The following is a 54,748-nucleotide window of genomic DNA, read 5'->3' on the forward strand; positions in this document are numbered from 1 at the left end:
AGCCGGATGTCCATCGTTCCGCCGTAATTCCCGTCGATGATCCAGTCGTCCTGTGCAATCAACTCCGTCTGAATGCGGGTTTGTTCTTCCCGTGGAACACCTTGCCAGTTCGGCTTCCAAAACAATGTATCCAGATGATAGACCGGAATGCCCAAGGTATGGCTGAGCTGTTTGGCTAACGTCGATTTACCGGAGCCCCCGGAACCAATCAGGACGATTTTTTTCATTCCATTTCCCCCTTTTCTTTCGAATATAGATTGATTTTTTTAATCCGCTGAAAATCCTTCCACATCGAAGAACGCTTCAACTTCTTGTTTCGGACTAAGTACTGGACGTCCGACCGGTTATCATACGACAACTGAAGATAAAAGTAATTGATGTACTCAAGCACGGCGAACACAAACAGAAATCCGGACACTTTTAGTCCGTTCACGGGATAGTCCGGATGCCAGCGCCATACGTCAACAGCAAACACCATGACAGCCAGTACGATGATCCCGCCGTTGATCTTTTGAAACCTGTGCAACCGGCGGACGACGTGTACCGGAGTGATTGAAGAATTCTCCCGTTTGAGCTGCTCCCGTTTGCTGTACCAATAATACGAACCTTGCAGCAGTAACAGTTCAAGGAGGATCAGCGACACCCAAAATGAACTGAGCGCAAACAGATGCAGCTCCGGAAACGTATACTGGACCAACCCGCTGATCGGGATGAAGCCGATGATGGAAAACAGTTCGCCTTTATACAGATACGTTAACCGGTCTTCAATCGTCTTCTTCACGAAAGGATCGCTCCTTCACTTGAAACCCATTCCAGTCGAAAACGTCCGCCGGGTCCGATCTGGTGCAGCAACGCCCGATCCGCCTCGATAATACGACCGATGACATTAACACGCTCGTCGGCCGCAAGATCCCGTTTCGTCAGCTGTAACTCGCCGGCATACCGACCGTACTTAAGATTGTCGATCGTGACCGATCCGACAGGCCGGTCTGATAAGATCGCAGGGTCAAGCCATCCATTGCCCGGTCGACCGTAAGCCCGTGACTCGACCGATCGGATGACATCCCGCGCTGGATCCATCCGGTTCGTCTGAATACTCGTCAACAGTGGATCATCATCGCCTTGACCCGTTACCCGGAGGACAATGATCCCCTCCTGATACGCAGCAAATTGCCGCATCGAGCTTTCCGACAAGCCCGGGTCCCCGATTAGAATCCGGTCAACGGACGCTTCCAGCTCGAGATAACAGGCAAACGGTGATTGTCCGCGGTGGTCTTCGAGCGTCGGTAACGTTTCGTGCAGCGGACCACGCAGGTGTCCGTCTCCCGGAATGAAGGCTTGGACACGGATTCCCTGTTCACGGAGCCACCGGTTTTTATCATTGAACCAGTCACGATCCAGTCCCGTTTCCGGTCGCGGATAAAAGTTGTGCCACGCCTCGACCTGCTCAAGCACAAGCCCCTCCGCTTTCATCGCGTCGAGTTCTTCCGCCGTCAGCGTACTGGCGTTTAAGGCGACCATCATCTGTTTTGACAAGTCCGCGACCTGTTTCGGTGTCACGCCGTAGTCGACCCGCAGTCCGGTCACGCCCCATTCGGTTAAGGTATCGGCATCATGCCACGTCTTGCCGAGCGCAGCAAGGGAAGTCGGGGCGATATCCGCGACGAGTTCCATCTCGAGCTGTTGCGTCAGTTGCCCGAGCGTCCGCAAGCGTTCCGTGTACAACGAAGGATCGTCTTCCGGAATATGTAACGAGGTAAAGATTGATGTAAAACCAATCGTCCGCATCTGTCGGATGCTGTCTTTCGCCTCATCTGTCAGTGGTTCACTCAAATAAACGGCAAGTCCTTTCATCTGTTTCACTCCTTCTTGTCAGCGGTGTATTCAAAAACCATCAATTGTTACTAAAGTTCCAATATAAGAATTTTTTAGGAGATGCCTCATGGATTATGATACCATTAGTATGAGATAGATAAAGGAGAGATTGCATGAAACGAATTTTGATTCCGTTCCTGTCGATTGCCTGTCTGGTATTGATCTGGAACGGCTACAGTCAACATGCCGATTCAAAGACGGACCTGTTCCAACATAAACATTCTTCTGTCGGCGACAACAGCGCCGTCGCGAATATCGTCAAAGAATTGGCACACCATCAAGAGTTGCATCAGATTGCCCTCGAAACGAAACAAACACCGTATGGCATCCATTTGACTTACAAGGACATCGAGACGGAACAAGTCGAACAGGAGATCAAAGAAACGGTCCTGTTCAACGCAACCTACCTGTTTGTCCTCGTCGATAACGTCGACCGGATTACGTTTACCTTCCCGGATTATACCTTCACCGTGACCCGCGATAAACTGAACGGCTGGTACAACACGCAACTCAGCACAATCGAACAGGAACAAGCAGTCACAAAATTGATTCAGCGTCATTTGAAGTCTGAAACCAAGATCAACCAGTTTTTTGCTGACTGATCTTCACTTATTTAGAAACCAATGGAGGTCATCTGTATGTTCGCTTGGTTCGGCATGACACGGGTAAAAAAAACAGATCGTCAGTTCTTTGGGAATCTGCAAAAACGGACTGTGACCTTGATCCTGCTGACAGCCCTTCTCGTGTTGAATGGTGTGAAGTCTCTGTTGACTTATCTGATTCCTGCAGCATACCTGACTGACTCAATCATTGCCGTTCTGCCAGAGACCGTGGGCGTTCTTGTGGCCTTGGTCTATGTCTTGGTCCTTGAACGTATGCTACAGGACAAGACCGTCGACACGAAGATTCAGTAAGCAAGGTCACGTGTAAAAAAAGATGGAACATCACCTCAACGTGATCTTCCATCTTTTCATTTCCCCTGATATCCTCACATCCAGTTAAATCCCATCTGCCATTTCTTCTTTGAAACCAAACCAGAATGTAAACAAGAAGCCAAAAACGTACGAGATGACGAGACCGCCGATATACGTCAGGTACATCCCGTTATCGATCAACGGTGTCAACGACAGACCAGATACACCGACCCCAAGCGCCGCCGTCTTCATCGTCGCTTGGAAGGCACCACCGACTGCGGCTCCCATACAGGCTGTCAGGAATGGACGCCCGAGCGGCAAGGTAACCCCGTACAACAACGGTTCACCGATACCGAGGAACCCGACCGGAATCGCTCCCTTGATGATGTTGCGCAACCGTTGATTCCGTGTCTTGACGAAAATCGCCATCGCTGCCCCGACTTGGCCGGCTCCCGCCATCGCAAGAATCGGTAGCAGTGCCGTATTGCCAATCGTATTTAACAACTCCAAGTGAATCGGTGTCAATCCGTGATGGAGACCGACCATGACGAGCGGCAGGAAGAATCCGGCGAGAACGGCACCGGCAAGCGGACCACCGACTTCAAGAATCACGTTGATCGCCTTCATGATGCCGTCTGATAACACGCCGGCGACCGGCATGATCGCATAAAGTGCCGTAAAGCCGACAATCAAAACAGTAAAGAGTGGCGTAAAGATGATATCAATCGAGACCGGCATGAACCGGCGAATATGTTTTTCGAGATACGTCATCAACCAGGCGGCAAAGATGACCCCAAACAAACCACCCCGACCGACGACTAGCGGTTCACCGTAAATGACGATGTCGACAAGTAACGGATTAAATAGAATTCCGCCGGCGATTGCGCCGAGAACCGGTGTGCCGCCAAATTCCTTCGCCGTATTCCAACCGACGAGAATCGCTAAGTAGGCGAAGACGGTACTACCTATCAATAAGAGAATCTGCATCCACGTTTCCGTCGCATCCACCCCGGCATTTTTCGCAAAGTTCGCCGCTCCATTGATGATTCCCGATGCGACGAGTCCCGGAATGAGCGGGATGAAGATGTTTCCTAAACGACGTAAAAAGCGTTTGAACGGTGATTTTTGTTTGTCCTTCACTTTTTGCCGTTCGATGGCAGCCCGCTCTTCAAATGTCAGATTCTCATCGACCGACTCCTCACCGATCGCCAGCCCCGTCTCACGACTTAAATGATCAGCCACCCGGTTGACCGTTCCCGGTCCGACGACGATTTGCAATGTCTCGTCATCGATGACCCCCATGACACCGTCAATTTGTTTGAGGGCCTGGATGTCCGCTTTCGTCGGATCTTTCAGCGACAACCGGACACGTGTCATACAATGGGCCAGTTGCCGGAGATTATCTTTTCCCCCGACATGTTCAAGGATGGCGGATGCCAACACTTCTTCCTTCTTCATGTTCGTCCCCCCCTTAAAGCGCGTCGCGGACGAATCCGTGCGCACGTTGTAATCGTTCGACCGCCTCAGTATACGAAACGTCCGCTAAAATCATCACGATCGCCGTCTTGACGTGACCATTTGACGATGTGAAATAACGCGCGGCTGTCTCAAGCTCAACCCCTGTCGCTTCCACGATCATCCGTTTGGCCCGAATTTCGAGTTTTTCATTCGTCGATTGGACATCGACCATCAGGTTTTGGTAGACCTTCCCGACACCAATCATCGCCGCCGTCGAAATCATGTTCAACACGAGCTTTTGTGCCGTCCCGGCCTTCAGGCGTGTCGAGCCGGTCAAGACTTCCGGTCCGGTTTCGACTTCGATCCGAAAGTCCGCGTGTTCACTGATTGCCGCCTGTTTGTTGCAGGACAATGCAGCAGTCGTCGCACCGACTTCACGTGCATAGTCCAGACCGCCGATCACGTAAGGGGTCCGGCCGCTCGCAGCGATGCCGATGACGGTATCATTCGCTGTCAGCTGAAGTGCCTGTAAATCTTCGACAGCAAGCGTTTTGCTGTCTTCCGCTCCTTCGACGGCTTTGATGAGTGCCCGTTCGCCCCCGGCAATCAGACCGACGACCATGTCCGGTGAGACCCCGAACGTCGGCACACATTCGGCCGCATCCAGCACACCGAGTCGGCCGCTCGTTCCAGCTCCGATGTAAATCAATCGTCCATCCGCTTGAAACGATTGAATGACCCGATCGACGACTTGTTTGATGACCGGTATTTCCTGTTGAATGACAGCGGCGACCGTTTGATCCTCCGCATTCATGACCGTCAACATGTCTTCGACCGACATGTCGTCGAGACGCATCGTCTTTTCATTCCGGCGTTCTGTCGCTAATTTTTCTAACATGACCTTCATCCTCTCTGACAACTCCTTCTACTTCCTCTATAAAAAATATAATAACAATTAAAATTAATAATTAATGAAATTTAATTGCAAAAAGAGTCAATAGGGAAAGCCCAATCGGAAAGATTGAGCTTACCTATTTTCATCTTCCTTACCGGTTCCAGTTCTTGAACCCGTCCCCAAATTCGAGATGAAGCGTGTTCCGGAACGTACCGTCTTTGAACTTCGGTACGTCAACGGGCAGTTTTCCTTGTGGTTTCACTTCACCAAAGATGGCACGGATTCCTGCCGGTAAATTTGGTCCGGCTGATTTCGTGTTCCCGGCTTCCGAGTCCGGACCGTTTGGATCTCCCTTGAAGCCGTAGACAAGCAGTTGCGCTTTTGCGTCCGTTTGTACGGCGACATCATACGGATTCCGAAGACTGAGCAGGACGGACGGTGTGTTGGTCCGCTTCGCCTGACGGAACACTTCCGCCGGTACATAGTGATCCGCTGACGTCGCTTTCAGCTTGTCACTGTTGTTGACGTTTGAGCCGACGATGATGTAGTCCGCAGCTGCGACCTTTTCTTGCAGATTCGGATTTTGCTCCAGGTGCGGCGTCGATGCCGTATAATTTTCCGTCAATATGTTCACGTGTTTCAGGTTGTCGGCGTTTTTCTCAAGCGACCGGATTGTCTTGACCATACTGTCCGTCTGATCTTTTGCCGGTGACAAGACAAGGATCGTCTCCCTTTTTTTCGGTTTGAACGGCAATGTTTTCTTGTCATTTTTAACGAGCGTGACCGCCGCTTCCGTCATTTTCCGTTCAAGTGCCTTATGTTCTGGACTGCCGACGACTGTTTTCGCTCGCGCCAGCTTTTCATCGAGCGTGACCGGAATGTCCGTTTCATTCCAAATGCCGCGTGTTGCTTTTAACGTCAAAATCCGCGAGACAGACTGATCGATATCCGCTTCCGACAGTTCACCGCTTTCGACAGCTTCAATGACGTCGTCAAAAATCGTCTCGAGTTTCGTCACGTCTTGTGCCGATCGGAGAATCGTCGGCATCAAGGCGATATCGACGCCAGCTTTAAACGTCTTGATGACGGCTTCCGACTCCGTGAAGTTGTCGGCAATCGCCTGCATGTTCAAGGCATCGGTGATGACAAGTCCCTGATACCCGAGCTCTTCCCGCAAGACGCCGGTGATGACGTCATCCGATAACGTCGCCGGTAACGGGAACGTGCCTTGTGTCGATTCGACGACCTCATCCTCGATTTGCGGCATCCCGATATGTCCCGTCATGACCATATCGATTCCTTCGGCAATTGCCCGTTTAAAGGGAACAAGTTCCAGTTGTTTCAACTCTTGTAATGATTTATCGACGACCGGCAAGCCGTAATGCGAATCCACTGCCGTATCTCCGTGTCCCGGGAAGTGTTTTGCCGTCGCAGCGACACCCTGCTCCTGAATGCCTTGTGTCATCGCCGAACCGAGTTTCCCGACCAGCTGCGGATCACTTGAAAATGACCGGACGCCGATGACCGGATTCCCGGGATTGTTGTTGACGTCTAGGACCGGACCAAAGTTGACGTTGATTCCAAGTGCCTTCAACTCGGACCCGATGATGCCACCTGCCGCTTCCGCGTAGGATGCACTCCGGGTTGCGCCAAGTGCCATGTTGCCCGGTAAATTCGTTCCCGTTCCAAGTCGTGTCACGATGCCGCCTTCCTGGTCAATCGTCACGAACAACGGGAGATCATTGCTTGTATCCTGCTTGACGACCTCCTGCAAGTCATGAACCAGTTTCGTCGTCTGCTCCGTCTCACTGACGTTTTCCGCAAATAAGATGACGCCCCCTAAGTCAAACCGGTCGATGACCCGTCCGACTTCCGGTGCCAGCTTCGTATGATTGGCCCCGTCCCATAACCGGAAATCCGGCATGATCATTTGTCCGATCTTCTGCTCAAGTGTCATCTGATCCAGTTGTGTGTCGACCCGTTCCGTAACGGATGGTGTCATTTCAGCATCGACCGGTTGCATTGGCAGTGACGCGGCGAGTAGCGCCGTCGTCAATCCGAGTGTTGCTGTCCAGTTGAGTTTCTGTCCCATATGCTCAGCTCCCCTTTTGTTTTGACCCCTGCTTGAACTGCTTCTACATCCACTGTTTGGCGTTTTTCCAACCATTGTTGATACTTTCCCCTGCGTTCACCGTTAGTATAGCAACCACTCCATAAAGAAACAATGTTTTATTTGAAAGCGTAAACATATTGAAATAAAATTTCTTTTAAAGAATTAAAAAAACTACCTCGTAAAAGGTAGCATAATGTAGAAAAATTTAATTTGAACCTACAATTTCAGTAACAATATGTGATAGCCGATCTTTAAATTCTTCGATGTCATAAACATGATTAATTTTGTGTCTTACATTAGGTTCATCACGGAAAGTAATATATTTGTTAGTCAGAGAATTTAGATGAAGACGACACACCCATTTTCGGTTACTGTCATCAATTAAAATATTGAAATAGCTCGCATTATCACGATAAAAAATTCGGTTTTTATCTATTGTTGTACCGAGTAAAACTTTCACTGTTGCGTAGCCTTCAATTTCTTCTTGCGTGGTTTCAAAGGATGGCTGTGAAGGAACATCAATGACTGGTTCATCTATCAATTCTTCAGTTTGTACGTCTTGTACAGAAGTTGACGGCGTTGTTGATGAATCCGGTTCACCTGAAATTACATGCTTGATTCGCTCATTCATGTTTTCATTTATGAACTGGTTAAAGGCCTTAGAAACAATAGGTCTAAATTTATCGACCACCGTTTGCGTTTTCATTCCTTGATAACATTCTTGAATCAATAATCTGATAAATTCATCACTTGGTGATTGGGACATTAACTTCAATTGTTCTTTTATAGCACTTAAATATTTAAGTTCTTCTGCTGTTGAAAGAATGGTATTTACATTAAATTCTTGCTTTTTAAATTTGTATAATTCTTTAATCTCGTTATCTTTAATACTTGATAACGTAATTTCAAAAAACGGAACGGTGTCCATTACATTCGGAATCTCTAAGTCTGTATAAAATCTATACGTGTCTCCATTTGTTAAAATAGCAAATTTGGCTTTTGTAGTGCCATAGTACCTGAACAACTGTGAATCGTGTTTCGTCAGCGGTTCGCGGATGGATTTAGCTTCAATCAGAATAGTGGGTTGTCCTTGATCCATAATCGCATAATCCACTTTTTCCCCTTTTTTAATACCGACATCTGCAATATATTCAGGAGTAAATTCAGCTGGATTGAACACATCATAACCTAATGTTTGAAAGAACGGCATGATTAAAGCAGTTTTGGTTGCTTCTTCAGTAGAAATCGAGTGCTGTAGTTGCTGAATTCTTTGTGAAACTGTACGAATGTCCGACGAGAACTTTTCCAATTGAAAAACCTCCTGTTTTATCTTTTACTATATGTGTATTTATATGAAATAATTGTTAATTTATATTATATATCCTTTTGTTTAATATATCCAAACAATTATTTAGTTAATAAATTATCCAGTAATATTATTAATAATTTTTTACTAGGTAACCATTCTCTTTTTCTTTCACAGTCAACTATATGAACGTTAATTTCATAGAAGAATTTGCATAGGTTCAGCTATAAATTTATTTATAGATAGACCTATTTTTATTAATTTGTTTTTACATCAACTACGCGCTATTCTAATCACGTAGCGAATCACTGAACACATCCAAGGAGGAAATAAACATGAGTAAACACGTATTAATGGTCGTCACAAACGCCAGCGAAATGAAAGAAGGACATGCAACAGGCATTTGGTTATCCGAGTTCGGCGAAGCCTATGTCGCGTTCCAAAAAGAAGGCTATACGATTACGGTCGCCAGTCCAAACGGTGGACTTTCGCCAATCGACGCCCGCAGCCTCGAAGACGAAGTACCGGCAGACATTCAAGCCACGGCGCCGCTGCTTGAAAACACAATCGATCTGAAATCGATCAGCGACTTCAGCGCGTTTGATGCCATCTTCATGCCGGGTGGTCACGGTACGATGTTCGACTTGCCACACAGCGACGCCTTGAACCATGCACTGCGGACGTTGTTTGAAGCGGGCAAAACCGTTGCTGCCGTCTGCCACGGACCAGCTGGACTCGTCAGTGCGACACTGACAGACGGAACACCACTCGTCGCCGGTAAAACGATCGCAACGTTCACGGATGAAGAGGAACGCGCGACAGGACTCGACATCTACATGCCGTTCCTGCTTGAGACACGTCTCCGTGAACTTGGTGCGAACATCATCGTCGCTGATAACTTCACAGAAAACGTCCAAGTCGACGGAAATCTTGTAACAGGTCAAAACCCACAATCTACGGTTGCCGTCGCAAATGCCGTCATCAAAACGCTTAACTAATCTACAAGAGACCCGTCTATATTTAGGCGGGTCTCGCTTATGAAAGGAGATAAAATCGATGATCATTCTCATCGCTCAGATTCAGATCAAGCCGGGTCAAAGTGACGCTTTTCTTAATGCCGTTAAAGCAGCTATCGCTCCGTCCCGCGCAGAAGCCGGTTGTCTGCAGTATACCTTCCACCGCGAAGCCGATGCATCAGACCACTTCGTCTTTTACGAACAGTGGCAGAATCAGACCGCCTTTGATGCGCATATCGCCTCTGATCATTATCAAACGTACCGGACACAGACCGCAGAGTTGGTTCTTGACCGGAAACTGACTTTCTTGGACGAAATCCTCTAATTTAGATAAGAACTTAATACCTTTTCTAAAAAAAGTAGGATCCGCAATTGGATCCTACTTTTTGTGTTGCAGGGCGGCTAAAATATCGAGCATCAACGGATCATGCCGCGACTCCGTCCGGTACGCCATGTAGATATGGTTCGTCGCAAAACGCTCCGGTGCGATGACTTGAATCGTTTCGTCTTTGAGCGCTTGACGAATCAAATAATCCGGCAACACACTGACACCATGCGATGAAGCGACGGCTTTTAATATGGCATCGACGTTCGGCAACACCATCTCCGGTCGAATGTCCGGCCGTTCCCCAAACTGTGTCTGGTAATACCGCCGGATGATCGGCAGTTCAAGCCCGTAACTGATCCACGGCTGACGATCCATCCAACCCTTCAAATCATCGTCCGGTTGCTCCCATACGTGAGGGGCGACGAGGAAAAAGGTTTCGTCAGCAATCGGAACATACTGAATACCCGGTTCCTCGATCCGTTTCGTCGAGATGACAAAATCGAGTTCACCTATTGCGAGCCGCTTCAGCAATTGGTCGGTCAAGCCGAAATCGCCGATGTACTGGGCGAGATCAAGCGGCAGGACCGGAATCACTTCGTGGGTGATGAATTCGGTCGGTCCACCGAACTTCAACAGCGGACGCACCTGTTCACCTGCGACATATTTCATTTCGAGTGACAGTTCTTCCAAGCGGTCAATCAAACCGACGACTTGCGTATACAGCTCCTTGCCGGCATCCGTCGGAACCATCTGCCGCGGGGCGCGAATGAACAACGAGCTTTGCAATTCCGCCTCGAGGGCCGCGATATGTTGGCTGACGGCGGGTTGCGTCAAAAACCGGATCCGTGCGGCCGCTGAGACCGAACGTTGTTGGTACACATGGATGAAGCTCCGGTACCATTCAAAATCTATCATTGTCTTCGCTCCTTTTCCTGCGATACTTTAAGTATAAGGAGCCGTCAGGCATTAGACAAATAACATTTCAAGCAGACATCCATAAGAATATTTATAGTCGGAAAGGATTGATCCATATGAAAAAATTCAGAGGCAAACGCCGCTACTTCCGAAATCTTCAAAAAGAACAACAACTCAGCGCCCATCCGCTCGATTTCAGTCCCGACAGTTGGTTCGATTTTTGGCACGTCCATCTTGATTTTGACGGACACGGAAACGGTCACCTTAAAATGCGGAAAGCACATGTCCAGGCACTGTTTCATCTGATGGATGAGTTAAACACCGCCCTTCAAACGTGGGGTCAACCGTACCAGCTCTGGATCGAACTGTCCCGGCTCGATGCAGGACTAGACGCCGTTTTTATCCATACAAACAATCCGAACGACGATAATTTTCCGTTTACCGATTTAACTTTAACGGAACCGACCGAAAGATTACCGGACTATTTGCAAACCATCAAGGGTTTGGAGCAATACCAAATCCGGTTGTCCGAACGAATCACATATGATGCGTTCGACGACGAACCGGAAGAAATCACGGATTACATTCTCGTCATCGAACGACGAGGGATTCGTTACCCTCTTTAACCACGTACATACGGACGGTCCAACCGTCCGTCGACAGCGACTGCCCTTTAGATTCTTTTGAAAATCATTTTGGAACCGGTAAGGAATACAATCAGAAGTACGCCGCCGAATATCAGATTGATCAGCCAAGGCAACGTTCCCATCAAGACTTCTCTTGCCGCACCATTAAACCAGTAAGTTAGAGCCGCGAACAACACCACGCTCATCAGCAGGATAAACGAAAAGCCGCTGTCCTGCTTCTGCGTTTTCTTGGCAATCCCGTAACCGATGAGAAAAACACCCACTGCCCCAATTGCAAAATAAATGTAAAACCATGCATCGACCGACAGCATAACCCGACTACCTCCCTCTTAAAAAATGAATTTCCTTAATAAGGAATACACCATTTTACCCCCTAATCCCTTTCGCCTGATCATATAAACCGATCATCCCGTCAATCGCCCGCACCATCCGGTCCTGCATCTCGATTCGATCCAAGACGACGAGTCCTTCCGTGATGACAAACAACAAGGCAGCAAGTTGCGGACCGTTCTCGTCCGGCGCCGGAGCATAGACGCGGTCAATCCATTGTTCAAACGATTTTCCGATTTCCTGCATCACCGTCACGTACGGCTCTTTGTTGCCCGTTGCCAGATGAGTGACTTCAAACCACAGATTCAAATACGGTTTGATGCGCTGGTCTTTGATCGCTTCACGGATGAACAGTAAAAAATCCCGGAAACCTAAACGTAAGGCCAGGTTTTCGTTTAATAGATCCATCAATTCTTCACTGATTGCTGTCAGTACCCGTGTCTCGATGTCACTTTTATCTTTAAAATAATGCATCAGCATCCGGTCACTCGTCGCTGCGGCGTCCGCCATTTTTCTCAGGCTCGCTCCGCTGATTCCGTGATGTAAGACATATTCAGCGATTTTTGCTGTATACGCTTGCCGCTTCAATTCAAATTTGTCCATGTTCTTCCCCCACCTTCCCTTCTATGATACAACATCTTTCACTATTGACGCTTTATGTAGCAGATGCTACATTTTAATTGTAGTAGTCACTACATTTTAAAGGAGGATTATTCATGAACAACCATGTGACGCCATCTTTTGTTGATGTCATCCCCAAGCCGGTTCTGTTGATCATCACCATCGCGTTTGGTATTCTCACCGCTTATTCCGTCAGTCAGTTTGGTTTAATCGGTATTTTTTCAGAAGGCCTACAAAACGCCGCGACATTACAGATTTTCGTCGATTTGATTCTCTGCGCGCTCTTTATCATCGTTTGGCTCCGACATGATACGAAACAAACAGGACGCAGTTTCATTTTCTGGACGGTGGTGACACTCGCGATCGGCGCCTTTGGTCCATTGCTGTATCTCCTGACACGGAAATCACCGGCGACAGTCCGTTAATCGGGTTAACATCCTTTTGAAAAAGCTTGGTCAGCCAGGCTTTTTTTGGTGCCTTCGTTAATTTAACGGAACGATTAAGAATTCGTTAAGAAACAGCGGCGGCGGTTGGAAAGAACTCCTCTGTAGAGTAAAGGACAGAGCCAGATACATCTATTTAAAGGAGTTTTCATCATGAAAAAAGCAGTCTTCAACACAATCGTTCAATTAAACGCACGGCCCGTCGTCGCCCGGTCGCTAAAGAAGTTCGCCATGAGCCGCTGGAGCCGCCCGTTGATCAAACCGTTCATCCGTACGTATGACATCCGACTCGAGGAAGCATTATTGCCGTTGCCCGCCTTCCACTCGCTTCATGACTTTTTTGTCCGTGAATTGAAAGCGGAGGCCCGTCCTGTCGCGGTCGAAGACGACGCCTTCGTCAGCCCTTGTGATGCCGTGCTGTCGGTCGTGCCGGACTTGACACCTGAAAGTCGGTTTGTCGTCAAAGGACAACATTACACGGTTGCGGAACTGATCGGTTCAAAGCAACAGGCGGACACCTACGCCAACGGGGTCGCTCTGATTTTTTATCTCAGTCCGAAAGATTATCACCGCGTCCATACACCGGTCAGCGGAGAAATCGAGACCAGCTATACTCTCGGCAAAGAGTCCGTTCCTGTGAACACGTACGGATTAACCCATTTCAAGCGACCACTGACCCGGAATTACCGCCGCGTCACCCGGATCCGCTCCGGGAAACAGACCTTTGAACATGTCATGGTCGGCGCTTTGAACGTCAATACGATTGTCGAAACACATAAGACGTCCTCCCTTGAACAGGGAGAGGAATTCGGCTATTTCTCGTTCGGCTCCACCGTCATCTTGATTTGTCCGGCCGACGCACTGGCACTGAAACAAAACGTCGAGGGATTTGTCCGGATGGGACAATCACTCGGCCAATGGAACGGGTCGGAGTGATGTTGAAGGAATCGAATCGATGACCGCTTCCATAAACGCATGGGCGATGGGTGAGACCCATTTCTTTTTCTTGATCAGAATATGCGAATAAATCGGTTCGAACGCCTCGTCTTGCTTGATGATTTTCAGACTGCCGTTCTCCAGCTCCTCCTGGACCGTGATATACGGTAACACGGCGAACCCAAGACCGCTCATGACCATTTTCTTGATGGCACCGATACTCCATAACTCCATCGTCTGAAAAGAAAGCAGATTTTGTTTGGTCAGGTGTTGCTCAAACATCGTCCGGTAACTGCATCCTTGTTCATTGGTGATATACACATGGTCCGACTGCTTTTTTTGGATGTCCTTAAACTGTTCAGGTGCGTCCGGAGCACCGACCATCACGATTTTTTCTTCGGTCAAAACATGATGGAGACATTTTTCGACTGCCATGGCAGGAAACAGCATCAAGGCCACGTCGACCCGTCCATTCAAAAGTTCCTCCTGGTTTTCGCCGCACGTCCCGTTCGTCAAAATCAGTTTGACATCGGGATGATGTTGCGAAAATCGTTTGATGACGGGACCGAGGCGGGAGATCGTCAAGGATTCCGGAGCGGCTACGCGCAACGTTCCGTGCAATCCGTCCGTTTTTTGCATGTTTTTAATCTTGTCATGAGTCGCAAGCAGGTCTTCCGCTAACGGAATCAGTTCTTTTCCTAAGGCGGTCAGCTGTAATTTTCGATTGAAGTGCGTGAACACTTCACCCCCGACACTTTGTTCCAGCGTTTGCATATGGGAGGTAATCGTCGACTGCGTGTACCCCAGTTCAGCAGCTGCTGCCGTGTAACTGCCGGTTTCAATGATTTTCAAAAACGTGGCAAGATGCCTGATCTCCATTCGATTGAACACTCCTTTCGTTCATCCATCGAAATAAATGATGGTTCCATTTTTTATTTCAATTTTATTAATCTATAGGTTCATCATACAATAATGAAAAATAGAGTGATAGCGATCAAAGGAGAATTTTCATGAACGTAGCAGCATTTTTGTCATATGTCATCATCACGTCCATCACCCCCGGTCCGAGCAACCTGCTCATGATGAACGAAGCACGTCATTTCGGATTCGTCGGTGCGTGGAAATTCAACGGCGGCATCCTGACCGGTTTCGCCTTTCTCGGACTGCTGAGTGCCGGGTTCACAGCAGGTTTGGATCAATTGTTGCCGATGCTGGAACCGTATTTGCAGCTGGCGGGTGTGGCGTATTTACTGTATCTCGCGTGGAAAATCGGTTTTCCGAAACCGACCAGCGGTAAAACGATCGATGTGCAGGCAACGTTTTTATCCGGTTTTATCTTTCAGATGATCAACGTCAAAAGCATCTTATTTTTTCTGACGGTCCTGTCGACCTTCATTCTGCCGCACAGCGGTTCGGCTGTGCAAACGATGGTCTATCTGGGATATACGATTCTGTTGGGATGGGCGGCTCTTTTATTATGGTCGGCTTTCGGTTCTCTGTTCAGCCGCTTCTTCACGCGGTATGACCGCCTTTTCCGATTCACGATGTCCGCCTTACTGGTCTACTCGGCTGTGACAATCTTTTAATTAAACGGACGGATGCTCCTGTCAGATGAGCATCCGCCCGTTTTTTGTTATGGTGGATATGGGAATATCAGGATAAAAGGAGTGGTTCGAGCATGGCGATTCGTTGGAAAGAAGAAACCATCGTATTTGAAACCTTTCGTGAGGCAGACGTCTGGGCCGATGCACTCGCAAACGAAATCTACGGTCGCACGATTAACGGGTACTGTACACCAGACCATAAGATTGCCTGTGCCCTGACCTTTTATTTGGCACATGTGCCGGAATTCCGGGTTCAAACGGCAGAAATACCATTTGAAGATCTCACCTATTATCAAGTATGGGTAGAGATCGTTGAACCCCAGGCGTAAGGAAAGGAGGACATCATGAGCGATCCCGTTGAACGATTACCGTTCTACTTAAAACGCTTTCCGTTTTTTGTAATTTCCTATATCGTTGCTCCTTTGGCCTCCTTGTTGCTGTTGATCCACTGGAAGTCGCTCCGTCCTCAAACGCGGGACGTACGGCTGATTGTCTCCTCCTTGTTCCTGTTGTTGTTCCTCGTCGATTTTTTCCCGAGAGGATGGTACCAAAATGCGATGCTCGCATTTGCCATCACCGTCGGACTGTTCATCACTTTCATCGGACTTGAAGGGAAACAATCAAAACATGACAAATAGTACGGACCATTGCACTGTCCGTCATTCCGATAGAAAAAGACCCCATCCAAATGATGAGGTCTTTTTCTTTTTTTAGTTGATTCAAGAAGACACGACTTCCTCGCCCGTCAAATCGATATGTCCTTCGCCCCAGGCGCACATCGCGTCTAAGATTGGGCGCAACGACCAACCGTAGTCGGATAAGGAATAGATGACTTTCGGTGGGACTTGTTCGTAGACGGTCCGGATGATGACACCGTCCTGTTCGAGTTCGCGCAGTTGTTGTGTCAACATTTTTTGCGTGATGTTCGGCATCAGCTTTTTCAACTCACTCGTCCGGCGTTCGCCTTTGATGAGATGACACATGATGACGACTTTCCATTTGCCTCCGATGACTTGCAGGGTCGCTTCGACCGGAATATTGTAGGCCATGCTGATTCTTCCTTTCGATTCTTGAAGTACAGCGGGACAGGTACTTTTTAGTGCCTATCGCACTTGAAAGTGCGTACTTCTCAAGTGAATTTGATGGGTTTATGATAACAACTGTCAGCGGAAAGTACAAGTCGCCTTCGTCCATTGCTTCATCCGACGGGGGTAAGGTACTTTTTAGTGCCTATGGTACTTGAAAGTACGTACTTCCGTAAATCGTTTTCCCGCTCTATGATGGGATCACGCAGAAACGTTCCCTCATCATTCAATGCGCACCGGGCCCGGTCGTTTGGGAAGACTTCCGTCATTTACTTTTATCATCCATCTCACTTTAGGAGGAATCATCATGAATCAATTAAACCCGCGTGCTGAACAGGAACAGGTCCCGCAAAACGGTCGCCTCGCCCTGCTCGCACTTGCTATTAGCGCCTTCGGAATCGGAACAACGGAATTTGTCCCGGTCGGCTTACTCGCAGCCATCGCCGGCGACTTAAACATCGGCATCACTCTGGCCGGTCTGATCATCTCCGGTTATGCCATCGGTGTCGCTGTCGGGGCTCCGATTTTGACTGCTTTGACGAACCGGATGAACCGGAAAACGTTGCTCATGGCGTTGATGGTCGTCTTTATCGCCGGGAACCTTGTCTCAGCAATTGCCCCGAGCTTCGAACTGTTGATTGTCGCCCGCTTTATCACCGCCTTCTCACATGGTGTCTTCTTCTCGATCGGCGCAACAATCGCCGTTCAGCTCGTACCGGCGGATAAAAAAGCCAGTGCCATCGCTTTGATGTTCACCGGACTGACGGTCGCAACCGTCACGGGTGTCCCGCTCGGCACGTTCATCGGTCAAGCATTCGGCTGGCGCGCGACGTTCTTCGCCGTTGCCGCATTAGGTCTTGTCTCGATCATCGCCAGTTTTTTCTTGATTCCAAAAGACTTGAAACAATCTCCACCGGCGAAGTTTTCCGACATGTTTAAACTGTTGACGAACGGACGCTTGATGCTCGGTTTCCTGATTACGGCACTAGGTTACGGCGGGACATTCGTCGCCTTCACCTACTTGACGCCGATCATGCAGGACGTCACAAAAATCAGCCCAAGCCTGATCAGCATCATCCTGCTCGTGTACGGTATTGCCGTCGCGATCGGCAACGCAGTCGGCGGAAAACTCGCCAACGGCAACCCGATCAAAGCGTTGTTTTATATGTTCATTCTCCACGCCATCGTCATGATTGCCTTGTCGTTCATGATTCCGTTTAAAGTTGCCGGGATCATCGGAATCATCTTGATGGGGTTGCTCGCCTTCATGAATGTCCCGGGACTCCAGCTTTATATCGTCCAGTTGGCGGAAAAATATGTCCCGGCCGCCGTTGATGTCGCGTCCGCGTTAAACATCTCCGCCTTTAACATCGGGATTGCACTTGGTGCAACGATCGGCGGACTCGTCGCCGACACGATCGGTCTTGTCCACACGCCGTGGGTCGGTGGCATCATGGTCATTCTGGCCGTCATTTTGACTGCAGTCTCCCGTCGTCTCGAACACCAGTAAGGAGGAAATCAAATGTTTGATACTCATGCCAGTTACCAACGGATGTACCGGGAAGGTGAACTGACGCTTGGTCTTCACGTTCCGCTCGAGAATTTTAAGCGGCAGACGCCAACGCTTTTGAAGCAAGTCGAGCTGGCACAAAAAGCCGATCAGTACGGTTTTACGACCCTTTGGTTGCGGGACGTGCTGTTGAAGGACCCCTATTTCCTCGATCCTGCTGTCGGTCAAATTTATGATATGTTGATTTACGGCACGCATCTGCTCGGTCAGACGAAACAGATTGCCCTCGGGACATCCGCTTTGGTCCTGCCGCTCCGTCACCCGTTACGGTCTGCCAAGGAACTTGCGACGATTGATGCTTTGTTTCCGGAACGGCTGATACTCGGGGTTTCGTCCGGCGACCGGCAAGCTGATTTTCACGGTCTCGGCATCGATCATCCGAGTCGCGGTGTCCAGTTCAAAGAAGCGTTACGCGTGATGGAGCAAGCGTTGTATACGGACTATCCGACGATTCAGTCCGATTACGGTGACGTCACCGGTGCGACGTTGGTGCCGCGACCAAAGAAACGGATTCCGACGATGATCACCGGGTTTGCGCAACAAGACATGGACTGGCTCGCAACCAACGGGGACGGTTGGATGTATTATCCGCAAGGACCATTGGAACAGGCAAAAGCAATCGAAGACTGGCGCAACGCCAGTCAAGACGCCGGCACAACCCGGTTCCGGCCGTTTTCGATGCCGATGCATCTCGACCTCTCGGCGGATCCGGACGAAGCACCGACACCGATCCGGCTTGGATTCCGACTCGGTCGCAACCGTTTGATCGAACTGCTTCATCTCTACCGTGATCTGGGCGTCAATCATCTCTTTTTCGCCTTATTCGACGGGGAACGGTCGGCGGAAGACGTCATCGATGAGCTTGGAACGTATGTGTTGCCGCACTTCCCGCCGTTACGTTGAGGAGGTGCCTTACATGACGTCTGATTTACTTGCACTTGACTATACGGTCCAGACTCTTGGGAGCGTGTTCGAGATGCAAATCATCCGGCTGTTGTTGCAGGCTCCCTGTTCCTTCGAACAACTGACAGCTGCCGGCTCACGACATTCCATGCATGAGTTGACCGTTTGTCTGTCACGACTCGAACAACGCGGAGTTGTCGAACGACCGGCAACCATCTATCACCTGACACCAATCGGTGAGAGTTTGCAGCCGATCTTTCACGCCATCGAAAAACAAACCCAGCATCCGTAAGCGGAGGCTGGGTTTTATCTCGTCGCAACAATCGTGAATTCCCACGGGATGTTTTCGCCGTTCCACCCCCGATGTTCGTCCAATTGTGCGAGCGTGAAGCCGCTGCTGATGACGGTGTTCACGATCTCACTCATCGTATAGTGCCGCAACATCACTTTCGGAAAATCCGCTTGTTCAGCCGGATCAAAATGCGATTGGTACGCAATGTTCTCTTCATATGTATCCTGATCAAAATAACGCGGGATGTAGTGTGACTCCTCGTTGATACAATGTTTGATCGGATGATAGTCGCTCAAAATCAGTTTTCCACCCGGCTTGAGCAGCGTAAACAAAATCGCAGTGAACGCCTCGAGGTCATGAAAATAATGCAGAATCCCGCCTTCAAGATACAAGACATCGAACTGGTGCTGATACGTATTCACATCAATCTCATAGATATCACCGACGATGTACTCAATTTCTGTTCGGGCACAGGCGGCAAGCTCGAGTGCATACCGGCGATTGGCTTCCGAGATGTCGAAGACCGTGACGTCCGCACCCAGCAGTGCGAGTGGAACCGCCTTGCGACCGTTTGATCCGCACAGATTGGCAATCCGTTTGCCGGTCACTTCCTGAAAATAGTCCTGATGTTTCTTAAGACTTGCTTTCGGGTCGGCCATGATTTCTTTTGCCTTGTCAGTCGGCGCCCCGTCACGTTGATTCCAAAATTCATAGGCCCGGTATTCCCAAGCGGTTTTGTTGATCGCACTTTGTTGTTTCATCTAATCACCTCCTCCTCCTATTATGTTGAATTATAAAGTGAAAACGTGGTAAATGTGTTATTTCTAAAAAAACAGCACACTTAATGCTTTACTTTGAGTTCTTATGAACTTATAATCAAAATATAAACAGAACACCACTTAAAAGGAGGAAGCGCTGTTGACACTATTGATTGTATTTTTAGCCATCGTCTTCATCATGCTCGCACTGGACCTTGGCGTATTTCACAGGAAAGCCCATGAGGTCTCGCTTCGAGAAGCTTGGACCTGGACGTTCGTCTGGATCGGGCTTGCCGTCGCCTTTGGCGGTTGGTTATTCTATGCGCAAGGCAGCGACGCTGCAATTGAATACACGAGCGTTTATTTCATCGAAAAGGCACTTGCGATTGATAACGTCTTCGTCTTCTCACTCGTCTTTGCTTACTTTGCGATTCCGTTAAAGTATCAGCACAAAGTCTTGTTCTGGGGAATCCTCGGTGCGATCTTCTTCCGCGTCATCTTCATCGTCGCAGGGGTTTCGCTTCTTGAGAACTTCTCTTGGGTGTACTACATCTTCGGCGCTTTCCTCGTCTACACCGGTTACATGATGTTTAAGAACATCGGGCAGGAAACGTCGCTTGAAGAGAACAAAACAGTCCGTTGGTTGGAAAAACGATTGCCGATCACACAAGACATCTCGTCTGGTAAGTTTACGCAGCGGATTAACGGTAAGTTGTTCTTCACACCGTTACTGATCGCACTGATCTTCATCGAAATCTCGGATATCGTCTTCGCCGTCGACTCGGTCGCCGCAAGCTTCGCGTACTCGCGTGATCCGTTTATCATCTTCTATGCGAACATCATGGCCATCCTCGGACTCCGTAGTCTCTACTTCGTCCTTGCGAACCTGATTGATCGCTTCTACTACTTGAAACACGGTCTCAGCTTCATGCTCGTCTTCATCGGAGCGAAGATGATTCTCGGTGATGTCTACAAAATGCCAATCTGGATGTCGCTCGGAACAATCGTCCTCGTCATCTTGATCAGCGTCTTCTACAGCTTCTATAAAACGAAGCCTGGGAAGTAACTTCGAATAACAGCACGCAGGGAGTGAATCACACGATTCACTCCCTGTTTTTAATTAGACCACCACAACGAAAAAGATCAAAGGCACCCCGTCATTCGGGATACCTTTGATCTTTTTGTGAGTAAAACCATATTTGCTGTAAACCAATCAGCTGTTGACGACTTTTTCAGTCGGTTCTGCCGCCATAACTGACCGGTTGATTGACACTTGTTCCCCTTCTTTTAAACGTTTTCTGTATTCAGCTGTTGCTGTAAACAAGACATCGGTTGATGAGTTTAACCCTGTTTCGAATGAATCCTGTAATACGCTGATGATGAGTCCGACGGCTACCACCTGCATGGCAATTTCATTCGGAATCCCGAACAGGCTGCAAGCGAGCGGAATCAAGAGGAGTGATCCACCGGCAACACCGGAAGCTCCGCAAGCACAGACAGCAGCGAGGACACTTAGGATGATAGCTGTCGGAATATCAACTTGAATGTCAAGTGTATTAACCGCAGCAAGCGTTAAGACAGTAATCGTGATCGCCGCCCCCGCCATGTTGATCGTTGCGCCAAGAGGGATCGAGATGCCATATGTCTCTTTATCGAGTCCCAGCTTCTTAGACAATTCCATGTTGACGGGAATATTCGCTGCCGAGCTTCGTGTGAAGAAAGCAGTAATCCCGCTCTCACGAAGACACTTGAAGACTAATGGATACGGATTTTGACGGACATTGATGAACACAATCAATGGATTGACAATAAGTGCAACAATAAGCATTGTGCCGATCAAAACCAATAATAAATTACCATAATCGAGTAAAGATTTGAGACCGTTCTCCGTTACCGAACCAATGACGATTCCCATGATCCCGAGAGGAGCAAGTTTAATGATCCATCCGACCATTTTCGCAATCGCGTCTGAAAAATTCGAGATAAAAGTCTTTGTTGTATCGGATGCGTTTTTAAGCGCTAACCCCAAAATGATTGCCCACGTGAGAATACCGATGTAGTTCGCTTGGACTAATGCATTGACCGGATTATCGACCATGTTCAAGACGAGTGTCCGGATGACTTCGATGGCGTTATCCGGAGAAGCCAATTCCTCTGTACTTTCAGTCAGTGTGATGGTCACAGGGAACAGGAAACTTACGATGACAGCAATGGCTCCGGCTAAAAATGTTCCGAGAAGATACAAGAAGATAATTGATTTCATGTTTGTCTGCTGTCCCTTTTTATGCTGGACAATCGCTGCCATGACCAGGAAAAAAACTAAAATAGGCGCAACGGCCTTCAGCGCGGAAACAAACAGTGTCCCGAAGATGGTCAAGGATTTTGCCGCTTCAGGAATCGTTACGGCTAAAAGAATCCCAACAATCAAGCCGATTGCGATTTGTTTTACTAAACTGATTTGGTTCCACATCTTCAACACTTTCATACTTTCCCCTCCAGGCTTAAAACGAATAAGTTATTTAGAATTTGAAAAACGACGAGTTCTCTCTCCCATCCAAAAGACAGATAGTCTGTTCGTTCATTTTTCTAAAAATTCTCTCAGTTTGTTGTTCTCTATTTTTACATAAAACCTAAGAAATAAAAACTAGTTTTTTGCAAGAAATATGATTCGTTTCTGATGACTCTTTAATCGAATAGGTATGCAATCGCTTGCATAATTAAGGAAAAGAGAAGCCGTCTCAGAATGCCGTCCCATTGGAAATGACCTTAAAAAAGGCTTCGTATCAAAGAACTATGTCCAGTAATGGACTTCAGTGGAACATGAAAAAATGACCCCTGTTATACAGGAATCATTTTCTTCAAGCATCATACCTTCTTATCATCTTTGACATGAGAAACAGTTAGTGATGCTCTATCTTGAAGCGGTCTGTCTGAATGCTGTTGCCTGTGCATGTGAAGACTAAATCGTTTGTTGCGAGTACATCAGTTCTTCTTTCTGTCGATGACAACCTTGCCTTCTTGATCCAATAAGGGAGTCATTCCACTGAGACCAAGACCACTTGTCATTACATAGTTCACACCCGTCTCTGTATCAACGATGATTTTGATGATTCCTCCGCTCAGGTGTTGTTTGGATTTCACGACAAACCGTTTCTTCATTCCACCACTCCTTGCTTCATTTTTTGATCAAAACATACGTTTTCTCGGGAATTTCAAGTTTATGTATATCCAAATCCTTCATCTCTAACGTCAACGCATGTTCTCTCGAATCCCCCTCTTCTCCGATCCAGCACGAATAGAGCTCAAAATAATCCCCTTCTGCAAGATAGGAATCCATCAGTTCCAACAGTCGGCGTAACTTCTCTTTAGATTCTAAAGAAATCTTTGAATCAAACGGTTCGACGATTTCAATCCCCCAGTGACTTGAAATTTCGTACACATGGGCTGTCGTAAACTGGGCCGCTTGAACTGAATATAAACAGGTTCCGTCTGCAAAACATTGGCCGACGTAAAAATCCTCGTCGTACCCTTCGTCTTCATTAATATCCACTTGAGGAATTTTAACGTTTGTTCCGATATAAGAAGCTAAGCTCAATTAAATCTTCACCTTTCATTACAAATGATTCGTTTTTTAGAAACTAATAGAAATAAGCATCACAATGCACAGCATCCGAAAAGGATGCTGTGCATTGTGAACCAATTCTGTTGTTACTTTTTCGTCATGTAGACTCCAATGATTTTTGTGTATAACGTATCTAACTTCGCGTTTTCTTCGACCAGGATCGTTTCTTTTGTGTTCATGAACAATTGATTCGCCTCTTCAAATTTCCCGGCATAAATCAGCAGTCTAATTGCACCGCGTTTGTCTCCGACGATCTCCGATGAGTCTTCACGAGCATAAAGCAGCCGATCATTGACTTGATCCATAATTTCCGCTTTTGCATCCGCACTAAAATTATTCGCATTCAGATAGCTTCTCAAACGATCGGCGTAGTCCTTATAGTCGAGAACCGTTAAGGCTTTTGTAATGGATCCGTATTGACTTTCAAATAACTTGATTTGCTTACTTTCGTAGTCAACGATTACTTTGTACAGAGCCTGTCCTTCTTTGGTCAACACCTTTTCCGCCTTCGTCAAACGAATGGTTTCTTTTTTCAAAGCATCAATCCGCTTGTCCGCAGCCTTTCTTTCCTTCTGCGTGTTCACTTCTTTAATCAGCTTTTTCAGGGCTTCCGCTTCTTTTCGTGCCTTCTTACGGTCCGTCATATACTGTTTTGATTTTTTGTTATTCGCTTCCACTTTGGCGCGGTACACAGAATCCGTGATGTATTCCGGTACTTTGATTCCGCCCAGATTCCCCATATGGAAGAGTGTGCTGCCGTATGATGCTACGACTTTCGTTTGTTTGGCACGGTACTTTTTATAGTCGAATTTTTTCTTCGCGACTTGCGTCGTCTTTGCCGTCGCATCTGCTACATTGCTGTTTACTCCGACTCCCGTCAATACAAGAGCCGTTACAAGCGTACTTGCCACCACTTTACGAACCGTTACTTTTTTCATCATGTCACGTCCTTTTTATGTGGGTTGTGTTCCAGTCAGTTTCTGCATAAGGAAATAAGTAAATATATTCCATGAATTTAGCTTATCATGTTCACACGCAATTATTGTATAAAAGAAATGCCGGTAATTACTTTAATTTTTCTTCCGGTATGAGCAGATAGATTCCTAAAATAATCAAAATGCCAAATAAGACATAGTTACTTACTGGAAGTCCTTCTCCTGAGACGATGGTACCCTCTTTCCTTAGTACAACCGATCCCACTTGCCCAATCTTATTCATTATTTTTTCCAGCTGAATCATCAGCATGCCAAACAAGACAGTCTGTACGATGATCAGAACTCCAATCCATTTTTTCATGTTAGCCATCTCCTTATATTTAGTATGTTTTTAACAATTCAAGAGTTTTTGGATAATGGTGTTTCACCGCAATTTCGAGCTCCGTTCTCCCTTTACACTTTGATGATTTCGATCTACTCCGTATTTTAATTTTGTCTTTGCTTTTCAACTGTTATCGAATCGCGCAATGTCATCCTATGTACTGGTGAAGCACTTGGGAATCACAACATCCCTTACCAAAGGATATCTTTATGCTCTTCCTGCCGTATTAATTGTATAGAAAAAGAAGAAAACGACTTAAACCGTTTCCTTCTTCTTGGTACGTCGAATCAAGAAACGTTCCAAATACAATAACGAAAATACAACTGCCAACTGGATGAAAAAACTGAGTACCATCATTAATGGCTTTTTGTCATATGTCAGGTAAATTGAAATGTAGTACGAGACCGTGACAAGAATCATGAAGTACAAAAAATAGCGGACATAACGCATGACACTCCCCCTTACGATTTCACTTTCTTTAAAGCGCAAGACCAGCAATCGTCCGTTTGAACTTTGGATGATCTACGATCCGATTCGTAAAGTTTTGAAGCCAGTAGTCTGCAACCATCGGTGTCTCTTGCCGTTGAATGACTTGTAAAATCGCTAAAAACTGCGGGGCATATTCGAGTTCCATCGCTTCGACAATCGTCAATCCTTTTATAAAGTGTTGGCTCGCTTCTTGTTCTTCACCGAGTTCGAGATACAGCATACCGATATGGAGCAGCATATTCGATTTTGCTCTCGGTTCTTTAAGACGCCCGACGTGTTTCACTAACAACGCAATCGCTCGCCGTCTCATATCGAGAATCGATAGTTGTGTAGCGGTGACCCAGGTATAACGATTCCTGCTTCACTCCTTTGCCTTTTAAAAGGTAGTTTGTTTTTTACGTTTGACCATCAAAAGAACGATTAACAAAAGAACCTCGAGAATCAGGAAAATACCTCCGAAGAAATAAACGACTAAGACCTGACTAATCCCATCAATTGCGACAGCAAAAAACCAGATCAATGAAACCGTCACTGTATAAATCAGATTGATTGCTGTACCCATCAGTAGACTGGATTTAAGACTTCGCTTATTTCGAGCTTGGATGAAGAGAATCCCAATTGCTCCAATCGCCCAGATGACTAAAAAAAACTCAAAGATAAAATCAAGATTCCGTTGTACGTCCATGACATCGCTCCCTTTTCCGATCGACTGATTCAGTTCATAAATCGTGCCGGTTAATGTGATACCTCTATTTTACAGGATCATCAAACCCACAAGTCTTCCGAAAGTTGAGTGAATCGGATTTTAAGTTTCATTCCTCGAAATCCGTATATTCTTTGATTTTTCGTATACGAACACTTTCCCCCTGTGCGATTTGGTCTGTTTCTTTCCAGTGGTATTGCACGACAAGTAACACCAACATGACCGCGGACAAAACAGATAAGGTGGCGTAGTATGGCTGTACTTCCCGCTCCAGTTCAAAAGCGGACAGGACCTGCAATACCATCAATGCACCAAACATTCCGTGAAAATACCGTCGGAAAATTTTTGGTAGACCGGCTTGACGAAACGTTTCATACCAGACGTACAGTCCTAAACCGAATGCAAAATTATTTAGCCTCTCGTAAGGAAGGACGAACAGGAGGATCCCGAGTCCAAGGAGCAGCCACGCCAAACGAACGGCCGGTTTAAAAAAGGCCGGATCAAGCGCTGATTCTTCCGGTGCTTCAATGACTTGAGCTGCCCGTTCTTTCTCTGTCAGCGGTCGAAAGCCGAATGCTTCTTTTTCTTCCGCTAACTGACGCATTCGCTTTTTCATGCCAAAATAGAACGGGAACCGCTCTGTCGTGACCTCTCCTTCGTTCGTTTGACCATTTACCTGCTCTTGGACGGAGACCTGATAAAGCGTCCGCCCCACCCGGTAACAGACCCAATAATCGGCGGTTTGGCTGATCTCTCGTTTTAATTGAATCAGTGGTGCTTGTTTACCCTTCATGCGGCGTGATCTCCTTCGTCGTCAGTTCCTTCAATTGTTGAGTCGTGTACAGCAAGAGGATGAATCCCGCAATGAGGCAGACAGTTCCGTTGGCAGAAAGATTAAATGGTTTTAAATAATCTTTTGATGAACCGGCTAATATAAAAAAGAATACGCCTCCCGACCAACGATAGAAGCGGGCACGGGCTGTTTTCCCTTCGATGTAGATTGGATAAAAGAAAGATAAGAACACAAGCGGAATATATCCCGGGATCGGTAACAGACCGGTCAATGTCGATAATCCGCACAGCATGAGTAATAGAGCACTCAGGAGGCGCAGTTTGATGTTGCGCCGATCTGCACGGTAATCCATCGCCTCAGATTGAGGTAAATGTGATTTTAAATATCCTTCCTCCATCTTTTGACGCATCCATTCTTTTTTCTGACGATAGGCGGCAAACGTATTTTTAAAAAGCATTCGGACAGTCGCCGTCTCTTCGTTAATTTCAATCATGTCCTCACTATCCAAGGCAGGTTCTTTCCGGGCAACGCCTTCCCTGATGAACAACGTACGTCCTTCTTGGTGATAGACGATGTGATAAACTTCATCGTCGATTTGTTTTAATAATTGAATCATGCTGGTATCTCCCTTTACGCTGCTCTATATGAATTGTTCAAGACTGCCTTCCAGACTTTCAGTCGTGTGTGATGAATGATGCCAGCCTTCTGTTTCTTCTCTTTTCCTTACCAGACAGCGTTGACACCATACAGTAAAAGCAATCCTCCTGCTAAACATACATAACCGTATTGTCTGACGGATAATGAACTAAAGAGGATGACGCCAATCGATAAGAGGAGACTAAGCACAAATGAATCGACATGATCGACTCCGTCTCCATGCCCGGATAGCGGGGTTTTGTTTGCATGCTTCGATCGGATGAAGTACGTTCCTAATATCAATAAAAAGAGTCCGACAGCAAGACCGATGAATGGTAAGATCACGAACGATTCCTCCAAGATATGTATTCATTTTCATTAGATAGCAAGTTTATTTTGATAAAGATATTATATACTAAATACGATATTTTCCTTTATTAAGTTTCACTCATGAAAAAAATCCCAAATTAAATTTTTAGAAATCGTAATCAAGGAACGTGATTCTCCCAGTTGGATATCGACAAGATGTTTAGAAATACCACTTACAGAAAAAGCCACATCGCTGATTGGATGTGGGCTTCGTTTGATTATCATGAGTTTTAATGGATTGACCATACTTCTCTTGATCGCAACAATCCATTATGAAGTTTTAAAATCCCTTATACGAAAGGATTACGGGTGAAGTTTACTAGTTCATCCGTATCGAACAATCGATCTTCGAATTGATCCGCTCGATGCTATTCGATATATTTTTTCGAATTTAAATATTTTCACGGGAATACGACTATAAGTACAGAAAAACAAACAATGGTGACTAAAATCATACCAAGCGTCATAAATAGGTTAAACGTCCAATAAGGTATCGTTTGATTCTCATAAACATCCAGTCTCTTGATCGGCAAGAAAAATATTAACCAAATGGTAATCATGAAAAAAGCAGATAAAATACGTTTATCCGAAACTAACTCATCGATTGAAAATCTTATGATAATCCACATTCCTATGTTAATCACAAATGCTGCGATGAAAGATCTTATTAATATTGATTTATTCATATTGTCCCCTCAGTTGTATTGATCGTTGATTCTTATTTGCTCCTCTTGTGTTCAAAAATAGCCCATGGAAGCCATAGTACGGATTCTGTCTCTTCTTCGCTTAATTCATTACAATAATCTGAATAACGATCAGCTTCTTCTATCGAGTCAATCAACCCATAACGATTTGGTGAAAAATTAAAATGTTGACGGAAATCACTTTCTAATCCATTACACAAATAAGAATGAAACGAGCCAGAGTCAAATCCTAAAACTTCGTACCCTACTTTTTTTGCTCCATCCTTCTCAGGTGGGTGGTGCTGTAACAACATTTTTTCCACTCCATATGGTTCAGGATTTTTACTGCTAAACAATTCTATATCTTCAAGAAAATCTGATTTATAACGTTCAGGTAATCCAATGCTGATGATGCGTATACCAGGCAGATGAATCAAAAAACGATTTAAAAAATCTTCCGCAGAATGTAGGCTGGAGAATACTTGAGGAAACAAAACATCACCAGTGTTTCTATGTTCTTCTATCCATTGTTCGGATAACTGAACAGTGTTAAGCGAAAGACCGAGTTGATCCATATAGCGTGCTCTTTTCACTTCAGAATTTCCCCATAAGATACTCGTATCAGGATATTGCTTACAGAGACAACTACTCACTGATAGCACGGTTTCAGGAACAATCTGTTCATCCATATAATCTTTACGGGGTGTTGGCATAACAAGAAAATATCCTGCAGATATGTAATTCAAATGTTCCTCTCCTTCTCATACGGGATTGCTATAATAATCATAAAGTATATAGAAGGGAAGTTGAGATATGAATAAAGAACAAGAAATTCTTTTGGTTAAATCATTCTTCGTCAAACGGGTACAAGAGCGTGTACTCCATGAACTGTTTTCGCCTAAAAAACGGGATCAAGCCCTCTATCGACTGGATCATCTCTATAAAAATATGCTCAAAAACGAGTGCTTAATTGAAATCACCCCACCCAATTCGTGGTACGAAGACATTTACGATCTATTAAAAAAGCATGGTGCGCCGGATACTTGTTACTGTTTGTCAGAGAATGAAGTGATCAATGGAAAAGAATTGCCTCTGAAAGAAGCGCTTGAACACGCCGTCGGATTTGGCTTTTCTTCCATTATTTCCTGCATTCCCGGTGAACTCGCTTACTTTGAAGCAGAACAGTCATTCGGAGCCCCGCCCCGTTATTTACTGAAGAAACCTAAATATAACTAAAAACACGAAGGAGGACTTGCAGATGTTTTTGATTAGAAACGATCTAATCGACTATTCAGATCAAGAGGAGACGTTAATCTATCCCGATCACTTACAGATTTTTTTATATCGGGATGCTGAGGTCATTAAGCATCGCTGCGCTTTACTCATCCAACTGGATGAATACGAAGACAAACTATTCAAGCCCACTGAAGTCCTTGAACTTCTTGGTATTTGTGAGGTTCTTTCTCATCGACATTGTTTCCCTCATGAACCATGGAAGTTGAAGTCAGCAGACCCCCTCATTCAAGATTTGCATTATTTTTTGCAAAAATTAAAAAGCATGTGTATACAGGCTGTTTATCAAGATCGACTGATTTTCTTCCAAGGGTTATCCTGATACTGATTTTTAAACGATTAATTTTCGGATGACATTCTAGTTAATCAGTCACCCCAAAAACAAATCAACGCGTTTTGGTACACAGACGCGATACACATTCGCTTCAGCAACTCTAAAAATTGATGCAGTTCCATTATTAACTCATCTGATTGATGGATCATCCAAGGTTCGTTTGGATAATAATGTGCCTGATTCAATAACCACGGTTCCTTTGGCGTACAATACCGTTGAATGAGTAGTTCACAAATTCCAATCAGCTCGTTTACTTCTCTTGCTACAAACAATTTATCAGCATAGGAATCAAGATGAATCAGCAAATCACAACGATCTGAAATGCTGGCGAAGTCTTGAATTAAAAAAAAGTGGACGCGACTCGGGTAACGGAGAATATTTTTTTCTTCTTCCGGAACTTCTTTTAAACTCGTACTGATCCCAAACATATTCTCGCCTAACCTTTCTTTAAGATTTGCCGTTTTTAATTTCCCTTACTGATAGTAGTCGATGCCTTCACCATCAGGCAGAAATGTTTTCACCTTTTCCTCGGTATCAAAACAGGCTTCGTTCGAGAACAGATAATAGCCCATGAAATCATGCTCGATCGTAATGAATGACATTTCTTCCGTCGTATTAACAACAGGAACGACACGTTCTATTTTGAAAAACCATCCTTTGACCATTCTCAGCTCAAACGTCAGGAGATTCGTAAAAGATAGGAAGTAAAAATCGTTAGCGGCAGCGTACCAGTATGTTTCGTCCAACAGACGTTCCAGCTCGCTAGCATCGTTCACTTGAACGCTGTAATAAGATCTGCGCTTATATGGTTGAACCTTTGTATATGATAGGTCTTCCCTTTGTAAAAACGGTTCTAATTCCTCATCTGTAAAGCCGCCACCGAACGTCACGAAAATTGGGAAGCGATTCAGACGTTTCAAAAAATATTTCAATACATTGTTCGAATCAGCTTGATAGTCTCTTTTTTCATCGTTCGGGATGCAACCCATCGAATAGATCGACTTGATGCGTTCTGGTTCGTCGATGTCTAGGTAACGGTCCTTGATCACTTTTGGATGATCGATATGCTCCTCGAGATAGATATACAGCATAAGTCTCCCTCCACGTATCCTACTTTCCACATTCACTAAACGAAACTTCCCTATACATCGTGATTCAGTTATTTACGCATGTTGAATATCGCCTATATTTCCAAAATGAGCAATCTTTTCATTCGTACAAAAATGATCAAACATGCCAAAGCGTCCAGTCGCGTCACGCGTCAATATAAAATTATAGGGAATCATCAACATGAACTCTGTCATGAAGTTCTCGAGCGTTCGTTGAGAGGGCTTTGAGTAATTCGTTGGCAGGAATCCAGAGGTGATTTCTTTTCGGTTCAACAGGTGTAAGAGACGATCTTCGAAGACCGCTTGCCAATTTGTATCGTTCAACGTCATCGCATGAATGGAATCCTCATCGTCGAGCGTACCCCTGCCACAAAAAACGACTTCCAACGGGAACGTCGCATGCGGCAATATGGCATCAAAAAAGTTTTCATACTCCGTTCCCGAGTCCTTTAATTCTTCATAGATGACACCGTGCATGGTCACCTCTTGATTCGAAACCAGAACGATGTCTTGTCCCTGTTTGCGAATCCTTAATACCGTATCGGATTCTTCAGATAGCATATCCATCGGAGGAATCGTCAAACCTTCTAACAGCCGCTCCAATTGTACGGTTTCCGTCACGATGAAATGGGATACGACTCCCCACTCCTCATAATCATGCTGCTGTTTTGTGTTCCGGGGACGTTCCAGCAGTTTGATCTCAAACGGATAACTGTATTGATTCAGCTGAATCCGGACAAGCTCTTTCCAGTCATCACGAGGTAAGAGTTGCCGGTAAACATTAACTGACTCGTTTGGTTGAAATGTCATTTGTCGCTCCCCTCGTCGAATTACATCTGGAAATACTCCGCTTTCCTCAAACGCTGTCATCAAATTTTCACCAAACAGTGTCACGCTCTGTTCCCACGGATGGCCAAGGTAGCCCCACTGAAAATCTCGGGCGATGAAAAAGTTATAATCCCCGTCCGGTAAGACCGGGATGATCCAGGTGCCCTCTTCGTCCCGTTCAAACGGTTGTCTTGGATCGACCCAGTAGCCTTGATGATTCCAGTCGAGCGCCATGATGCGTTCGCCTTCATCTGTCAACGTAATCAGAATATGTGACAGCACCGTTTCAATTTCTTTCCACTTCACATCACGGGTCGAATACGTCACAAATGGATGCGGCACTTGAAAGGATGGAAATTCAGTCGTGCTTGGCGAAAAGTGAAACTGACGGCAAATGACGTTCCATACCTGTTCATCTTCTGCTCCCGTCATCGGAATCCAGCTCCAACTATTCATTTGGAACGCTATCTTCCATCAGCTCGAACGTTGCACCCGGAGGATACAGGACGGTATAACTTTCTGCTGATTGCACCGCGATTTTCGGGACACCATGGACATCATGTTCTTTCATCCCCTCAAAGATCAACGCGACTGCTGCCTCAACATCAACGACGTGGTAATAGATGTTCGTCGTACCGCTACCGATATCTCCCCCTTCGCAGGATCCGTTTCCAGTGTGAAGCAGACCTTCATCAATCATCTCTTCCATCATATAACGTCGTTCCAGCGCTTCTTCTTCCTGACCAGCGTCATATCGAAACTGGACGACCAGTTCTGTATAATCTGTCTCCTGTAACTCTCGATATCCTTGACGTTCTAACTCCTCAACCATCTGCAGAATCTGTCTACCTAATCGTTTGAAGCGAGAGACGCGTATCTCATTCACGTCTTCTTCTTTCACCCATGCTCCAACGATTCCTTGATACTGGACGATCACGCGTCCTTCCGTATAAATGGTCTTGTAGAAAGTATCTGACCCATTCCGTTTCGTCAGCTGTATCATGTGATTCCTCCTCTATTCTCGTTGTCCCCTCAGGTTAAAGCGCATGCAAATCATGATCCTCTAAATAGCCTAAGAACGTATCTTGCAGTTCACCATCTGTTTCAATCGTCTCGAACGGTTCTCCCTCTTCGTCGACTCGGACGAGAGTCAGTTTCACTTCAAGCTCGGATCCACTCAGTTCTGAACTTCCATCAATAATGCCAAAGACGTGAGAGACCGTGTCGATGATTGTCTGTTCCATCATCTGCATCATTCGTTTTTGATCCGCTTCGTTCGACTTCTGATATAGTGCGATGCAAGCTGTATAATCGTTGGCGTAGGGATCTACGTTCTCCTGATACATTTCTTTGTAATCAGCCATCCCCTCCTGTACGACAGTTTGATAGACGGATTTAATGAACGCTTCCATGTCTTGATTCATCTCCTTGTCCTCCTCTTTAATCGATAGAACCAAAGCCATACCTCTACTAGCCTTGAACGTCCCATCATACCTCGTCCTTCATGATTCTGATTGTTCTATTTAGTCAATCCCACCGACAGGTCACGCTTTCGTCTACTTCAAGCCGTAGATGAATCAGGATATTTGCGTTCAGACCTGAGAGAGTCAGAGAGCGAGTCCCTCCACCCGTATAGGGCAATTCGAAAACGACACCTTTCATCTCTTTTAGTAAAAAGAATGACCAGTGAAGATTGTATTCACTCTCATACAAAAGATCCCACAATGCTTCAGTAAAGGCTGTTTCGTTTACGGTATACAGTTTCATGAACTCATTTTCGTCCAACAGTTGAAGCGTAGTAAACACTTTTTCGTTTGGAATCCGCGGTTTTTGAATGATCAAGGAGTAACCTTCCGCCAGCTTCTCAAGCAGTTTCGTTTTACTGTCCGGGATATCCTCTTCCATCACGGATGAGGGCAGGTCGTTGATCTTCAACGGGAGACCAAATTCATATTCAAACGGGTCATCGATTTTTAGAAGCTCTGCCCGGGAATACGTTGTCTTCATGGAAATAGTCCTCCTTTCATCAGCTCGTCTTTTAAATGCTCTTTAACATCCTGTGATCAAGTTTTCGGATATGGATACTAAAACATCTCACCTTCTACTTGAATTGCTACTTCAACAAGTTTAGGTGAGACGCTTTCAATCGCTGGTATTGAATTATTCGAAGTCCTCTTCAAAATCTTCATGTTCCCCGATGACCAGCAGGATGCCGGTGACCTGATCCGCATCTCGTCGTACGCGAACCTTGTAATGGCCGTCTCCCATCAACTGGACGGCAACGCCAAACGGAAACAGAAAGATTTCCTCCTCCATCAATTCATCTAAGATGGCGATATAAAATGGATCGATTTCGTCGTCGAACTTAAGCGTGTTCCGAATTTCCCAGTCAATGGCCTCGCGTTTCCCATAATTCGCTGTATTCATGACGACGAGCTGTGAGGAATCCACCACCGCAAAACCTTCAAGAATGTCAAAGTCATCCGCTGCAATATCTGCGTGATCCTCAATCGTCAAGTACACTAAATTAATTTCCGGCTGGTCGTCCTCGTTATACCAGACAGTCCATGTCGAATCAGGTGCAACCGGAATCGTGATGTTAAATTCCGGATCCGGTTCAAGAAAAGCTGGGTCCGAAACGATCATATCGCCTTGTTGATTATGAAAAGTACCTAGTTTTTTCATTTTATATTGCTCCTTTTCGTTTAAATGATTACTTTTACGATTCAATCCGTTGCCTCTTGACAGTCATGTACATATACAGAAATACACCCGTTGCAATCAATAGACCGGCGTCCAGATATTGTACGTCCAGTGCCTCTTTATAACTGATGTCAATCAGGACATAACTGATAAAGCACACCGCTTTGACCCAAAACGGCAGCATTTTCCCGCTCGTCAACGACATGATGAAAGGGAGTACTGCAAGCATCAGTATCACGTACGGTGATAAGGACCAAGGTGTCAAAATCGGAAACAAACCGGCTCCGATGAGGCCATATCCCAGAAACATCATCCGCCTGCGGAACGAAAATTTCTCTTTTCGACTCGGTATCGGGTCTGGACTGACTTCCTCTTCGTATCCGTCCGCCTGCTTCTCGGCAATCAGTTCCTGCATCCGGCGTCGCGCTTGATAACGAAACGAAAACCGTTCTTCCGTATTTTCATGGATGTCTTCATCAAGCATCCACGGTTTATCAACACCGAAGCTAGCGTGAACCGTCCGTCCGTCGCGATAAATGGTCCAGGAATACATCAAGCCGTCGATTTGTTTTCTAAGTATGATCATCAGGATGGTTTGCCTTCCTTTCACGAGCTCTATTTTTTCTATTACACAAGAGACAGCTTCTCCAATCTAAAATCGTACACCTCGTCGCAGATTATTCTCAGCATACGCACCTTCACCATGACGCACTGATCCAGTACAGCAGAGGAAAGCCTCCGGTAAAGCACAGGTAACCGTACTGTTTGACGGATAAGGAACAAAGGAGAAACATCAAGACCGATCCAATGATTGAATCGGTTCCATTAGCCGCGTCCAAAAAAGGTGTCTCATCCGGATGCTTGGATCGGACGCATTTCAGACCCAGTGCAAATAAAGCAAGGACGACTCCGATTCCAATCAATGATAGTACCATGTTTACCCCTCGATTCTATCGCTAGTAGTTTCAAATACGTCTCGTTCCAAAAGTCGGTTTCATTAAAAAAACCACTTTTCCGCTCGTCCGGAGGAAAAGTGGTGCTTACTCTATCGTTACCCTTCGAGTTCCTCCAAAACGTTCTCCGGGTTCAGCTCGAGCCCTTGTAAACCGGCATCCCAGTTTAGTCCGCAATACAAACCGTCCTGAATCATGTTCGGCAACCAGCCGTCTGTAAAGACATCGAGATCGAGGCGAATGAGATGATACTTCTCCCATCCGTTTGTCTGGCAGGCCCGCGCTCCTTCTTCCGTCGAGAAGAACAATAACACATCCGTTTCCTCTTGATTTGACGGACAATAGGCCCAACCCGACTGTTTTAGTTTCGATAATCCGTAGACAGATCCTGTCTCGAGTACGGTTTCAAAGAATTCATCCGCTTGCCTGGCACTGTCTAACAGCTGTTGCTCTTGTTCCAAAAAGGCTACGAGCGTCGGGGCGACCGGGAACAACTCCTGTTCTTCGTGATCCCACAGGACGATGGTTTCTGCGTCCGGCAAGAGATAGCCGAGCTCATCCCCGGAACCGTCCGCGGCAATCCGGAAGAACCCGTCCGGATAGTCTTCTGCATCCGTCGAGTTGACACGGACGATGTCTTCCCACGTCCGCTTGATATACTGTTCGTCCTTGATCGGATGGAATTGCCACTCACCGGCTTCAAACTTATTTTCCTTTTTAAAGTACGACCGCAACTCGGACGGCAGCGAAAATCCTAGTTCTGCCTCGACTTCCTGTAACCGTTCTTCTGAAATGCTTGGTAAACCGATCTGATGTTCCATTTTTACTACTCCTTTATGTATAATTTCGTTTCTTTCATTTTCATATATCCAAGCGGACTTTCAAATTTGTATCTGTATCCGATTAATCAGCTAACAATTTCCTTCAGTTCTTTTCTCTCCAAATCTTTTGTGAATCATGCCGCCTTTCTGCATCTATCTCTTTCGTACTTGCCGATACAGCGGAATGATCCGTTCCCTCGGTCCGATGACATCTACACCTTCTCCATCCGGTCCGACCGCAACGACGGCGTATGAGACATCGATTCCCGGAAAGTCTTCTGTGGCTGATAATGCATCCGTTCCGTCCATGATCACGGAATAGAGATAATTTTTCTGACCGTGACATCCGCATGCGTGCAGGAATGGAATCATTTCTCGCAACGTTTTTTCCTGATTAACGATGAGCCGTATACTGATGTCATGCGAAGCTTCTCTTCCATCAACGAGCCCTGTTCCGTTATTGCTTGACGTCTGATACGGTATGTCGAAGGATTCGAGAACCTCAATTGTTTCATTTATCGAAAAATCAAATACATCAAAGACCATGCAGATCGGGAATGCATTCGTTTGCCCGAGCAACCACACCGCATCCTCGCTGGCAACTTCTTCGGTTGATTGGATGATTGCGAATCCCCACTCAAAATAAATATTGAGATGTTCATACTTTTGAAAACGCTCATCCTTCGGTATATCGACTTCTAGATGATGAACCTGTTTGTAGTGATCGACTAACATGTTGCTTCCGCCCTCTCTTCAGCAACGTATGATTGCTTTCCGCTCTATGAATATGATCCTTAAATCAATGGCTGACGTGTTAAGTCAAGCAGTTCATCCTCTGTTGCATCAATGATTTCGTCGAAAGCATCCATGCCCTGTTGCTCGAGATAGTCCGCTTCCGATTCGAAAATCGGAACAAACCAGACAGGCAAAACGTGTTCTGGCTCATCAAAACTGGCATCCCCATGATGGATGAAAAAGCTCTCGTCAAAATAAAACGGTGCTGTCACATAAACTCCTGCAAAGCCGTATTGTCCGAACACCGTCTCAGGCATGCTGTAAAATTCACCTAAATCAAACGCCTGTCCAGTTTCCAGCGCATGCGTCGTCAGACGCCATAGCAATTCGATGACATCTTCCTCCGCTTCCGGCTGCTTGACCGACATCATCAGTTCCTGATGATAAAATCGCTCCTCTTCAAACTGAAGCGGTCGCCACAGTAATCCGAGTGTTGTCGCCGTATAGGTATTATCGATGGGGGCGTTCTCAAACTTCAGGAATTGAATGTTTTCTTCCATCATATCTTCTAGTTCTAAACTTCCTTTAATTTCACCACAGTGTTTTTCCAAATGCTCAATGTAATTCATATGTCCTCCCGTTTACTTTCTTCGCCGGCTAAACAAGGCCTAAAAGAAATTCCATTTATACTTCATATTATATAATCAGATAACATTATTGGGAATTTTTATTTTAATTGTTAACTTCTATTTTTCCATTTCGATTTAGGTGAATCTTCCAAATGATTGGTATAATCACTGTGATATTAAACGAACGTGAAAGGAACGTGTCCATGAAAAAATTATTAATGGGTTCACTGATTGCCGCGACCGCATTAGCAGGTTGTGGTGTAGACGCATCAACACAAGTTAAAGATACTTCCTATGATGGAACATACTTAAAAATCGGTGTGATTGGAGAACAGCCTGATCTGCAAGAGAAAAATGTAAAGTTTTCAACACTCTCATTTGAAGACCTAGAGGACACGAACCGGATTTCCTCACAGTTTGATGCGGTGTTCATCACAAAAGATAACCTAAAACAGGCAGATGAAGAGAAGTACGTGAAGGTGTACCAGAAACTCGATATTCCGACATTCTTCTTAGAGACAACAAAAGGATTTTTACCATTCGTATCTGAAGACCTGACGTATACCAATGCGAGCGAACTGGAGCATTCCTATGCATCCGGTTATCTGCAAGGGAAAAAAGATCGCTATCGCTACTGGGAATATGGATTAAACAACGATCAAAAAAACGATCAAATTATCAAAGATGTTTATTCACAGATTTTCAAGACGGTTGCAGAAGTGAAAGAATAACAAAAGGAGTGTAACCGGGTCTGTTCCATCACCCGTCTGCACTCCTTTTACCATATCCGCTCATTCAACGTCCTCGATTTCAATCGTCTCGTGTTGATACGGATGATCTGAAAAATTGGAAATAAAATCAAATCCATTGCCAACATAGTTTATCTACAGATAGAAATAATTAATGACTAAAAATCATTAATTACGCCAACTGACATTACAGATATTTAGAAAAAATGGAGGTCATCTTGTTGAAAAAAATAATTATTTCTGTACTTTGTACACCTTTACTCTTGTTATCCGCATGTACAGAGAATAAAGAAGAAGCAGAAGCTCATCAAAAGCCTGTAGAGATCCAACCAGAAACTGTGAAAATTGATCGCGACAGCGAATTGACAATCGTGCCGCTCTATACGCCCTATCAAAAGTATTTGAAGGCATCTCTTAAGACCGATGATCCAGAAATGGATAAAAAAAATTACGCGAAACATGTTCTCAGTTACATAGACGAGATTGGAGAACAGGAAAAGTTCAGCACAGCAGATTTGAAAGGTAACTTTATTTTACAGTCGACATCCTATGAGCAAGAACTTTTAAATCGGATTGACACGTTGATAAAACAACACGATAGAATCAAGGAAATCATTACGGAAAACTACATCGCTTCACATAAGATACTTCCTAAAAAGAAAAGTACGATTTTTATTGTACCCTCCAACTCGGATTTTTCGACTATGAGTGAATCAATGGCTGGAGTGACCGGAGCCACATATAAAGACGCTTTCGTTCTTTTTTTAGATTCAACCTTTGATAAGAAAGTTCTTGCATATACGATTGCCCATGAATACCATCATTTGATTCTTCATGATATACCAGATTTCAAAATCAGTTCTGTTCTTAATTCTGTGATTGTCGAGGGTAAGGCAGATGCTTTTGCTGATCGTATTGTCAAAGGCGTATCACCACCGTGGGATGTGCCGATGGATAATACGACCAAGAAATACGTAGCCGGTCTTGTAAATAATTATGAAACAACTTTTAACGATTTTACATTCGGGAATGAGCAAAAAGACATTCCAAGATGGAGCAACTATATCCTAGGGCGAGATATCTTAAATCATTATTTGAAATCAAATCCAAATCTTTCAATCAAAGAGTGGACATATAAAGATGAACATGAAATCTTGAAAGACTATAAGTATCAAAACATCCTTGAATAATGACTAAAACGAGCAAAACACCTTCCCTTCTAATAGAGAAAGTATTTTGCTCGTTTTGTTTTGAACGTTTGATTTTCAATTCCTTCATTCATTGAAACTGTTCGTCTGGTTGGTACAGGATACAAGCTCCATTCACCAAACTGTGCACCATTCGTCTGTAAAAAAAGGTCTTTGTATTCATATGGAAACAAAACACCTAAGGCACGTTCTGCTTTTCTCAGTTCAACGGCTGATACCCCGGGCATTTTTGAATCGGGATGGAGGCGTTTAATGAGTTTGCTCACGATATCATCGCTCCTGTCCATGTTGTTTAGACGACTTCAGGCAACCAAATAATTAATACAAGTGACAGCACCGTTTTAGAAAATTGTTTTTTCTCCAGAAACCATGGCAGTAACACCAGCCCGCCTAGCGTCATGGCAAGCAACACCAGCCCCAGATTAAAGTAATGCGCTCCCGCTGCTAACGGAATACTCATAATCCGAAAATCTGCATTCGGAAAATAACCGAGTCGGGTAAAAAGTATATTTCCAAATACGCCGCCTACCATCAGCAGGATGGAGATGATCAACATTTTTTTCTTCAATATGAACAGCCCCTTTTTAACATCTATGTATGATTTCTACCATATGTCATCCTAAAATCATTCCGAACACGAAAACGACCAAGGCCAACGTCAGCGACCAGACGATGGTTTTCCTATTGTTCCCTTCAATTCGTTCATACCAGAGCGCAAAGATACTCATGACTAACAAGCCAAAGGACCGGTACAGCTTTTCCTCTGCAGCATCCCACCCAAGCAACGCAGTCACACTCATCAGGACCAACAACAAAACGGTCACGCTGATACTGATCGTCCGGACACGACTATCGGGTTACAACCGATTAAACAGAAAAGCCTCGACCGTTCCGATACAGGTAGCTATACACAGATAATACAAAACGTGCTCCACTCTCATTCCTCCATGTTCAGTTTCATCCTTCTTTTACGTGTACCAGGATCAATCGGTTTCGTCATCAAGTAGCCAGTCATCATTAATTTGCGAAATGACGGTCCCTTTCGGAAGCCGGGTCACCAGGTGTTCGATTGGTATATAGCTTTCATCGTTTGACAGCAGGTAAAAGCCGTTGCCATCGTGGGCAATTTTAAAACAGGTCATGTTCGAGTGCATGGTCAGAACACCAATCGGGCGAATCAGTTTCATTCGCCACCATTTTATCTCCCCCAACTTAAATGACAGATTGTCCGAGTACGAGATCGTGTAAAACAGATTTTCCGATGCCAGCCAGTAGGTTTTGTTCAGGACAAGACGCAGTTCTTCCGCATTTTGAACGGTAATCGTATAACACGGATGGTATTCCTTATAACGGACTTTCACATCTCCACTTCGAAACTGTGTATCTAAATCCAACACGACATACGAAAGCTTGTTTTGCTTGAAAAACGCGTCATGTTCTTCATGTAACTCGTACTCATCCACAAAACTGACATAGAGTGGAAACACCTGTTGATGGATTAAGAATTCGATTAAAAACTCTTTGTTTTCATCTGCTCCGTCTTTTTCAATTCGGCTTACATCAATGAAATAAGCTGTCTTCAACGCTCCACCCATTTCAAGCGGGTACCCTAAGTTCATCGCATCCTTTTCGATAATCTTTTCTTCCATAATCATGATTTCTGCCATTTTGTTCTCCTCACCCCATCATCGTATCGTTCTATTCTTTTAAGCATAACGAACCTGGCTTAGGCTTTCCATTTTTTCTAGTATCCAGTATGCATTTTGATATAATAAAAGAAGAACTGACATACGAAAGGATGAATTATATGTGGAAACCACTGTTGTTTTTTTCTGTTTGGCTCAGCCTTACCGTACCATTACAGTTAATTGCGGTCTTTACAATCTTCCAACCGCTCCTCGCTGTTGATAAGAGTGGCATCATCATGCTCGGTCTCCTCTTGCTTAGTACGATTGCAAATGTGTATCTTGCCACACGTGTCTGGAAATGGATCGAAGATAAACTGTACAAACGAAAGACTTTCATGTGAAAAACGCAGATCCTCTTGTTCACGGAAGAACAGAGCATGTGCGTTTTTTTCGTTCACATCAAATAAGGGATCTGACGGGATATTTGACACGTGTCGTTGCCCCGCTCGACATGTCTTTGATGTCAAAGAACCCGTTTTGAAGCTCGTTTTCGCCGAGGACGATGACTTCCGGAATCTGTTCCCGATTGGCCCGCTCCATCGCTTTATTGACCTTCTTCCCGGACAGTTCCACTTCGACGCGGCGCCCTGCTTTTCTCAAACGGACGGCCAGTTTCATCGCTTCCGGAATCGTGCCAACCGGAATGATATACAGATCCTTCGTCGCACGTTTCCCGACGCGCCCCGACTGTTCAAAGGCATACAAGATGACGTCCAAACCAAACGAGATGCCGACGGTCGAAAACGTCTGTCCGGATTTCAGCAATCCTCCGATTGCATTATCATACCGGCCTCCGCTGCCGATGCTCGAGCGAATCGTACCGTCTTCCAAGAAAATTTCGTAAATCGTCCCCGTGTAGATCTCAAGCCCCCGTGCAAGGAACGGATTAAATCGGCACATGTCTGCAATGCCCAGCCGCACCAGATAAGACGACAATTCGTCTAGTTCCATCAAGCCCTGTTGCAGTTCGGGATTGTCCTGCTCGAGTCCTGTAAAGTACTCGATTGTCCATTCCGCTTTCGACTCAATGAACGACCGGATGTCTACAAGGCATTTCTCGGCCAACTCAAGTTCAACCAATTCACGCATCATCGCTTCAATCGAAACCTTCTCCATCTTATCGAGCACGAGCAGCACACGATTCATTTTCTCTTCCGGCACTGCGAACTGTTGCAACAATCCGTATAATAGCTTCCGGTTATTAAACTGAATCTCGACCGGAAGTTCGAGTTTCTGGAAGGCTTCGAGTGCCATCATCATCAGTTCCGCCTCTGCCGCTTGGGATTCCACACCGACGATATCGACGTCACACTGGGTAAATTCACGGTACCTCCCGGCTTTGATCGGCCCGTCCCGGAAGACTTTCCCGATTTCATAGCGTTTGAACGGCATTGCAAGCGACGGATTCATGGCGACGACTTTCGCGAATGGAATCGTTAAATCATAACGTAACGCCAGCTCACGTTCTCCGCGGTCCGTCAACCGGTACATTTCCTGCAAAATTTCTGCTCCGCCCGCATATTTTGATGCCATCAACTCGGTATAATTCAAAATCGGAGTTTCGAGCGGACGGCACCCGTAAGCGATGAATGTATCTTCGAGCGTCCGCCGGATGGTCCGTTTGGCGTCCTCCTGATCCGGCAAATAATCCTGTGTCCCCTTAACATTTTGATAGTCCATTTTCCGCATAATATTATCTCCTTTTTGTTAAAAAATAAAAAACCGCATAACCCTAAGCTCCTTGTCCGCTTAGTTATACGATTCACGATGAATAGTCTTCCTATTTAGATATGCATTATATCCATAGCAAGACTACTCGGTATGCTGATGTACATGTGTGACGACCGTCGATGGCATTCGCATATGATCCCCTCCTGTGTATTGGGATAATCATACGAATCCGATACACAATTGTCAATTAATTACTTTATTAGTTTTGGCTTACATTTCTCGTTCAACCTCAACAATCAAGTAGACGTTTCCATGCTCATCGAGCAAATCGAATTTGAATGCAATGTCGCGATAGCAGGCATTGGGACTCATTGTTCATTGTGCCTGTAACCTTTCCGAAAAATATGTACAAAATGAGTTGCATAATGTTGGAGTTCGAGAGATTAAAACGAACTATAGACACGATTCCTGCTTCAAAAGCTTTAATTTTCTACTCTTAAGTTTTTAGATAGAGTAAGAAAGAAAAAGAATGTGCAAGTGGAACTCATCCATTTTGACCCTTAATCTATTCTGTAATATATGAAAAATCATTCTTGTAAAAAAAGTAAAAAATAGATCTGAAAATGTAAAAAAATGCATTGATCCGATTTACTTTCATACTATAGGGTGCTACATTTTTTAAGACGTCGTCATATAAGAACAACATCAGAAAAAACAGGCACGGCTACAGGAAAAATAGCTTCAGGACAAGTTAAAATTTCAGTTGGGGCGACTAACTCAAACCCATTCGTAGCTAACAGATCCGGATATAACGATTTTTCAGTTGTAAAATAATTAAAATCGTTACTTATTAGGAGCCTTTCTTCGATTCATTAGTAATTTAGCCCCATTAAAGCGTTCAAGCGTCGCTTTTTGGGGCTTTACTCGTTAAACTTTAACAATTAAAACCTCTAAATTGTTTTCTCAAAACAATTCGATCGTAAAACATTATAAATGGGGAAGTCTTATGAAAAAAATATTCTTAGGAATCGGATTATTAGTTGGTGCATTTTCAGTATTCTTCTTTTTATTAGTTGCTGACAAAGATGTATATTTCAATGATGATACTGTGTATGATTTCTCGTTATCAAAAAACATCTCCGGCGAAAAACTTACTCAAATCGCAAGCGAAACGAATATGATGATTCGTTTAGTAAAATTCAACGATATCAGTTTCGGAAGAAATCATTTAGATGTCACGTTGTTGAATCCTACTTCCGATGTTAAATTAGGACGTCAGCCAAGTATTTTTCCGGGAAATCAAATTATTTATTCTTCATACTCGCCAAATGAAAAGAAGAAAATAAAGTACTTCACTATTCAATCAAACGATGAACATAAAGTTAATCACTTCAAAGAGCAATTGTCGACCGCAGGATACGAAATGGTGAGTAGCACATCTGAACCGACAACTTTTAACATAAGTATGCTCTTTTCATCACTTAATTTTAAATTCTTCTCGTTATTGACTCTTTTGATTCTATTCAGCATTTCAACTTACTATATTCATCGCATAAAAGAAATCGGAATAAAAAAATTAAACGGATGGAATAATTTTCGTATTTCGTTTTCATTAATTAAAAAACTTGTAATCCATTCATTCGGAGCTGCATTGTTGTTCGTTCTTCCTTTTGCTGTATACATTTCTGTCACTGATCTTAATGCATTAAAATCGTATGCTCTGATGTGTATCTACTTGTATCTCTTTTTAGCCATTATTTTTATCGGATCCAGCATAATTGGTTCACTATTTATTTCTAGATTAAACCAAGTGAATGCGATCAAAAATAATAAAAATAATAAAAAGTTGTTCTATGTTCTATTATTTTTCAAAGCAATCGTTGTAACTTTGTTAGTCTTATCGCTCGATACGAGCATAAAAGATATGAACAAACTGAATTCTTCGATAAATTCCATCAATCAGCTTGAGAAAAATACGTTTTACAAAGTCCAAACTGCATCTTCGCCAGAAGAGAAGGTCCATAAAGAGCTAGACCATTACATCGAATCATTAAATGATGAAGATATTTTCAACTACTCTCCGTCAGATGAGACAGTAGATATCAACCAACTGAAACAATTAGAGACCGAAGGCATGTCACAAAATCTCGAAAACATTCCTTTGACTATAGTCTCTCAAAATATTTTAAACGTCGTAAAGATTAAAGATCAGGACGGAAGCATTTTAAAATCCGACGAAGTTCAGCCTTTTACTTTATTGGTGCCGGCTCATTACGAAAAAAATATCAAAGAGGTATTACAGTCTTTATCTCTAGGTAAAAAAACTAAAGTACATTATGTTAAAAACGGTCAAACACAAGAAAATCTATTATGGCCAGGCTCATACCTATTTGACACAATTACTTATGTCGCACCTTTACAGAAGAGTTTGTATTTGAACTCAGGAGAAGTACTTTTTGATACATCCAGTGCTACCGCATTAATGAAAGAGATAGAATCAAAAGGTTATGATTCTGGCAGCATAGATGTAAAATCGATGAAAAGTGAATACAATCTTGCCAAAGGGAATCTTTCGATTGCTACTGTAGAATCGTTGTTCCATGTCATAATTACCGGTTTCTCATTCTTGCTCTGTATCCTTTCAATCATTACGATTTTCTTAGAGTTTCGTAAAAAGGAGTTTGCGGTGAATCGACTTTTAGGTAAGAGACCGAAATCGCTAATAATGAGTTTTTTGATTTTTAATGGAGTAATTACGCTATTGATTGCAGCAGTAATTAACTGGATGCTGATCATTCTTTTCTTAATCGAAATGATGCTATTCGTTATATTTATTAATAAATATATGAAAAATAAAGCTATTCTCGTCTTAAAAGGAGAATAAATTAAAGGTAGGAATTGAAATGGCGATAATACAGCTTGAGAATATTACTAAAAAGTTCGAAGGTAAACATATTTTCAATGGTTTTAATCTATCTGTTGAAAAGGAGAATTTCTTGGCATAACAGGAAAAAGTGGAGCGGGAAAATCAACATTATTGAATATAATAGGACTGCTTGAGAATTGCGAGGGCGATGTGATTTTAAAGGGGAAAACATATAACGATATTCATTCAAAGAGTGCTCGAAAGGTCCTTGAAAAAGAGATCGGTTATTTGTTTCAGAACTTTGCGCTGATAGATGATTTCACGGTTTATGAAAATCTGAACATTGTTTTTAATAAAAAAAGCAAAAAAGAACGCAGAGATGTTATGGATCAAGAATTAAAGAAATTAGGACTTGAACATGTTCTAGATAAACCAATCTACCAACTTTCCGGAGGCGAACAACAACGGGTCGCACTAGTAAGATTAATCCTTAGTGAAAGTGAGATCATACTAGCAGATGAACCAACAGGGAGCTTGGATAGAGAGAATAGTGATTTAATATTAAATCAGTTAAAAACATTAAATGCTGAAGGAAAAACGATTATTATGGTGAGTCACGATAAAAATGCCTTTAGTTATTGCAGTAGAATAGTGAATTTATAATACAACGAGTTGCTCTTTAAAAATAATCGTTCCTATCCACATCATAGGTAAAAATACGAATACCATACCTTGATCAGGCTGCCCTCACACCGTATTTGACAGGTGTAACGGCAGCCTGATTCTTCTTGGATACATTCTTTAGATAGTGTATAACCTGCTTACAGACCTCTTATTGAAGGTGTTTTACATGTGTGTCATATCGCTAGGTCAGTCTAGTTTTATACTTTCTTAACCTCTTGGAGGAAACGGATCATTGCCGTACGAATCCTTATCGCGGATCTGCCCTTCCTTATTGTGAATGATCAGCTCAACCTGTTGATCCTTCGCAATTTTCCGTCCTGCTGCGATGGCTTCTTTTTGTGTCGGAAACCGTTCCGTTGCTTTTGAAGCCCCTTCCTCAATGACCTGATAACCGCCATCCGGATGTGGTGTAATATGCTGATTCGCCATGAATTCACTTCCTTTTTAGTGGATCGTTTTATCCTGCTTCTATCCTTGTTACCCTTAACTAAAAGTCTTCATTCGTCTGGAAACAGTCTCCAGCGCATCGAAACCTTGTTCACTTAGCAGTACACGACAACCGCACGGAGAGGAGCACTCGCATGAAGTTACACGATTATTTACAGACTTACTTTAGCAATCCAGACGTGCTAGCAGAATCGTTCGCGGAGCGTCCATTTACACTACGTCTCGACTTGCAAAAAGAACTTTACCAAATACAACATAATTCAGACGAACTGAATATGGCGTATTTCGAGAAGGTCTATCAAAAATCGCTTACCTTGTTTGAAGACCTGTTTCAGGAAGACGACCGTCTATATCTCGTTGTACGTGTCAGAAAAGACCGCCATTCTCCTCCGGCGAAAAGTACGGAGATTTTTGAGCGCTATCTCAAAAATAACAAGAATCGATACACGCTTGAATTTGAAAAAAAGAATGTCAGCGACGAGGAAGTCATTATTCAATACGCCCGCTTGTTGCCGAACAGACAGGTCATTTATTATACAAAATTGCTTAAAGCAATCTGTAATCAGGACTTTCCTGAGTTGTATCCCCGCTTCAAATCGAGGCAGACGTACTATCCTGAAATCTTTTTTGTGCACGCCGATCAAGATATCATCCTGCATATTTTTGACGACCGAGGCTGTTTTATCTTAACTAACAATGAACCGAGATTTGAGTTTTTGAAAGAACAGTATACACCTGATTTATCCGAAAGCTTTCCTAATCAACTTGAAGAGTAGTGAATCATTTGAGCCTATCTTGTGATAATCCTACTGTATCGATTAAATCAAATGATAAGAGCGAACAAAAACGCTCATGCCCGATAGCCTTTACAAGTAACGGAATCCGAGGACCAAAAGAGCTATCAATCGTCAATTCGTACAACATCGTCGAGCGAATCTTTTGCATCCGCATCGTTTCTTTCTTTTCTACTTGCCGAGTCAGACGATAGAAGACCGCCAGAACATCTTCTTCTCCCCGCACTGCTTCTGCGAAACGATTTAACCAGTCTTGTTCTTCCATCGAGTACGCCGCGAATTTTTGATCATTTCGCTGCTCGCGAATCCGAATCTGTCTTTCCGGACACCAACTTGTCACGAATTGGCGGGCACGCTCGACTTGAGCTGTAATTGTCTCGTCTGCCTCGTTGCATTCCAGTAATTGACGTAGTAATGGTTCATTAAAATCAACCATCGGACCAAGGGTCGTCCATTGCGAAAACGGGATCAGTTCGTTCTTCAAGTCCGCCTGACTCCAGCGTAAACTTTGTTGGATTTCTGGTGTTTGCCGTTCATAATGCATCACCATTCGCTCATATTCCGCGTAATGCCGTAACACATCTTCGTCTATTCCGATATGAAACGCATGCTCTGGTCGGTGTTTTGCGAATAGGAATAAGATTTGATGAGCCGGATAGACCTGCAGCAAATCTTGTGGTGTTAACCCTCCACCACTCGAACTCGACATTTTCTTCGTTTCTCCTTTTAATCGAATGAATTCGTACGGGAGATACAATGGAGGTTTCACACCAAAAATTTCACGTGCAATCTCGGATGAGACGACATAACTTCCGTTTGCCGCGGAATGATCTTTCCCACCCGGTTCAAAATCAACACCCTCCATTGCCCAACGCATCGCCCAATCGACTTTCCAGTTCAATTTCGTTTGATGGTTGCTACGCATATCAATCGTCTCATACCACCCGCATCTACACCGATAGTCGTATGTCGCTTCATGATCGTCAAACGACTCGATTGTCGTTGCATCCGTCCCGCAAGCCGTACAGTAGACGGAAGCTGGAAAATAACTTACCCGCTCCGCTTCAGAAGGAGTAGCTGATTTATATCGCATCAAGATTTCATAAATTGCGTGACGTTCCCGAAAAGCGTGTAGAATCAACTCCGCATATCGTCCCGACCGATATTCGGCGTGTTGGTACCGGTATTCCGGTTCCATCTGAAACAATCGCAACGTTTTCTCGAACATTTCCTCAAAATGACGTGCATATGAACCTTCACCTGTTGGTGCCGGTGTCTCACTGTACGGCCGTCCCAAATAACGATCATGCCCTACGATATCAGCCGGAACTTTCCGGAAGCGGTCGTAATCATCCCACGAGAATAAAAATTGGACGTCTTTTCCTAAGTCCCGTAACGCCTGAACGACGAAGTAGGTGGTCACGACCTCCCGAAAATTACCGATGTGAACCGGTCCCGACGGACTGATTCCTGCTGCACACACATACTTTTGTTTTTCCGGATTTCTTGTAATAATGGCACGTGCGGTTTCTTCTGCCCAATGCATATTGATTCCTCCTGAGTTCGGCAAAAAAGCTGATTTCCGCCGTTTAGTTTTCACTAAAGGACGAGAATCAGCTTCCCGTGGTACCACCTTTGTTCGTTGACCTGTCACCAGATCAACCTTTACATGTACAAACATACACGCTCTCGATAATGGGAGAATCCATCGTAGCATCATCCAGTTGGAATCCGTACGAAGCTCAGAGGCTTTTTTCAGATTGAAACCCGGTCATCCGCTCTCACCAGTTCGGACTCGCTTGGCACCGTCAGTTTCTTCCTACTCTTCTCTTCACAGCCATGTCTATTTGATTTTGATTAGCATACAAATAATGGAGATAGATTGTCAATCTTTTTTCAGTTACTTTGATAGATTGTCTTATCAAGTTTCCATTTTACTTTTTAATTTCAGTTAAAATATAAATCAAAAATCCGGTGATACTCCCTAAATTGAAATCACCGGATTTTTTTGATTTGCTCGTTAATTGGTTTTGTTTCAATTGTTTTTAAATCCGTTTCTTATTTCGCTCATACCCAGTAACCCAACCGTGCAATAACATTCCGATGATCCCCCATAAGATCATTACTAATCCGATAAGTATAAAAACTACTTTCAAAAATGGAATCATTTCTGTATTTGACAAAAAACGCATGAATATGATGCCGGCTACCGTTAACATCAATAAAAAATTAAAGTTCTTTACCATTTCGTTTCACTCCATCTCAAGAAATAAGTTTATTCGACCGATTTTTTTGTTTCAAGCAACTCTTGTTTTTGCGCCTGTTGTTTCAAGTCTTCCTTCCACCAGCCATTAATAAAAAACGTACATCCAACAATCAGTACACCAATCGGGAAATATTTCAGATAATAGTCATCGAGCGACTCACCGGCAAAATTCGGTGACAGCTCGATGTAGGCACTGAACAGTTGAACGATAAAGAACAAGAAAAAGCTGACAATCAAAGCCCATGTGCCGTAACGATAATTTGGATTCTTCAACATGTGTATTCCTCCTGGATTGAGTTATTTTAATCTGATTTCGCCGTCACCGGCTGTACCTTCACCTGTATCATCACGAACGATATAGTCGATGTCATAAACACCTGCCGGAATGACACCGGCTTTGACTTTTTTCTTCAGCGTCACCGTTGTATGCGGTTGAACTTCCTTCGACAACCGTTTCGGCTCCACTTCCTCATAAGAGTCATAGACGACTTTTTGCGTATCGTGCTTGCGGACCTTTACATTGAGCAGATGACCGGCACGGGAGACGACTTTTACCGGATAATCGCCTGTGTTCGTCAGTTTATATTCAAATACAAATCCGTCTTTGATGCTTCCTGTATAGCCGGTTTCGACCGACTGACTGCTCGGTTTCATGTCGAGGGACATACATCCGGTTAAACTGAATAACAATGGGATAATCAGTAGTTTTTTCATTTCCATTCCTCCTTTTCGCATGCATTTCAAAAGAGTGGAAGAAATGAAGATGCTCCTTGAACGTAATGCTTTGCTTATTCCCAGCCCGGTAACGGACGCGGTAACTGGTCCGCAAAGGCACGATATCCATCGTATCTTAATCCTTGTTGTTGTGGATTTTGGTTCCGGGTTAAAAGGTGCTCTGATTGATCTTCGTTCGCCCGGAGTAAAGGTTCTCTTTGGAAGACTCGGATTGATGAAAAATGATATTGCTCGTAAGACAAATGATCACGGACGGATTGAATGACCTTCTCAAAACCCCGGCCTTCGTTATAACGCATTCCTAGTTTCTCCTGTTCAAACTTGCCCTCATAAATCGAAATCGTGAAATATGAATAGGTTTCCGAAACGGGATATTCGATTTCGACGCGAACCGAATCGACAAACCGGATCGAGATCGGCGGCTTGACCTTCTCTTCCTGAGTCTCTTCGTCGACGAAATAATTATCCTTTTCAATGCTGAAGTTCTTGAACTCCCAAAACACGTCCCCCTGGGCAATGATCGAATACTCAAGAAACGTACCGAAGTTTTGCCCGATTGGATCGGCCTCCTCAGTTGATAACTCATGGAACACCCAATACATATAGGGTGTATCCTCCGTTTTCGCAAACTCCCGGTTAATCAACAGGTACCCTTCATTGATTTCCCCAATCACCCAGTAATGGTCGAATTCCTCATGAATCAATTCATATTCAATCGCCTCATTCGTCGCTTCAATCACCTGGTCCAGTGAATGCAGGACAAGCCCAAGACCGTCGTCAAGAATAAACAGATCCGCTCCGTCATGCAGTTCAAGAAACGTTTGGTATTCACTCGGTAATTTTTGATTGAATTCGGCTTCGAATGCCGCAAGCGACGAAGCGGTCACCGGTTCCGGAAAATTGAATTTTGCCTGACCGATTTCATTGTACTTCCGTTGAATGAAGGTTGATCCGTGATTGATTTTCTGCTGAAGCCCACCGATTACTGCTGCGATTTGATTCATATCATTCTCTCCCTATCATGCTTTTTCCCAGCCCGGTAACGGACGCGGCAAATCATTAACAAAGGCCTGATACCCGTCATACTGTATGATTTGGGTTTGCGGATGTTCGACGCGTTTCGCGATCTGTTCACCGGATGCATCTTCGTTTTGCCAAATCGGTGCTTCTTTTTGGAACACGATGATTTCAGAGTAGTAGTACCCAGGCTCGTCCAACTTACCTAATAGATAACGATGGATTTGTTTAAAATTATCAAAGCCGTTCGATTTCGACCACAACTGGGCTTTGTCTTTATCGTATGTATAAAAAGCGACGGTAAAACCTCCCCGGCGGTAAATCGGATACTCAATTTCAATCCGGACCCGTTCTTCGGACGCAATCGGTACACCCGCCTGCTCGTGCTCCGTCTCTTCTTCGACGTAGTAATCATCTTCCCGGACATCAAAAATGTTAAATTCCCAGTACATGTCGCCTTGCGCGATGATCGACCGTTCAAGGAATGTCCCGAAGTTTTGACCGATGGCATCGGTGTCCTCGGTTGACCCTTCGTGATACTTCCAGTACATGTAGGGTGTATCTTCGGTTTTTGCATGATTCGTATGAATCAGAAGATACCCTTCGTTCACTTCACCGATGATCCAGTAATGATCATAGTCTTCATCAATCAGACCGTCTTCCTTGGCTTCGATCGTCTTTTCGATCACTTCCTCGAGCGGATACAAGACCAGCCCTTCGTCACCTAACATAAACAGTTTCGCTCCGTCATGGAGTTCGAGAAAAGTCTGGTATTCGCTTGGTAACGGTTGCTTGAACTCGGTTTGGAACGCTTGAAGTGTTTCCGGTTTAACCGGTTTTGGCAGATGGAACGTGCCCTGACCGATTGAATTGTAACTGCGCTGGATGAACGTCGATCCATGGCTGATTTTCTGTTTGAGTCCATCGAGGACAACTGCGATTTGATTCATCATATCCATCCTTTTGTTTCTCTATGTATGAGCCGTCCTGCCTCATCTTCCTTTAGTCTACCATTTTACCAATAATTTGGTCGATTCTTCCTTCCTGTTTCTGTGGTATCCTTTTTCTAATCAAAACAATGTCTTGCGAATCACAACTATGTCTTGCGAATCACAACTATGTACGCACTTGGAGGTGAATCATGCAGAAACAATCTTCGATATTACTGATTTTACTGGCGGCAATGCTGTGGGGAACGACCGGCACGTCACAAGCCTTTGCGCCGGAAGCGGCTCATCCGATTGCGATCGGCGCCGTTCGTTTAGCCGTTGGCGGATTATTTTTACTCAGTCTCGTCTTATTGACGGGAAAGTTGACGCTGAAAGACTGGCCGCTGTCAACGATTTTTCTTGCTGCGCTCAGCATGGCCGCCTATCAGCCGTTGTTCTTTTCCGCTGTCCTGATGACCGGAGTCGCGGTCGGCACGGTCGTCGCGATCGGCAGTGCACCGATTTTTTCCGGAGTGATTGAATGGCTTGTCTTAAGAAATCGACCAGGTACCATTTGGTGGCTGTCGACATTGCTTTCGATTGCCGGTTGTTTACTGTTAGTCATGAATCAAGCATCTGTCTCGGTCGATCCATTCGGGATCATACTCGCACTCGGTGCCGGAATGTCCTTTGCCGTCTACACGTTTGTCAGCCGGGACTTAGTGAAAACACACCCTCCGCTATCCGTCGTCGCAGTCGTGTTTACACTCAGCGCTCTCTTATTATCGCCACTGTTATTCCTGTTTGATCTGTCATGGGTCTTCAGTCTGCGCGGCGCCGGCATCAGTCTGCATCTTGGCGTCTTCGCAACAGGTGTTGCCTATCTGTTGTTCGCACGAGGTCTTGCGCATGTCTCGTCTTCGACGGCTGTCACGTTGTCGCTTGGTGAACCGTTGACCGCTGCCCTGCTCGGCGTGTTTGTCCTCGGGGAAACGCTCAGTCTGTTATCGTGGGTCGGCATTTCGCTTTTATTTTTCGGCATCGGACTACTCGTCTGGTCGTCGCGTTCGACACGACAGCCGGACATCCTCGAACTTGCCAAGGAAAAACACTCCTAAGGAGAGAATCAGTCATGCATATCACATTCGAGAAACTGTTGTACCGGGAAGACTATCAGATTAAACTCGATCACATTGTCATGAACGAGGAAAACGGCAATCGGCTCGCACTCTATTTTCGTGGTCATACGGACGAAGTCATGGTGCTCATCGGCGACTATTCCTGCAATTATTTTGAACTGTTGTTTGAAGCAGATTGTGTCCTGCTCCGGTCGTCGGATTTGCATGAACTGGATGACGGGCTGGAGTTCAGTACGATTCCGCTCGTCATGTATAAGGACTCAGCACTTCTGACCTTTGCGACGGCCTGGATGGGCTTGAAGCGGGACCCGTCGCGAGACTGGACGCATTATGCCATCCGAGCCTTCGAACAGGACTTTCATGTCCTGTCCCCGCGTCCACCCGTTTTTACGGATCTTGGTCACAAGATGAGTGATTTTACGGTCAGACATTCTTTTAATCTGCCAAAAAAGAATTGACATAAAAAAAGCCCTACCTCGCCAAAGGTAGGGTGATGCGACTCGTCCTGCCCGACGGCTTGCGCCGGACG

At 44.8% G+C, this 54,748-nt stretch carries 72 protein-coding genes (1 of these 72 only partly in view); 24 read left to right on the forward strand and 48 right to left on the reverse strand.

Translation table 11 applies throughout. The features are described from left to right. The 3 genes in view from P397_RS0110095 to P397_RS0110105 are tightly spaced (each overlapping or abutting the next) and all read right to left on the reverse strand, a layout consistent with a single transcriptional unit that may run on beyond the window. On the reverse strand, positions 1-227 hold the 5' end (the start) of the coding sequence (locus P397_RS0110095; RefSeq protein WP_026833164.1) for a DNA topology modulation protein. Its footprint begins 280 nt before the window's first position; 227 of the gene's 507 nt are visible here — the first part of the coding sequence; the start codon lies at positions 225-227; its stop codon lies beyond the left edge, outside the window. Then, positions 224-781, reverse strand: a complete 558-nt coding sequence (locus P397_RS17295; protein WP_051523974.1) for a hypothetical protein — start codon at positions 779-781, stop codon at positions 224-226. Before P397_RS17295 ends, P397_RS0110095 begins: the two co-directional genes overlap by 4 nt. Then, entirely contained in the window at positions 778-1,854 is a 1,077-nt protein-coding gene (locus tag P397_RS0110105; RefSeq protein ID WP_028106443.1) for a DUF871 domain-containing protein, read from the reverse strand. Before P397_RS0110105 ends, P397_RS17295 begins: the two co-directional genes overlap by 4 nt. A 134-nt stretch (positions 1,855-1,988) precedes the next feature. Between P397_RS0110105 and P397_RS0110110 the strand changes: the two genes are divergently transcribed. Both P397_RS0110110 and P397_RS0110115 read left to right on the forward strand, forming a co-directional pair. Next, positions 1,989-2,477 carry a DUF4825 domain-containing protein gene (locus P397_RS0110110; RefSeq protein WP_028106444.1) on the forward strand — a complete coding sequence of 163 codons (489 nt, stop codon included), beginning with the start codon at positions 1,989-1,991 and terminating at the stop codon, positions 2,475-2,477. Positions 2,478-2,513: 36 nt separating this feature from the next. After that, the gene (locus tag P397_RS0110115) at positions 2,514-2,789 is read left to right on the forward strand and encodes a hypothetical protein (RefSeq protein WP_028106445.1); all 276 of its coding nucleotides are present in this window, start codon (positions 2,514-2,516) and stop codon (positions 2,787-2,789) included. A gap of 84 nt (positions 2,790-2,873) precedes the next feature. On the opposite strand, the gene P397_RS0110120 is transcribed toward P397_RS0110115, so the two are convergent. From P397_RS0110120 to P397_RS0110135, 4 genes are all read right to left on the reverse strand, one after another. Beyond that, positions 2,874-4,247, reverse strand: coding sequence for a PTS transporter subunit EIIC (locus tag P397_RS0110120; protein ID WP_026833168.1), 1,374 nt, complete (start codon positions 4,245-4,247; stop codon positions 2,874-2,876). A gap of 13 nt (positions 4,248-4,260) precedes the next feature. Further along, positions 4,261-5,145: an N-acetylmuramic acid 6-phosphate etherase gene (gene murQ, locus P397_RS0110125; RefSeq protein ID WP_028106446.1), complete on the reverse strand. Its 885-nt coding sequence runs from the start codon at positions 5,143-5,145 to the stop codon at positions 4,261-4,263. 148 nt (positions 5,146-5,293) lie between these two features. Then, positions 5,294-7,234, reverse strand: a complete 1,941-nt coding sequence (locus tag P397_RS0110130) for a glycoside hydrolase family 3 protein (protein WP_028106447.1) — start codon at positions 7,232-7,234, stop codon at positions 5,294-5,296. Between the two features lie 226 nt (positions 7,235-7,460). Continuing rightward, positions 7,461-8,564 (reverse strand): type I restriction endonuclease, encoded by a 1,104-nt coding sequence (locus tag P397_RS0110135; RefSeq protein WP_026833171.1) that lies wholly within the window; start codon positions 8,562-8,564, stop codon positions 7,461-7,463. 332 nt (positions 8,565-8,896) lie between these two features. On the opposite strand from P397_RS0110135, the gene P397_RS0110140 reads away from it, so the two are divergent. Continuing rightward, positions 8,897-9,559, forward strand: coding sequence for a type 1 glutamine amidotransferase domain-containing protein (locus P397_RS0110140; RefSeq protein ID WP_028106448.1), 663 nt, complete (start codon positions 8,897-8,899; stop codon positions 9,557-9,559). 58 nt (positions 9,560-9,617) lie between these two features. Beyond that, positions 9,618-9,902 (forward strand): putative quinol monooxygenase, encoded by a 285-nt coding sequence (locus P397_RS0110145; protein ID WP_028106449.1) that lies wholly within the window; start codon positions 9,618-9,620, stop codon positions 9,900-9,902. A gap of 54 nt (positions 9,903-9,956) precedes the next feature. On the opposite strand, the gene P397_RS0110150 is transcribed toward P397_RS0110145, so the two are convergent. Continuing rightward, positions 9,957-10,820, reverse strand: coding sequence for a LysR family transcriptional regulator (locus tag P397_RS0110150; protein WP_028106450.1), 864 nt, complete (start codon positions 10,818-10,820; stop codon positions 9,957-9,959). A gap of 116 nt (positions 10,821-10,936) precedes the next feature. Here P397_RS0110150 and P397_RS0110155 point away from each other — a divergent pair, with 116 nt between their 5' ends. Beyond that, positions 10,937-11,446 carry a hypothetical protein gene (locus P397_RS0110155; RefSeq protein WP_028106451.1) on the forward strand — a complete coding sequence of 170 codons (510 nt, stop codon included), beginning with the start codon at positions 10,937-10,939 and terminating at the stop codon, positions 11,444-11,446. Positions 11,447-11,493: 47 nt separating this feature from the next. On the opposite strand, the gene P397_RS0110160 is transcribed toward P397_RS0110155, so the two are convergent. Beyond that, positions 11,494-11,778, reverse strand: a complete 285-nt coding sequence (locus tag P397_RS0110160) for a hypothetical protein (RefSeq protein ID WP_028106452.1) — start codon at positions 11,776-11,778, stop codon at positions 11,494-11,496. Positions 11,779-11,833: 55 nt separating this feature from the next. Then, on the reverse strand, positions 11,834-12,400 hold the full coding sequence (locus P397_RS0110165) for a TetR/AcrR family transcriptional regulator (RefSeq protein ID WP_028106453.1): 567 nt from the start codon (positions 12,398-12,400) through the stop codon (positions 11,834-11,836). Between the two features lie 113 nt (positions 12,401-12,513). Between P397_RS0110165 and P397_RS0110170 the strand changes: the two genes are divergently transcribed. Both P397_RS0110170 and P397_RS0110175 read left to right on the forward strand, forming a co-directional pair. Continuing rightward, positions 12,514-12,843: a hypothetical protein gene (locus P397_RS0110170; RefSeq protein WP_051523975.1), complete on the forward strand. Its 330-nt coding sequence runs from the start codon at positions 12,514-12,516 to the stop codon at positions 12,841-12,843. A 171-nt stretch (positions 12,844-13,014) separates the two neighbouring features. Next, positions 13,015-13,797, forward strand: a complete 783-nt coding sequence (locus tag P397_RS0110175; protein ID WP_028106455.1) for a phosphatidylserine decarboxylase — start codon at positions 13,015-13,017, stop codon at positions 13,795-13,797. Here P397_RS0110175 and P397_RS17300 read toward each other — a convergent pair. Further along, a complete protein-coding gene (locus P397_RS17300; RefSeq protein WP_051523979.1) occupies positions 13,768-14,676 on the reverse strand; it encodes a LysR family transcriptional regulator in 909 nt (302 codons plus the stop codon). The two genes, P397_RS0110175 and P397_RS17300, sit on opposite strands and share 30 nt — an antisense overlap. Positions 14,677-14,807: 131 nt before the next feature. On the opposite strand from P397_RS17300, the gene P397_RS0110185 reads away from it, so the two are divergent. From P397_RS0110185 to P397_RS0110195, 3 genes are all read left to right on the forward strand, one after another. Further along, the gene (locus tag P397_RS0110185) at positions 14,808-15,383 is read left to right on the forward strand and encodes a LysE family transporter (protein WP_028106456.1); all 576 of its coding nucleotides are present in this window, start codon (positions 14,808-14,810) and stop codon (positions 15,381-15,383) included. 92 nt (positions 15,384-15,475) lie between these two features. Next, positions 15,476-15,730, forward strand: a complete 255-nt coding sequence (locus tag P397_RS0110190; RefSeq protein ID WP_081776973.1) for a hypothetical protein — start codon at positions 15,476-15,478, stop codon at positions 15,728-15,730. A gap of 15 nt (positions 15,731-15,745) precedes the next feature. After that, the gene (locus tag P397_RS0110195) at positions 15,746-16,039 is read left to right on the forward strand and encodes a hypothetical protein (RefSeq protein WP_028106458.1); all 294 of its coding nucleotides are present in this window, start codon (positions 15,746-15,748) and stop codon (positions 16,037-16,039) included. Between the two features lie 81 nt (positions 16,040-16,120). Here the strand turns inward: P397_RS0110195 and P397_RS0110200 are convergent, their stop codons facing one another. After that, on the reverse strand, positions 16,121-16,450 hold the full coding sequence (locus tag P397_RS0110200) for a winged helix-turn-helix transcriptional regulator (RefSeq protein ID WP_012370213.1): 330 nt from the start codon (positions 16,448-16,450) through the stop codon (positions 16,121-16,123). Between the two features lie 343 nt (positions 16,451-16,793). Here P397_RS0110200 and P397_RS0110205 point away from each other — a divergent pair, with 343 nt between their 5' ends. Genes P397_RS0110205 through P397_RS0110215 form a run of 3 tightly spaced genes read left to right on the forward strand, consistent with a single transcriptional unit; the run spans position 16,794 to position 19,251 of the window. Beyond that, the gene (locus tag P397_RS0110205) at positions 16,794-17,996 is read left to right on the forward strand and encodes an MFS transporter (RefSeq protein WP_028106459.1); all 1,203 of its coding nucleotides are present in this window, start codon (positions 16,794-16,796) and stop codon (positions 17,994-17,996) included. A gap of 12 nt (positions 17,997-18,008) precedes the next feature. Then, complete coding sequence (locus P397_RS0110210; protein WP_028106460.1) at positions 18,009-18,959, forward strand: TIGR03571 family LLM class oxidoreductase; 951 nt, start codon at positions 18,009-18,011, stop codon at positions 18,957-18,959. Positions 18,960-18,972: 13 nt separating this feature from the next. Beyond that, complete coding sequence (locus P397_RS0110215; RefSeq protein WP_028106461.1) at positions 18,973-19,251, forward strand: winged helix-turn-helix transcriptional regulator; 279 nt, start codon at positions 18,973-18,975, stop codon at positions 19,249-19,251. 14 nt (positions 19,252-19,265) lie between these two features. Here the strand turns inward: P397_RS0110215 and P397_RS0110220 are convergent, their stop codons facing one another. Continuing rightward, a complete protein-coding gene (locus P397_RS0110220; protein ID WP_028106462.1) occupies positions 19,266-20,012 on the reverse strand; it encodes a class I SAM-dependent methyltransferase in 747 nt (248 codons plus the stop codon). Positions 20,013-20,169: 157 nt separating this feature from the next. Here P397_RS0110220 and P397_RS0110225 point away from each other — a divergent pair, with 157 nt between their 5' ends. Beyond that, on the forward strand, positions 20,170-21,075 hold the full coding sequence (locus tag P397_RS0110225; RefSeq protein ID WP_026833186.1) for a TerC family protein: 906 nt from the start codon (positions 20,170-20,172) through the stop codon (positions 21,073-21,075). Positions 21,076-21,222: 147 nt separating this feature from the next. On the opposite strand, the gene sstT is transcribed toward P397_RS0110225, so the two are convergent. The 12 genes from sstT to P397_RS0110290 all read right to left on the reverse strand — a co-directional run bounded on the left by sstT (position 21,223) and on the right by P397_RS0110290 (position 29,367). Further along, on the reverse strand, positions 21,223-22,494 hold the full coding sequence (sstT, locus tag P397_RS0110230) for a serine/threonine transporter SstT (RefSeq protein ID WP_028106463.1): 1,272 nt from the start codon (positions 22,492-22,494) through the stop codon (positions 21,223-21,225). Between the two features lie 497 nt (positions 22,495-22,991). Continuing rightward, complete coding sequence (locus tag P397_RS17995; RefSeq protein WP_167331060.1) at positions 22,992-23,168, reverse strand: DUF6440 family protein; 177 nt, start codon at positions 23,166-23,168, stop codon at positions 22,992-22,994. 16 nt (positions 23,169-23,184) lie between these two features. Next, positions 23,185-23,604, reverse strand: a complete 420-nt coding sequence (locus P397_RS0110240; RefSeq protein WP_028106464.1) for a hypothetical protein — start codon at positions 23,602-23,604, stop codon at positions 23,185-23,187. A 113-nt stretch (positions 23,605-23,717) separates the two neighbouring features. Further along, complete coding sequence (locus P397_RS0110245; RefSeq protein ID WP_028106465.1) at positions 23,718-24,569, reverse strand: hypothetical protein; 852 nt, start codon at positions 24,567-24,569, stop codon at positions 23,718-23,720. A 127-nt stretch (positions 24,570-24,696) separates the two neighbouring features. Next, positions 24,697-24,927, reverse strand: coding sequence for a hypothetical protein (locus P397_RS0110250; RefSeq protein ID WP_235183976.1), 231 nt, complete (start codon positions 24,925-24,927; stop codon positions 24,697-24,699). A 276-nt stretch (positions 24,928-25,203) separates the two neighbouring features. Beyond that, complete coding sequence (locus tag P397_RS0110255) at positions 25,204-25,398, reverse strand: hypothetical protein (protein WP_026833191.1); 195 nt, start codon at positions 25,396-25,398, stop codon at positions 25,204-25,206. Positions 25,399-25,426: 28 nt separating this feature from the next. Further along, positions 25,427-25,726, reverse strand: a complete 300-nt coding sequence (locus P397_RS0110260) for a hypothetical protein (RefSeq protein WP_152539596.1) — start codon at positions 25,724-25,726, stop codon at positions 25,427-25,429. 87 nt (positions 25,727-25,813) lie between these two features. Next, the gene (locus tag P397_RS0110265; protein WP_028106467.1) at positions 25,814-26,122 is read right to left on the reverse strand and encodes a hypothetical protein; all 309 of its coding nucleotides are present in this window, start codon (positions 26,120-26,122) and stop codon (positions 25,814-25,816) included. A gap of 127 nt (positions 26,123-26,249) precedes the next feature. Next, a complete protein-coding gene (locus P397_RS0110270) occupies positions 26,250-26,933 on the reverse strand; it encodes a hypothetical protein (protein WP_028106468.1) in 684 nt (227 codons plus the stop codon). Next, on the reverse strand, positions 26,923-27,549 hold the full coding sequence (locus tag P397_RS0110275) for a hypothetical protein (protein ID WP_028106469.1): 627 nt from the start codon (positions 27,547-27,549) through the stop codon (positions 26,923-26,925). The genes P397_RS0110270 and P397_RS0110275 overlap by 11 nt, the downstream gene beginning before the upstream one ends. A 107-nt stretch (positions 27,550-27,656) precedes the next feature. Next, entirely contained in the window at positions 27,657-27,914 is a 258-nt protein-coding gene (locus P397_RS0110280) for a hypothetical protein (protein WP_028106470.1), read from the reverse strand. A 742-nt stretch (positions 27,915-28,656) separates the two neighbouring features. Beyond that, complete coding sequence (locus P397_RS0110290; protein WP_235183977.1) at positions 28,657-29,367, reverse strand: hypothetical protein; 711 nt, start codon at positions 29,365-29,367, stop codon at positions 28,657-28,659. 67 nt (positions 29,368-29,434) lie between these two features. Here P397_RS0110290 and P397_RS0110295 point away from each other — a divergent pair, with 67 nt between their 5' ends. Continuing rightward, complete coding sequence (locus P397_RS0110295) at positions 29,435-29,857, forward strand: hypothetical protein (protein ID WP_028106473.1); 423 nt, start codon at positions 29,435-29,437, stop codon at positions 29,855-29,857. A 22-nt stretch (positions 29,858-29,879) separates the two neighbouring features. After that, the gene (locus tag P397_RS0110300; RefSeq protein ID WP_028106474.1) at positions 29,880-30,236 is read left to right on the forward strand and encodes a hypothetical protein; all 357 of its coding nucleotides are present in this window, start codon (positions 29,880-29,882) and stop codon (positions 30,234-30,236) included. Between the two features lie 44 nt (positions 30,237-30,280). Here the strand turns inward: P397_RS0110300 and P397_RS0110305 are convergent, their stop codons facing one another. From P397_RS0110305 to P397_RS0110365, 12 genes are all read right to left on the reverse strand, one after another. Further along, positions 30,281-30,676 (reverse strand): hypothetical protein, encoded by a 396-nt coding sequence (locus tag P397_RS0110305; protein WP_028106475.1) that lies wholly within the window; start codon positions 30,674-30,676, stop codon positions 30,281-30,283. Positions 30,677-30,721: 45 nt separating this feature from the next. Beyond that, the gene (locus tag P397_RS0110310; protein WP_028106476.1) at positions 30,722-31,339 is read right to left on the reverse strand and encodes a hypothetical protein; all 618 of its coding nucleotides are present in this window, start codon (positions 31,337-31,339) and stop codon (positions 30,722-30,724) included. Between the two features lie 72 nt (positions 31,340-31,411). Beyond that, positions 31,412-32,641, reverse strand: a complete 1,230-nt coding sequence (locus P397_RS17785; protein WP_081776975.1) for a DUF2716 domain-containing protein — start codon at positions 32,639-32,641, stop codon at positions 31,412-31,414. Beyond that, positions 32,634-33,188 carry a hypothetical protein gene (locus P397_RS17625; protein WP_051523981.1) on the reverse strand — a complete coding sequence of 185 codons (555 nt, stop codon included), beginning with the start codon at positions 33,186-33,188 and terminating at the stop codon, positions 32,634-32,636. Before P397_RS17625 ends, P397_RS17785 begins: the two co-directional genes overlap by 8 nt. A gap of 34 nt (positions 33,189-33,222) precedes the next feature. Then, a complete protein-coding gene (locus P397_RS17315) occupies positions 33,223-33,609 on the reverse strand; it encodes a hypothetical protein (protein ID WP_035414160.1) in 387 nt (128 codons plus the stop codon). A 103-nt stretch (positions 33,610-33,712) separates the two neighbouring features. Further along, positions 33,713-34,192, reverse strand: coding sequence for a hypothetical protein (locus P397_RS0110335; protein ID WP_028106477.1), 480 nt, complete (start codon positions 34,190-34,192; stop codon positions 33,713-33,715). 153 nt (positions 34,193-34,345) lie between these two features. Further along, positions 34,346-34,870 (reverse strand): hypothetical protein, encoded by a 525-nt coding sequence (locus P397_RS0110340; protein WP_028106478.1) that lies wholly within the window; start codon positions 34,868-34,870, stop codon positions 34,346-34,348. Positions 34,871-34,904: 34 nt separating this feature from the next. Next, positions 34,905-35,474 (reverse strand): hypothetical protein, encoded by a 570-nt coding sequence (locus tag P397_RS0110345; RefSeq protein ID WP_028106479.1) that lies wholly within the window; start codon positions 35,472-35,474, stop codon positions 34,905-34,907. Positions 35,475-35,586: 112 nt separating this feature from the next. Beyond that, the gene (locus P397_RS0110350) at positions 35,587-35,823 is read right to left on the reverse strand and encodes a hypothetical protein (RefSeq protein WP_028106480.1); all 237 of its coding nucleotides are present in this window, start codon (positions 35,821-35,823) and stop codon (positions 35,587-35,589) included. A gap of 116 nt (positions 35,824-35,939) precedes the next feature. Further along, positions 35,940-36,662 carry a DUF2750 domain-containing protein gene (locus P397_RS17630; protein WP_051523984.1) on the reverse strand — a complete coding sequence of 241 codons (723 nt, stop codon included), beginning with the start codon at positions 36,660-36,662 and terminating at the stop codon, positions 35,940-35,942. Between the two features lie 153 nt (positions 36,663-36,815). Further along, positions 36,816-37,397, reverse strand: a complete 582-nt coding sequence (locus tag P397_RS0110360; RefSeq protein ID WP_028106482.1) for a hypothetical protein — start codon at positions 37,395-37,397, stop codon at positions 36,816-36,818. A 59-nt stretch (positions 37,398-37,456) separates the two neighbouring features. Then, positions 37,457-38,026 carry a suppressor of fused domain protein gene (locus P397_RS0110365; RefSeq protein WP_028106483.1) on the reverse strand — a complete coding sequence of 190 codons (570 nt, stop codon included), beginning with the start codon at positions 38,024-38,026 and terminating at the stop codon, positions 37,457-37,459. Positions 38,027-38,229: 203 nt separating this feature from the next. Between P397_RS0110365 and P397_RS0110370 the strand changes: the two genes are divergently transcribed. Continuing rightward, on the forward strand, positions 38,230-38,757 hold the full coding sequence (locus P397_RS0110370; RefSeq protein ID WP_028106484.1) for a hypothetical protein: 528 nt from the start codon (positions 38,230-38,232) through the stop codon (positions 38,755-38,757). Positions 38,758-38,996: 239 nt separating this feature from the next. Beyond that, entirely contained in the window at positions 38,997-39,965 is a 969-nt protein-coding gene (locus P397_RS0110375; protein ID WP_028106485.1) for a DUF2268 domain-containing protein, read from the forward strand. 29 nt (positions 39,966-39,994) lie between these two features. Here the strand turns inward: P397_RS0110375 and P397_RS0110380 are convergent, their stop codons facing one another. From P397_RS0110380 to P397_RS0110395, 4 genes are all read right to left on the reverse strand, one after another. Next, complete coding sequence (locus tag P397_RS0110380; protein WP_028106486.1) at positions 39,995-40,249, reverse strand: SMI1/KNR4 family protein; 255 nt, start codon at positions 40,247-40,249, stop codon at positions 39,995-39,997. Positions 40,250-40,275: 26 nt separating this feature from the next. Beyond that, positions 40,276-40,551, reverse strand: coding sequence for a hypothetical protein (locus tag P397_RS0110385; RefSeq protein WP_028106487.1), 276 nt, complete (start codon positions 40,549-40,551; stop codon positions 40,276-40,278). Between the two features lie 46 nt (positions 40,552-40,597). Beyond that, entirely contained in the window at positions 40,598-40,807 is a 210-nt protein-coding gene (locus tag P397_RS17320) for a hypothetical protein (protein ID WP_235183978.1), read from the reverse strand. Positions 40,808-40,966: 159 nt separating this feature from the next. After that, positions 40,967-41,650, reverse strand: coding sequence for a hypothetical protein (locus tag P397_RS0110395; protein ID WP_028106488.1), 684 nt, complete (start codon positions 41,648-41,650; stop codon positions 40,967-40,969). Positions 41,651-41,790: 140 nt separating this feature from the next. On the opposite strand from P397_RS0110395, the gene P397_RS0110400 reads away from it, so the two are divergent. Then, a complete protein-coding gene (locus P397_RS0110400; protein ID WP_028106489.1) occupies positions 41,791-42,012 on the forward strand; it encodes a hypothetical protein in 222 nt (73 codons plus the stop codon). Between the two features lie 58 nt (positions 42,013-42,070). Here the strand turns inward: P397_RS0110400 and P397_RS0110405 are convergent, their stop codons facing one another. Then, positions 42,071-43,360 carry a histidine--tRNA ligase gene (locus P397_RS0110405; protein WP_028106490.1) on the reverse strand — a complete coding sequence of 430 codons (1,290 nt, stop codon included), beginning with the start codon at positions 43,358-43,360 and terminating at the stop codon, positions 42,071-42,073. Between the two features lie 988 nt (positions 43,361-44,348). Between P397_RS0110405 and P397_RS0110410 the strand changes: the two genes are divergently transcribed. Beyond that, positions 44,349-46,226, forward strand: a complete 1,878-nt coding sequence (locus P397_RS0110410) for a hypothetical protein (RefSeq protein WP_028106491.1) — start codon at positions 44,349-44,351, stop codon at positions 46,224-46,226. Positions 46,227-46,379: 153 nt separating this feature from the next. Next, complete coding sequence (locus tag P397_RS17325) at positions 46,380-46,871, forward strand: ATP-binding cassette domain-containing protein (RefSeq protein ID WP_235183980.1); 492 nt, start codon at positions 46,380-46,382, stop codon at positions 46,869-46,871. Between the two features lie 228 nt (positions 46,872-47,099). Here the strand turns inward: P397_RS17325 and P397_RS0110420 are convergent, their stop codons facing one another. Further along, positions 47,100-47,321 (reverse strand): DUF2188 domain-containing protein, encoded by a 222-nt coding sequence (locus P397_RS0110420; RefSeq protein WP_026833220.1) that lies wholly within the window; start codon positions 47,319-47,321, stop codon positions 47,100-47,102. Between the two features lie 152 nt (positions 47,322-47,473). Here P397_RS0110420 and P397_RS17330 point away from each other — a divergent pair, with 152 nt between their 5' ends. Next, positions 47,474-48,115, forward strand: a complete 642-nt coding sequence (locus P397_RS17330; protein ID WP_051523986.1) for a DUF3885 domain-containing protein — start codon at positions 47,474-47,476, stop codon at positions 48,113-48,115. Between the two features lie 4 nt (positions 48,116-48,119). Here P397_RS17330 and lysS read toward each other — a convergent pair whose 3' ends face one another. From lysS to P397_RS0110455, 5 genes are all read right to left on the reverse strand, one after another. Beyond that, positions 48,120-49,679 (reverse strand): lysine--tRNA ligase, encoded by a 1,560-nt coding sequence (lysS, locus tag P397_RS17335; protein WP_051523988.1) that lies wholly within the window; start codon positions 49,677-49,679, stop codon positions 48,120-48,122. 729 nt (positions 49,680-50,408) lie between these two features. Further along, positions 50,409-50,675 carry a hypothetical protein gene (locus P397_RS0110440; protein WP_028106493.1) on the reverse strand — a complete coding sequence of 89 codons (267 nt, stop codon included), beginning with the start codon at positions 50,673-50,675 and terminating at the stop codon, positions 50,409-50,411. Positions 50,676-50,696: 21 nt separating this feature from the next. Further along, positions 50,697-51,113, reverse strand: coding sequence for a hypothetical protein (locus P397_RS0110445; protein WP_028106494.1), 417 nt, complete (start codon positions 51,111-51,113; stop codon positions 50,697-50,699). 74 nt (positions 51,114-51,187) lie between these two features. Next, positions 51,188-52,138, reverse strand: a complete 951-nt coding sequence (locus P397_RS0110450; RefSeq protein ID WP_028106495.1) for an SMI1/KNR4 family protein — start codon at positions 52,136-52,138, stop codon at positions 51,188-51,190. A gap of 15 nt (positions 52,139-52,153) precedes the next feature. Further along, positions 52,154-53,101 carry an SMI1/KNR4 family protein gene (locus tag P397_RS0110455; protein WP_028106496.1) on the reverse strand — a complete coding sequence of 316 codons (948 nt, stop codon included), beginning with the start codon at positions 53,099-53,101 and terminating at the stop codon, positions 52,154-52,156. A 191-nt stretch (positions 53,102-53,292) separates the two neighbouring features. Between P397_RS0110455 and P397_RS0110460 the strand changes: the two genes are divergently transcribed. Together P397_RS0110460 and P397_RS0110465 are read left to right on the forward strand one after the other, a co-directional pair. Next, a complete protein-coding gene (locus P397_RS0110460) occupies positions 53,293-54,198 on the forward strand; it encodes an EamA family transporter (RefSeq protein ID WP_028106497.1) in 906 nt (301 codons plus the stop codon). A gap of 14 nt (positions 54,199-54,212) precedes the next feature. Further along, the gene (locus P397_RS0110465) at positions 54,213-54,677 is read left to right on the forward strand and encodes a hypothetical protein (RefSeq protein WP_028106498.1); all 465 of its coding nucleotides are present in this window, start codon (positions 54,213-54,215) and stop codon (positions 54,675-54,677) included. The last annotated feature ends 71 nt before the right edge of the window (positions 54,678-54,748 follow it).

The sequence above is a fragment of the Exiguobacterium undae DSM 14481 genome (assembly GCF_000620805.1).
Taxonomy (GTDB): domain Bacteria; phylum Bacillota; class Bacilli; order Exiguobacteriales; family Exiguobacteriaceae; genus Exiguobacterium_A; species Exiguobacterium_A undae.

Excerpts from the sequence above, each read along its gene's own strand:
- P397_RS0110250 (WP_235183976.1), bottom strand. The coding sequence starts at position 24,927 with ATGAAAAAATGGATTGGAGTTCTGATCATCGTACAGACTGTCTTGTTT.
- P397_RS0110215 (WP_028106461.1), top strand. The coding sequence starts at position 18,973 with ATGACGTCTGATTTACTTGCACTTGACTATACGGTCCAGACTCTTGGG.
- P397_RS0110115 (WP_028106445.1), top strand. The coding sequence starts at position 2,514 with ATGTTCGCTTGGTTCGGCATGACACGGGTAAAAAAAACAGATCGTCAG.
- P397_RS0110340 (WP_028106478.1), bottom strand. The coding sequence starts at position 34,870 with ATGAAAAAACTAGGTACTTTTCATAATCAACAAGGCGATATGATCGTT.
- P397_RS0110265 (WP_028106467.1), bottom strand. The coding sequence starts at position 26,122 with ATGGACGTACAACGGAATCTTGATTTTATCTTTGAGTTTTTTTTAGTC.
- P397_RS0110400 (WP_028106489.1), top strand. The coding sequence starts at position 41,791 with ATGTGGAAACCACTGTTGTTTTTTTCTGTTTGGCTCAGCCTTACCGTA.
- P397_RS0110210 (WP_028106460.1), top strand. The coding sequence starts at position 18,009 with ATGTTTGATACTCATGCCAGTTACCAACGGATGTACCGGGAAGGTGAA.
- P397_RS17995 (WP_167331060.1), bottom strand. The coding sequence starts at position 23,168 with ATGAAGAAACGGTTTGTCGTGAAATCCAAACAACACCTGAGCGGAGGA.
- P397_RS0110205 (WP_028106459.1), top strand. The coding sequence starts at position 16,794 with ATGAATCAATTAAACCCGCGTGCTGAACAGGAACAGGTCCCGCAAAAC.
- P397_RS0110365 (WP_028106483.1), bottom strand. The coding sequence starts at position 38,026 with ATGAATTACATTGAGCATTTGGAAAAACACTGTGGTGAAATTAAAGGA.
- P397_RS0110420 (WP_026833220.1), bottom strand. The coding sequence starts at position 47,321 with ATGGCGAATCAGCATATTACACCACATCCGGATGGCGGTTATCAGGTC.
- P397_RS0110120 (WP_026833168.1), bottom strand. The coding sequence starts at position 4,247 with ATGAAGAAGGAAGAAGTGTTGGCATCCGCCATCCTTGAACATGTCGGG.
- P397_RS0110455 (WP_028106496.1), bottom strand. The coding sequence starts at position 53,101 with ATGAATCAAATCGCAGTTGTCCTCGATGGACTCAAACAGAAAATCAGC.
- P397_RS0110175 (WP_028106455.1), top strand. The coding sequence starts at position 13,015 with ATGAAAAAAGCAGTCTTCAACACAATCGTTCAATTAAACGCACGGCCC.
- P397_RS17630 (WP_051523984.1), bottom strand. The coding sequence starts at position 36,662 with ATGGAACATCAGATCGGTTTACCAAGCATTTCAGAAGAACGGTTACAG.
- P397_RS0110110 (WP_028106444.1), top strand. The coding sequence starts at position 1,989 with ATGAAACGAATTTTGATTCCGTTCCTGTCGATTGCCTGTCTGGTATTG.
- P397_RS17330 (WP_051523986.1), top strand. The coding sequence starts at position 47,474 with ATGAAGTTACACGATTATTTACAGACTTACTTTAGCAATCCAGACGTG.
- P397_RS0110395 (WP_028106488.1), bottom strand. The coding sequence starts at position 41,650 with ATGGCAGAAATCATGATTATGGAAGAAAAGATTATCGAAAAGGATGCG.
- P397_RS0110165 (WP_028106453.1), bottom strand. The coding sequence starts at position 12,400 with ATGGACAAATTTGAATTGAAGCGGCAAGCGTATACAGCAAAAATCGCT.
- P397_RS0110300 (WP_028106474.1), top strand. The coding sequence starts at position 29,880 with ATGTTTTTGATTAGAAACGATCTAATCGACTATTCAGATCAAGAGGAG.
- P397_RS0110150 (WP_028106450.1), bottom strand. The coding sequence starts at position 10,820 with ATGATAGATTTTGAATGGTACCGGAGCTTCATCCATGTGTACCAACAA.
- P397_RS0110195 (WP_028106458.1), top strand. The coding sequence starts at position 15,746 with ATGAGCGATCCCGTTGAACGATTACCGTTCTACTTAAAACGCTTTCCG.
- P397_RS0110460 (WP_028106497.1), top strand. The coding sequence starts at position 53,293 with ATGCAGAAACAATCTTCGATATTACTGATTTTACTGGCGGCAATGCTG.
- P397_RS0110370 (WP_028106484.1), top strand. The coding sequence starts at position 38,230 with ATGAAAAAATTATTAATGGGTTCACTGATTGCCGCGACCGCATTAGCA.
- P397_RS0110245 (WP_028106465.1), bottom strand. The coding sequence starts at position 24,569 with ATGAAAAAAGTAACGGTTCGTAAAGTGGTGGCAAGTACGCTTGTAACG.
- P397_RS0110190 (WP_081776973.1), top strand. The coding sequence starts at position 15,476 with ATGGCGATTCGTTGGAAAGAAGAAACCATCGTATTTGAAACCTTTCGT.
- P397_RS17625 (WP_051523981.1), bottom strand. The coding sequence starts at position 33,188 with ATGATACAGCTGACGAAACGGAATGGGTCAGATACTTTCTACAAGACC.
- P397_RS17300 (WP_051523979.1), bottom strand. The coding sequence starts at position 14,676 with ATGGAGATCAGGCATCTTGCCACGTTTTTGAAAATCATTGAAACCGGC.
- murQ (WP_028106446.1), bottom strand. The coding sequence starts at position 5,145 with ATGTTAGAAAAATTAGCGACAGAACGCCGGAATGAAAAGACGATGCGT.
- sstT (WP_028106463.1), bottom strand. The coding sequence starts at position 22,494 with ATGAAAGTGTTGAAGATGTGGAACCAAATCAGTTTAGTAAAACAAATC.
- P397_RS0110130 (WP_028106447.1), bottom strand. The coding sequence starts at position 7,234 with ATGGGACAGAAACTCAACTGGACAGCAACACTCGGATTGACGACGGCG.
- P397_RS0110335 (WP_028106477.1), bottom strand. The coding sequence starts at position 34,192 with ATGAAGACAACGTATTCCCGGGCAGAGCTTCTAAAAATCGATGACCCG.
- P397_RS0110410 (WP_028106491.1), top strand. The coding sequence starts at position 44,349 with ATGAAAAAAATATTCTTAGGAATCGGATTATTAGTTGGTGCATTTTCA.
- P397_RS0110185 (WP_028106456.1), top strand. The coding sequence starts at position 14,808 with ATGAACGTAGCAGCATTTTTGTCATATGTCATCATCACGTCCATCACC.
- P397_RS0110155 (WP_028106451.1), top strand. The coding sequence starts at position 10,937 with ATGAAAAAATTCAGAGGCAAACGCCGCTACTTCCGAAATCTTCAAAAA.
- P397_RS0110360 (WP_028106482.1), bottom strand. The coding sequence starts at position 37,397 with ATGTTAGTCGATCACTACAAACAGGTTCATCATCTAGAAGTCGATATA.
- P397_RS0110275 (WP_028106469.1), bottom strand. The coding sequence starts at position 27,549 with ATGATTCAATTATTAAAACAAATCGACGATGAAGTTTATCACATCGTC.
- P397_RS0110105 (WP_028106443.1), bottom strand. The coding sequence starts at position 1,854 with ATGAAAGGACTTGCCGTTTATTTGAGTGAACCACTGACAGATGAGGCG.
- P397_RS0110445 (WP_028106494.1), bottom strand. The coding sequence starts at position 51,113 with ATGAAAAAACTACTGATTATCCCATTGTTATTCAGTTTAACCGGATGT.
- P397_RS0110350 (WP_028106480.1), bottom strand. The coding sequence starts at position 35,823 with ATGGTACTATCATTGATTGGAATCGGAGTCGTCCTTGCTTTATTTGCA.
- P397_RS17315 (WP_035414160.1), bottom strand. The coding sequence starts at position 33,609 with ATGAATCAAGACATGGAAGCGTTCATTAAATCCGTCTATCAAACTGTC.
- P397_RS0110405 (WP_028106490.1), bottom strand. The coding sequence starts at position 43,360 with ATGCGGAAAATGGACTATCAAAATGTTAAGGGGACACAGGATTATTTG.
- P397_RS0110160 (WP_028106452.1), bottom strand. The coding sequence starts at position 11,778 with ATGCTGTCGGTCGATGCATGGTTTTACATTTATTTTGCAATTGGGGCA.
- P397_RS0110145 (WP_028106449.1), top strand. The coding sequence starts at position 9,618 with ATGATCATTCTCATCGCTCAGATTCAGATCAAGCCGGGTCAAAGTGAC.
- P397_RS0110295 (WP_028106473.1), top strand. The coding sequence starts at position 29,435 with ATGAATAAAGAACAAGAAATTCTTTTGGTTAAATCATTCTTCGTCAAA.
- P397_RS0110255 (WP_026833191.1), bottom strand. The coding sequence starts at position 25,398 with ATGCGTTATGTCCGCTATTTTTTGTACTTCATGATTCTTGTCACGGTC.
- P397_RS0110345 (WP_028106479.1), bottom strand. The coding sequence starts at position 35,474 with ATGATCATACTTAGAAAACAAATCGACGGCTTGATGTATTCCTGGACC.
- P397_RS0110170 (WP_051523975.1), top strand. The coding sequence starts at position 12,514 with ATGAACAACCATGTGACGCCATCTTTTGTTGATGTCATCCCCAAGCCG.
- P397_RS0110270 (WP_028106468.1), bottom strand. The coding sequence starts at position 26,933 with ATGAAGGGTAAACAAGCACCACTGATTCAATTAAAACGAGAGATCAGC.
- P397_RS0110305 (WP_028106475.1), bottom strand. The coding sequence starts at position 30,676 with ATGTTTGGGATCAGTACGAGTTTAAAAGAAGTTCCGGAAGAAGAAAAA.
- P397_RS0110450 (WP_028106495.1), bottom strand. The coding sequence starts at position 52,138 with ATGAATCAAATCGCAGCAGTAATCGGTGGGCTTCAGCAGAAAATCAAT.
- P397_RS0110440 (WP_028106493.1), bottom strand. The coding sequence starts at position 50,675 with ATGTTGAAGAATCCAAATTATCGTTACGGCACATGGGCTTTGATTGTC.
- P397_RS0110200 (WP_012370213.1), bottom strand. The coding sequence starts at position 16,450 with ATGGCCTACAATATTCCGGTCGAAGCGACCCTGCAAGTCATCGGAGGC.
- P397_RS0110465 (WP_028106498.1), top strand. The coding sequence starts at position 54,213 with ATGCATATCACATTCGAGAAACTGTTGTACCGGGAAGACTATCAGATT.
- P397_RS0110220 (WP_028106462.1), bottom strand. The coding sequence starts at position 20,012 with ATGAAACAACAAAGTGCGATCAACAAAACCGCTTGGGAATACCGGGCC.
- P397_RS0110310 (WP_028106476.1), bottom strand. The coding sequence starts at position 31,339 with ATGCTGTATATCTATCTCGAGGAGCATATCGATCATCCAAAAGTGATC.
- P397_RS0110140 (WP_028106448.1), top strand. The coding sequence starts at position 8,897 with ATGAGTAAACACGTATTAATGGTCGTCACAAACGCCAGCGAAATGAAA.
- P397_RS17785 (WP_081776975.1), bottom strand. The coding sequence starts at position 32,641 with ATGAATAGTTGGAGCTGGATTCCGATGACGGGAGCAGAAGATGAACAG.
- lysS (WP_051523988.1), bottom strand. The coding sequence starts at position 49,679 with ATGCATTGGGCAGAAGAAACCGCACGTGCCATTATTACAAGAAATCCG.